The sequence below is a fragment of the Burkholderia diffusa genome, assembly GCF_001718315.1.
Taxonomy (GTDB): domain Bacteria; phylum Pseudomonadota; class Gammaproteobacteria; order Burkholderiales; family Burkholderiaceae; genus Burkholderia; species Burkholderia diffusa_B.
The window spans coordinates 2,279,369-2,337,039 of sequence record NZ_CP013362.1; the positions used below are offsets into that span (position 1 = coordinate 2,279,369).

Here is a 57,671-nt window from a genome sequence, read left to right on the forward strand (position 1 = left end):
GCGGCAATGCGCGCGTACGACGCGGCGCAGCGGTAAGCCGCGAGCGAATTTCCGCATCGAGTCGATGCCGGTGCGGCATTGCGCGCGAGACACGCGCAGTCGCGATCGATGCGCCGACGTCCCGACTCCGCTGTATCGACCGCGCATCACGCCGGCTGCATGCGTGGCAGCGACCCCACGCATCCGGCCCATACAACCTTCGCCACCGGCATCGCGTTCGAACCGCATCGCATTCCCCTCACGCATGCGAACGCGACCGAATGATTGCTTGAGCACGCCGCGACCCGATCGTCTAATCGGATCGAACGCGGCGTCGCGCCGCACGCATTCATCCGGAGACCAGCATGACCCCGATCGAACAAGACACCCGGCGCCGCTGGCTGCCGGTGCTCGCGGGAGGCCTGATCATGGGCGCCGCGCTCGGAATCCGCCACGTGCAGGGGCTGTTCCTCGCCCCCGTCACGCTCGACCACGGCTGGTCGCGCGAAGCGTTCGGGCTCGCGCTCGCGCTGCAGAACCTGGTCTGGGGCATCGCGCAGCCGTTTACCGGGATGATCGCCGACCGCTTCGGGTCCGTGCGCGTGATCGTCGCCGGCATGCTGCTGTATGCGGCCGGGCTCGTCACGATGGCGTTCGCCGCGTCGGCCGGCGTGTTCGCGATCGGCGCGGGGCTCGTGATCGGCATCGCGCTGTCGGGCTCGGCCTTCGCGTCGATCTACGGCGCGCTGAGCCGGCTGTTTCCGCCCGACCGGCGCGGCTGGGCGCTCGGTGTCGCCGGCGCGATCGGCGGGCTCGGCCAGTTCTGCATGGTGCCGGTCGCGCAGGTGCTGATCGGCGGGATCGGCTGGCAGCATGCATTCGTCGCGCTCGCGCTCGTCGCCGCGCTGCTCGCGCCGCTCGCGATGCTGGTGCGCGACCGGCCCGCGCACGCCGCGAGCCGCGCCGACGGCCCCGATCAGTCGATCGGCGCGGCGGTGCGCGAAGCGTTTGCACATCGCGGCTTCTGGCTGCTGAACGCGGGATTCTTCGCGTGCGGGTTCCAGCTCGCGTTCATCGCGACCCACCTGCCCGCCTACCTGCTCGACCACGGCCTGCCGGCGCGCCACGCCAGCGTCGCGCTCGCGCTGATCGCGTTGACCAACGTGGCCGGCACCTATGCATGCGGCCATCTCGGCGGCCTGCTGCGGCGCAAGTACGTGCTGTCCGTGCTGTACCTCGTCCGTGCGCTGGCGATGGCCGCGTTCGTCGCGGCGCAGTTGTCGCCCGCGAGCGTCTACGTGTTCGCGGCCGTGATGGGCCTCACGTGGCTCGGCACCGTGCCGCTGACCAACGGCGTGATCTCGCAGGTGTTCGGCGTGCGCTACATCGCGACGCTGTTCGGCTTCGTCTTCTTCGGGCACCAGCTCGGCAGCTTCTTCGGGGTATGGCTCGGCGCGCTCGTGTACGACGCGACGCATTCGTATCTGCCGCTGTGGATCGGCTCGATCGCGCTCGGCGTGCTGGCCGCGCTGCTGCACCTGCCGATCGACGACGCGCGCATCGCGCGCCCTGCTCCGGGCAAGGCCGCGTGGGCATGATGCGCGTGGCGCTGGCCGTCGGCGTGCTCGCGTTCGTCGCGTGGTGCGGCGCGGCCTACTTCGATTCGGGCATCGCGCTTGCGCTGCTCGAGCACGCGGCATTCTGCGACTGACATGGCAAGCCGCACCGCGCGCACGGATGGTCGGCCGCGCCTGGTGACGCCTGGTGACGCCTGGTGACGCCTGGTGACGTCTATCGACGCTTCGGCAGCGTGGCCAGCGCATCGAGCGCACGCCGCCGCGCGGTGTCGTGATCGACGATCGGCGCCGGATAGTCGACGCCGAGCCGCACGCCGGCCGCCTCGAGTTCCAACGGCGACGCCTCCCACGGCGCATGGATCGTCATCGCGTCGAGGCCCGCGAGCTCCGGCACCCAGCGGCGCACGTATGCACCCTGCGGATCGAACTTCCGGCCCTGCGTCACCGGATTGAAGATGCGGAAATACGGCGCGGCGTCGGCGCCGCAGCCGGCCACCCATTGCCAGTTCGCCGGGTTGTTCGCAACGTCCGCGTCGACGAGTGTGTCGTAAAACCAGCGCTCGCCGGCCCGCCAGTCGATCAGCAGATGCTTGACGAGAAACGACGCGACGACCATCCGCACACGGTTGTGCATCCAGCCGGTCGCCCACAGCTCGCGCATCCCCGCATCGACGAGCGGATAGCCGGTCAGCCCGCGCTGCCACGCGCGCAGCGCGGCGGGATCGTCGCGCCACGGCATCGCGTCGAACTGCGCGCGGAAGTTGTCGGTTGCGAGCGCCGGAAAGTGATACAGCAGCACGTGGCTGAATTCGCGCCAGCCGAGCTCGCTCAGGAATTTCTCCGCGCCGGCCGCGCAGGCCGCGCCGCCCGCCTGTGCGGCACCCTGCACCGCATGCCACACCTGCCGCGGCGACACGTTGCCGAAGCGCAGGAACGGCGACAGCCGGCTCGTCGCCGACCAGTCGGGCCGGTCGCGCATATCGGCATAGCCAGCCAGCGACTCGGCCGAGAACGCGTCGAGCCGCGCATGCGCGCCGGCCTCGTCGGGCGCCGGCCACGCGTCGCGCAGGCCGCCCGCCCAGTCCGTTGCGCCCGGACGCAACGCGAGCGCGTCCAGCGCCAGCGCACGCTCGCGCACGCCGGCCGGCCACGGGTGAAACGCGATTCCTTCAGGCTCCGGCAGCGGCGCCGCCACCGTGCGCTCGCGCCGCACCGCGCGCCAGTACGCGGTGAATACCTGGAACGGCGTGCCGGCGCCCGTCAGCACGTCCCACGGTTCATTCAGCAGGCTGCCGTTGCTGCTCTCGACCTCGAGGCCGCGCGCCTTCAGCGACGCCTTCAGCGCCGCATCGGCCTCGCGCTGCGGCAACGCATAGCGGCGGTTCCAGTACACGGCCGCCGCGCCGGTGTCATGCACGACGCGTTCGATCTCGCGCGGCGCATCGCCGCGCAGCAGCAGCAGACGGCCGCCGTGACGCGCGAGCGCCGCGTCGAGTCCGGCGAGCGCCCCGTGCAGCCACCAGCGCGCCGCCCCGCCGAGCGCGCGCCCCGCGCCTTCGCCCGTGTCGTCGACGTACACGCACACGAGCGGCCGGCCCGACGCGACCGCGCGCGTCAGCGCGGGCTGGTCGGTCACGCGCAGATCGTCGCGGAACCACACGATGGCAGGAGCAACGGACGACTTCGCTGGCACGGGCACCTCGGTCAGGAAACGGAAAAGTGACCGGTATTGTCGCGGCACGGTCGCGCGATGTCGATGTCCGACAGGCAAGCCGCGGCGCGCATGTGCGCTGCATACCGACGACGATGCCGGATCGCGAGGCCGGTGAAACGCCTTAGTCCATTCCGACGATTCTTCGCCGCATGCACCGGCCTACGCTCGATGTCGGGTTCGCCGCGATGCGCGGCACGCGTCGGCCGCCAGTCGACCGCGCGCATCGCGCGACGCATCCGCCAGGTCCGCCGCCGCAAGCATGGACCGTTCCGGCCGTTGCGGCGCGCACGCCCGCCCGGACGTGCCCACGGCCCCGTCCTCACCGTCAACCTCACCCGATACCCGCCATGACCAAGCCAGCCAATCTCGTCACCTCGATCACCGTCGCGATCGACGCCCCCGCTTCCGTCGTCTGGGAAGTGCTGACCGACTTCCCGCGCTACGGCGAATGGAACACGTTCTGCGTCGGCCTCGAAACGACCGGCCGGATCGGCGACTTCGTGCACATGCAGGTGCGCATTCCGGGCACGGAGACGGTGATTCCCGTCGACGAAATCCTCGTCGCGTGCGAGCCCGGGCGTCTGCTGTCGTGGGAGCAGCGCCCGACCGACGACAATAAGGATGCCGCGCGCCGCGACCAGTACGTCGAAGCCGACGGAGCCGAACGATGCCGTTACTTCACGACCGACCAGTTTCTCGGCATCAACGCGGAAACGATCATGCGCGAGCATGGCGGCTGGGTGAAGCAGGGGTTCGACCAGTGCGCGCGCGACGTGAAGCAGCGCGCGGAAGCGCTGTATGCATCCCGCCGACGCAAAAGCGCGTGACGAAGAACGGGCGATGCGCGATCCGCAGACCGATGTGCGCGCCATGGCATCGTTGCACGGCGCGCGCGTCGCGGGCCCCCAGCGCTCAGTCGAGACGGAAGGCCGCCTCGAAACGCTCGGCGAACGCGTCGAACTCGGTTTCCGGCAGATGGTTGATGCCGCCCGCGCGCTTGCGCCCGCCGCCGGTCGGGAAACCGCGGCAGAATTCGTCGGCGCCGAGCGGCCGGCCGTCGGGCACGCGCACGCTGACGACGAGCCCGCCCTGCGCACGCGGCGACAGCACCGCGAGCGCCGCATGCGGCGCATTGCGCATCCGCTCGTTCGCGAGCATTCCCGTCGCGCGCCGCGCCCACGGATGATCCGGCATCCTGATCAGTGTCGCACCCGGCACGTCGCGCAGCGGCGCGAGTGCGCATGCCAGTGCCATGTCGTCGCGATAGCCGTCGCGCAATGCGGCGAACACCGGCGTGTCGCGCACGAAATCGAGCGGATCCTCACACGGCAGCATCGCGTCGGCCAGCACCGCCGGATCGAAATGGAGATCGTCGACGCACTCGCCGTATGCGTTGTAGTTCAGGTAGAGCCCGAGTTCGGCGAGCGTGTCGCGTTCGGCCTGGCCGAGTCCGTATTCTCGCGCGAGCGCGTCGCCGAGCGCCGGCAGCTCGTCGCCGAATGCCGCGACGATCGCCCAGCGCACGTGGCGGCCGCCGAGATGACGGTTCACGAGCGCGCTCGTGCAGATGTCGGCGGCCGTGTCGATGTACGCGTCGAAACGCGGGTCGCCCGGCAGTTCGCCCGCGAAGTGATGATCGAAGTAGCGGACCGCCGCGCCGTCGCGCAGCAGCCGCGCGCAGGCGTCGCGATTCTGGTCGTGCGACACGTCGAGCACGGTCACGCGGTCGCCGGCGCGCGCGTCGACGCGCTCCAGCAGCCTGATGTCGCGCTTCACGCCGGTCACGAGCGTGCCGCATTCGCCCTCCGCGAGCCGCAGTTGCTGCAGCGCGCACAGACCGTCCGCGTCGCCGTTGAACGCGAAGAAATGTCGTCCCCGGAGGGGTCCCCGTTCCTGCATCATCCGTTGCTCCCTCCTCAGGGCATGAAGTCGCCGCCGTTCGCGTCCAGCGTCGCGCCGGTCACCGCGTTCGCATAATCCGACGCGAGGAACAGCGCGGCGCGCGCGCAGTCGTCGTCGGTCGGCAGCTTGGCGAGCGCGATGTTCGACGCGATCGGCGCGATGATCTCCGCCTCCGTCATTCCGTACTCGGCTGCCGCCTGCCGAAAATACGTCTGCGTCGGCACACCCCACATCCAGCCCATGTGGATGCTGTTCGCGCGGATCCCGTGCACGCCGAGCTCGCGCGCCAGGTATTTTGCCGCAATCGAGAGCGCGCCCTTCGATACAGCGTAGCCCGATTCCCCTGCAAACGGCTTGCGGGTTGCCTGCGTGTTGATCATCACGATCGCGCCGCGCTTGTGCCGCTTCATGTGCGGGACGATTTCCTGCGTAAGCGTCATCGTGCCGAACACGTTGGTGTCGAACACCGCGCGCCAGCCGTCGAGATCGGCTTCTTCGACGGCCTCCGGAAACGTGCCGTGCACGAACGCGCTGTTCACGAGCGCATCGATCCGGCCAAAGCGCTCGATCGCCTCCGTCGCGAGCTGCCGGCACTGTGCGCGCTCGGTGATGTCGGTCCGCACCTTCAGCACGTCGCACGCGACGCCGAGTGCAAGGATCCGCGCCTCCGCGTCGTCGAGCTTTTCCATCGTGCGCGCCGCGACGACCACGCCGCGCGCCCCCTCGCGTGCCGCCTCGACGGCGAGCTTCACGCCGAGCCCCGGCCCGATCCCGGAAATCACGACGATCTTGTCCTTCAGCAACATGGTTGTCTCCTGGTTGTCGTTGGTCTCGCGGGCGCCGTCAGCCGGCCGCCCGCAGGTGCCGCGCGCGATACGCGGCGAAGTCGTGCGCCAGTTGCGCATCGGTGAAGCCGAAGCGGGCGATCGAATAGTCGTGCGCGGCGCGCTTGTCGCGGCCGTGGCACGCCATCCAGTCCACCATCGCCGCGCGCTGCCGTGCATCGAGCGGCATGCCGGCGAAGCGGTACACGGCTTGCGCGACGCCGAGCGGATTCGACACGGTGTCCTCGAAACGCACGTCGAGAAACCGCTCGGCCGGCAGCGCGTCGCGCGCCGTCATCGCCGCGCGGATCGCACGCGCCATCCCCGCGTTCCACTGCGCGCCAACCGTGCGCGGATCCGGGTCGTCCGCGTACATCCGCCACAGCGTATGCGCCATGCTCGCCATCGACGGAATCGTCTGCGCCGGGTCGCGATGCGTGAGCACCACCTGCGCACGCGGAAACACGCGGCACAGCACGTCGAGCGCATGCAGGTGCTGCGGTGTCTTCAGCAGCCAGCGCTCGGCCGGCGCGACGCCGCGCCGCGCCTTCTGCCACTGCAGGAACTGCAGCATCCGCTTCAGGTACGTATAGACGGGCGTCAGGTCCTGCTTCTCGAGCCACGCCGTATAGCCCGGCACGTTCGCGTACGAATCCATCGCGCACACGAACGAGTGCTCCATCAGCATGAACTCCTCGTCGGCGAGCATCGCGTCGAGCGGATGGATCGTCAGGATCTGCGGAATGCAGTCGATCATCGTCGCAACCTCGGCCTGCGCGCGGGCGATGCGCACGGTCGGCGCGTCGAGCGTCTCGCCGGCGAGCGGTGCCGGATAGCGCGTTTCCCACCACGCGGCCGAATGAAAGCGCGGGTCGACCGCGAGCAGCCGCTGCAGCAGCGTCGTGCCGGTGCGCGGCAGCCCGACGATCACGAGCGGATCGTCGATCTCGATGTCGGCGATTTCCGGATGACGCGCGTAGTAGTTCTCGATGACGAGCCGGTTCACGAGCTGGCCGACGAGCTTCTCGCGCATCATCTCCGCGCCGCGCGCGGACAGCTTCGCTTCACCGATCAACGACGCGCACATCACGCCGAGCGCCTCGCGATACGGGCCGTCGCCGAACGCGGCAAGGCCGCCCGCGCGCGACACGGCCTCGGCGATCAGCCCGTCGGCATCGAGCAGCGTGCGGATCCGGTCGAACGGCGCGTTCATGCGGCCTCCTTCAGCGTCGCGAGCTTGACGACGCGCGTCCGCGGATGCACGGGTTGCGCGGCGCCGACCCAGCGCCAGCAGATCGTGCCGGTGCGATGCCCGGCCGTATCGAGCCAGTTTGCGTCGCCCGGCCGTGCCGCGGCGACCACCACGGTCACGCCGCCGTCGACATTCAGGCGCGCGCGGTGCTTGTTCACGCAGATGTCGAAGTGCCGGTAGTCGAGCGACTCCATCCAGTAGTTGTTGAGCTGCACGTTCCAGAAGTCGCAGTCGGGCACCGTGTCGACGTCGATCACCAGCGCCTCGTCGTCGGCCAGCGACCAGCACGAGTGGTAGTAGTAGATGTTCGGATCGCCGCCGACCGACTGGCACAGCGCCTGGTCCGCGGGCGGCAGCGCGTTCACGTGCGCCCGGTAGCTCGCGGCCCAGTCGGCGAACAGCTTCGACGTCTGCTCGACGAACTGCGCGGCGCGCATGAGGCCGCCCTGCAGCACGAGCGGGTCGAGCGGCGCCGGGCGGTCGTGCGCGCCGATGCGTTCGATCCTCAATTGCGCCGGCGTCTCCGCGCGCCGGTCGAGGAAGGTCTGGCGCACCAGCAGCGCGTTCGTGCCCGGCTCCATGCGTACCCAGTTGCCCGCGCGCGGCGCCGCGCTCACCATGAGTTCGAAGCTGCCGTCCGGTGCGACGTCGAGCTGCTTCGCATCGAGAAACCCCGTCTGCAGCATCTTGCCGTCCGTCTCGTAGCCACCCTTCTGCGTGCCGAAGCTCAGGTACGCGACCGTGCCGCGCCGCCCCGTCACGCGATATTCGCAACGGCCATCGAGGCGCGCGTACTGGTACAGGTTGTCGGGATTGTCGGCGCCGATCTTCGCGGTCTCGTGGGACGGCGAGAAGAAGCCGGGCCACGCGCCGTCCGCGAACTCGACGTGCATTTCGAGCGCGATGCGCATCAGCCGGCTCAGGTAACGAAACCCTTCCGCGCGCGTGAGCGGATCGTCCGGCGCCTCGGCGCGCAGGATCTGCTGTCCGCTGCGTTTCAGGGTGTCGCAGAAATCGGCCCAGGTCTGGCCCGAAAGCAATTGCATGGCACGTGTGTCGTCGGTCATGTGTCGTCTCCGCCGGTGGCTGAGCGCTCACCTTAAGCGAGCGCTCCACGCGCCACTTCGTCCGGGTGGACTAAGGAAAGATCCGCCGCACCGACGTGCCGCGGGTTAGTCCACCCGGACGAAGAACGGCACCGCCCTCGCTCGATACCGTTGGCGCCATGCATGAAACGCCGCACATGTCGCGCGGCGCCGGCATGCAACAAGGAGACGAACGATGTTGACCCACTTGGAGCGACTGGAGGCCGAAAGCATCCACATCATGCGCGAGGTGGTCGCGGAATGCGAAAACCCGGTGATGCTCTATTCGATCGGCAAGGACAGCTCGGTCATGCTGCATCTCGCGATGAAGGCGTTCTACCCGGCCAAGCCGCCCTTTCCGCTGCTGCACGTCGATACGACGTGGAAGTTCCGCGAGATGATCGCGTTTCGCGACGAGACGGCCAGGCGCCTCGGCCTCGACCTGCGCGTGCACGTGAACCCCGACGGCGTCGCGAACGACATCAATCCGTTCACGCACGGCTCGGCCGTGCACACCGACGTGTGGAAGACGCAAGGGCTCAAGCAGGCGCTCGACCACTACGGCTTCGACGCCGCATTCGGCGGCGCGCGCCGCGACGAGGAGAAATCGCGCGCGAAGGAGCGCATCGTGTCGTTGCGCTCGGAGCAGCACCGCTGGGACCCGAAGCGCCAGCGGCCCGAACTCTGGTCGCTGTACAACGCGCGCAAGCGCAAGGGCGAAAGTCTGCGCGTGTTTCCGATTTCCAACTGGACCGAGCTCGACATCTGGCAATACATCCGGCTGCACGACATCCCGATCGTGCCGCTCTACTACGCGAAGGAGCGGCCCGTGGTCGAGCGCGACGGCGCGCTGATCATGGTCGACGACGAACGCCTGCCGCTGCGCGACGGCGAAGTGCCGCGCATGCGCAAGGTGCGCTTTCGCACGCTCGGCTGCTATCCGCTCACAGGCGCGATCGACAGCGACGCGAGCTCGCTCGACGAGATCCTGCAGGAGATGCGCGACACGCGCACGTCCGAGCGCCAGGGACGCCTGATCGACAGCGATTCGGCCGGTTCGATGGAAAGGAAGAAACAGGAGGGATATTTCTGATGGCACACATTCTCGCCGCGCCCGAGGCGCTCGCGCACCCGAATCCCGCGAGTCCCGCGAGTCCTGTCACGCACGCCGACGATGCGCGGACGAAGGACCTGCTGCGCTTCATCACGTGCGGCAGCGTCGACGACGGCAAGAGCACGCTGATCGGCCGCCTGCTCTACGAATCGAACATGCTGTTCGACGATCAGCTGACCCAGCTCGAAGCCGATTCGAAGAAAGTCGGCACGCAAGGCGGTGCGCTCGATTTCGCGCTGCTCGTCGACGGCCTGTCGGCAGAGCGCGAACAGGGGATCACGATCGACGTCGCATACCGCTTCTTCGCAACCGCGCGACGCAAGTTCATCGTCGCCGATACGCCCGGCCACGAGCAATACACGCGCAACATGATCACCGGCGCGTCGACCGCCGATCTCGCGGTGATCCTGATCGACGCGCGCAAGGGCGTGCTCACGCAGACGCGCCGCCACAGCCATCTCGTCGCGCTGATCGGCATCAGGCGCGTCGTGCTCGCGATCAACAAGATGGATCTGGTCGACTACGATCGCGCGGTGTTCGAGCGCATCGACGCCGACTATCGCGCGTTCGCGGCCGAGCTCGGTCTGGAAGAGATCGTCAGCATTCCGATGTCCGCGCTGCGCGGCGACAACGTGATCGCGTCGAGCGCGCGGATGCCGTGGTACGCGGGCCCGCCGCTGATGCAGCATCTCGACACGCTGCCGCTCGTCGAGCGCGTGACGCGCGACGAACCGTTGCGGCTGCCCGTGCAATGGGTCAACCGCCCGCATCTGAACTTCCGTGGCTATGCCGGCAGCATCGCGTCCGGCGAAGTGCGCGTCGGCGAACGCGTGCGCGTGCTGCCGTCCGGCAAGGAAAGCCGCGTCGCATCGGTGATCACGCCAGCCGGTGAAGCCGACGTCGCACGTGCCGGCGAAGCGGTGACGCTCACGCTCGCCGACGAAATCGACATCAGCCGCGGCGACATGATCGCGCGCGCCGACGCGCCGCCGGAGGTGGCCGACCAGTTCGAAGCGACGCTCGTGTGGATGCACGACGAACCGCTGCTGCCTGGCCGGCCGTATCTCGTGAAGCTCGGCACGCAGACGGTCGGCGCGACCTGCGCGACGCCCAAGTACAAGATCGACGTGAACACGCGCGAACGTCTCGCCGCGCGCACGCTCGCGCTGAACGAGATCGGCGTGTGCAACCTGAGCTTCGACCGGCCCGTCGCGTTCGATCCGTACGACCGGAACCGTCACACCGGCGGCTTCATCGTGATCGACCGCTTCACCAACGACACGGTCGGCGCCGGGATGCTGCACTTCGCGCTGCGCCGCGCGCACAACGTTCACTGGCAGGCCGTCGACGTCGATCGCGACGCGCGCGCGGCGCGCAACGCACAGACGCCGCGCATCGTGTGGCTGACCGGGCTGTCCGGCGCGGGCAAGTCGACCATCGCGAACCTCGTCGAGCAGCGGCTGCATGCGCTCGGCAAGCACACGTACCTGCTCGACGGCGACAACGTACGGCACGGGCTCAACCGCGATCTCGGCTTCACCGAGGCCGATCGCGTGGAAAACATCCGGCGCGTGGCGGAAGTCGCTCGGCTGATGCTCGATGCCGGGCTCATCACGCTCGTGTCGTTCATCTCGCCGTTTCGCGCCGAACGCGACATGGCGCGTGCGCTGGTCGGCCCCGACGAGTTCGTCGAAGTGTTCGTCGACACGCCGCTCGCGGTCGCCGAGCAACGCGATCCGAAGGGGTTGTACAAGAAGGCGCGCAGCGGCGAGCTGAAACACTTCACGGGCATCGACTCGCCGTACGAGCCGCCCACGCAGCCGGAACTGCGCATCGACACGGTGGCCGAGTCACCGGAAGCGGCGGCCGAGCGCGTCGTCGCGTACCTGCTGCGCGAGCGCGCCGCCTGACCCACACCGGCCGCGCCGCAGGGGCACGGCCCGCGTCGTCTACTCCGTTCGGATGACGCGGGCCGCCGGCCGGCCGGTATGCTGGGCCGGAAGCATTCACCCCGCCCGAGGAGAACACGAGCATGCGGATCGCGCTGGCGCCCGACGACACGGCCGCGCACGACGGTTTCGACGACGCGGCATGGACGGCCCGCGAACTCAGCGCGTGGCTCGGGCTCGTCTATCAGGGCCCGTCCGAAGCGACGCCGTGGGGGAGCTTTCTCGAAGCGATCCGCGTGCGGCTCGACGCGCGCTTCACGACGCTCGTGCTGCGCAACCCTGGCGGCTCGCGGCGCGGGCTCATCATCAACGCATCGGCCCATGGCCCGCTACTGCCCGGCGAGCCGTCGTACAGCGAGCAGTTCTATGCGCTGTGCCCGTTTCTCGACCAGCCGCCCGGCCAGGTGTTCACGGCCGACCGGCTGTTCGGCGCCGCCCGCTGGTGCGCGCATGCCTTCTACCTGCAGTACCTGCAGCCGCTCGACCTGCGCTTCATCCTCGGCGCAAACCTGCGCGGCGAGCGCGGCGTCGAGTGCGCATTCTTCGTGAGCCGCGCGCACCATGCTCGCGATTTCGACGCGGCCGAACGCGCGCAGGTCGCGACGCTGCTGCCCCACCTGCAGCGCGCGATCGAGCTGCATGCGGCGCTCGACGTGCTCGACGCCGAACGCGCGCTGTACGCGGGCACCGTCGACCGGCTCGACGTCGGCACCGCGATCCTCGACGAGGACGGGCGCGTGATCAAGCACAACCGCATCGCCGAACGGCTGATCGCACGGCAGGACGGCCTGTGCCTGCGCCAGGAGCGGCTCCATGCGTCGTGCCCGCTCGACGAGCGCCGGCTGCAGAAGGCTTTGCAGGCCGCGCTCGAGCATTTCCGCGCGGGCGCGCTCGGGCGTATCGAGGCCACCACGCTGTCGCGGCCCGGCGGCGCGCTGCCGTTGAACGTGCTGCTGCGCCCGCTCGCGCCCTATCGCGGCGCGGAGGACCGCCAGCATCGCCCGGCCGTCGCGGTGTTCGTCCGCGATCCGGCGTCGTCGCCGCAGACCTCGCGCGACATGCTGCATCGACTGTTTCGCCTCACGCCGATGGAAACCGAGATCGCACTGCTGCTCGTCGACGGCCTGACGCTCGACGAAGCGGCCGCCGCCACCGGCATCACGAAGAACACCGCGCGCGCGCACCTGCGCGGAATCTTCGCGAAGACGGGCGCGACGCGGCAGGCCGTGCTCGTGAAGATGCTGCTGAACAGCGTGGTGTCGATGGCATAGCCGCCGGCGGGAGCCCTGACTGCGCGGAGCAGCCCGCCGGGCGCATCGTTGCCGTTCGTCTGACGTCAATCCATGTCATACGTCATCAGATGTTATTGCACCTGCCGACATCCTCATGATATCCCCCAATATTTGAATATGTTCCGGGTAAACCCGCGACGCCACGGCGGAATCTCAGGCGTACCATGTCATACGACAACGTACTACCTAAATCGCCACCTTCGACACCGACGCGGGCCACCGCCCCGTCCGCCGCCCGACCGGAGACTCCCTTGGCCACACCTGCCCTGCCCGGCCGCGACCCGCTCGCGTCCGCCATCTCGAAAGTGAAATGGCACGTGCTGCCGCTCGTGCTCATCATGTTCATCGCGAACTACATCGACCGCGTGAACGTCGGCTTCGTCGATCGCCACCTCGAAGCGTCTATCGGTATTGGCGCGGCCGCGTACGGGCTCGGTGCCGGCCTGTTCTTCGTCGGCTACGCGCTGTTCGAAGTACCGTCGAACCTGCTGATGCAGCGCTACGGCGCGCGCATCTGGCTCGCGCGGATCATGGCGACGTGGGGCATCGTCGCCGCCGCGATGGCGTTCGTGTGGAACGACACGTCGTTCTACGTGCTGCGCTTCCTGCTCGGCGCGGCCGAGGCCGGCTTCTTCCCCGGCGTCGTGCTGTACCTGTCGCAATGGCTGCCGCCGCAGGAGCGCGGCAAGGCGATGGCGATCTTCCTCGGCGGCTCCGCGTTCGCGTCCGTGCTGTCCGGGCCCGTGACCGGCGCGCTGCTGTCGATCCACGGCTTCGGCCTGCAGGGCTGGCAGTGGATGTTCCTGATCGAAGGGATGTTCTCGGTCGCGCTGTGCGGCGCGAGCTGGCTGCTGCTGAAGTCGCACATCCGCGACGCGACGTGGCTCACCAACGACGAACGCGCGGCGCTCCAGAATGCGCTCGATGAAGAGCGCGCGACCCGCGACGTACGCTCGAAGGTGCACGTATCGGCCGCCACGCTGCTGCGCGATCCGCAGATCGTGCTGTTCTGCTTCCTGTATTTCGCGATCCAGCTCACGATCTACGCGGCCACCTTCTGGCTGCCGACCATCATCCGCAAGATGGGCGGCCTCACCGATTTCCAGGTCGGCCTCTACAACACGATTCCGTGGATGATCGCGATCGGCGCGATGTACGGCTTCGCGGTGCTGTCCGCGAAGTGGAAGCATCCGCAGCGCTGGCTGTCGTTCGCGCTCGTGCTCGCCGCGTGCGGGCTGTTCGCGTCGACGTCGCGCGATCCGGTCTGGTCGTTTGCGTCGATCTGCTTCGCCGCGCTCGGCTTCAAGGCCGCGTCGTCGCTGTTCTGGCCGATCCCGCAGGGCTACCTCGACACCCGCGTGGCCGCGGCCGTGATCGCGCTGATCAACTCGATCGGCAACCTCGGCGGCTTCGTCGCGCCGACGGCCTTCGGTTATCTGAAGCAACATACGGGTTCGATCACGGGCGGCCTGTATGCGCTCGCGATCGCGTCCCTCGTCGCCGCGGTCGCCGCGCTGTTCGCCCGCACGCACCGGCGCAGCGATCCGCCGCGCGGGCTGCCGGCCGACGAGTCCTTCACGAACACCTCGATGCTCCGCCATGCCGAACACTGACCGCCTGACCGTCGTCGTCTCGAATGCCGTCGACGGCGACCTTGCCACGTTCTCGCTCGCGTCCGACGGCGCGCTCGCGCCGCTCGCCCGCTACCCGGCCGGCGACGTCGCGATGCCGGTCGCCGTGCAGGCCGATCGCGCACGGCTGTACGTCGCGACGCGCGGCGAAGCACCGACGATCGTCGCGTTCCGTGTCGCGACGGGCACCGGCGCGCTTGCCCGCATCGGCGCGACCGCGATCGACGCCAGCCTCGCCTACCTGTCGCTCGATCGCAGCAGCCGCTGGCTGCTCGGCGCATCGTACGGCGGCAACTCGCTGAGCCTCTACGACGCCGCGCGCGTGCGCGACGGCGACGGTGCGCCGCTGCAGGTCGCGCACGGCATCGCGAACGCACATGCCGTCGTCGTGTCGCCGGACAATCGGTTCGCGTACGTGAGCTCGCTCGGCTCGGACCGGATCTTCACGTTCGCGCTGGTCGACGATGCAGGCGGCCTGCGCGCGATCGAGCACGGCGAAACGCGCGTGCCGGGCGGCTTCGGCCCGCGTCACTTGCGCTTCGCGCGCGACGGCCACACGCTCGTCGCGGTCAGCGAGTTCCAGGCCACGCTCGCCACCTTCTCGCGCGCGGTCGACAGCGGCCGCCTCGGCGACGCGCAGGTCAGCGCGCGCCATCCGGCCGTCGCCGACCTCGCGCAAGGCCATGCGCGCCCGCCCGCGCCGACCACGCCCGCCGTGTGGGCCGCCGATCTCCACCTGACGCCCGACGAGCGCTTCGCGTACGTCAGCGAACGCACGTCGAGCCAATTGCTCTGCTATCGCCGCCACGCGGACGGCACCTTCGAACCCGCGCACGCGACGGCCACCGAAACGCAGCCGCGCGGCTTCGCAATCGATCCGTCGGGACGCTGGCTCGTCGCATGCGGCGAGCAGTCGGAATACGTGTCGGTGTACGCTATCGCGCCAGGCGACGGCGCGCTGTCGTTGCATGCGCGCGTGCCGGGCGGTCGCGGGGCGAACTGGGTCGCGATCGTCTGACGGTCGATCGACCGCCGGAGCGCACGATCGATTGATCGATGCAGCGCGCACGACCGACATCGGCCCGCGCCGCCCCACGCGCCGTCAGCGCCGCTCGCTCGGTGCGACGCCGGTCCAGCGCTTGAACGCACGCGTGAAATTGGCGCGGTCGGTATAGCCGACTCGCGCCGCGATCTCGTCGACGGGCAGACGCGTGCCCTCCAGCAACCGGAGCGCATCGCGCAGCCGGATCTCGTCGAGCAGCGCCGAATAGGTCGCGCCGAATTCCGCGAGCTTGCGTTTGAGCGTGCGCGCCGACACGTGCAGCTCGCGCGCGACTTCGTCCACCGACGGATAACCGGCGTCCCCGCAGATCAGCAGGTTGCGCACGCGCTCGACGATGCTTTCCGCATAGCCGAGCCGCGCAAGCTCGGCCTCGCATTGCTGGACGATCATCTGCGCGGTCTGCGCGTTCGCGGTGCCGATCGGTTCGTCGAGCAGCGCGGCGTCGCAGCGGATGCGGTTCGCGCTCGCGTTGAAATGACAGCGCGGCAGCCGCGCGCGATAGCGCTCGAACCACGGCGGTTCGGGCCATTCGAAATGCAGCTCCGCGCGCGACTGCAACGTGCGCCCCGGCGCGGGATCGAGCAGCGAGTTGAACAGGATCGCCGTCTCGACCAGGAAATTTTCCACCGCGAACTGGCGCAGGCGGCCGAGCGCAAACGCCTCCAGCACGTCGATGTCGACGATCCCGTCGAGCTGCGCGAGCCGCACCGAAAAGAACGGCACGCGCGTCGGCAGGTAGCGGATGCCGAGCGCGATCGCCTCGCCGAGCGTCGCGCAACTCATCAGCCCGAAGCCGATCAGTCCGGATTTCGTGAGACTGCTGCGCAGGCCGATCTCGATCGCGATCGACGGATCGTTCGTCGCATCGAGCAGGTTGAACACGATCGTTGCCTGCTGCAGCGGCGTGATGCGCGCGTCGGGCTGGGCGAGCCGGTCGCGCTCGACGCCCGAGCCGGCGAGAATCCGGCCGCCGTCGATGCCGCGCTCCTCGGCGAGCATCAGCATGAACAGCGCATACGCGGACGACACCGTGGCCTTGTTCAACTGGCGCGCGGCATCCGGAACGGACAGGGCCATGCGGCGGACTCCGGAGCGGTTTCGGCGGATTGTAGCGTCGCTGGCCCGCAATGACACCGCGGCATGACTCTAGCGGCCGCGCACGGCGGCGAAGGCCCGCCCGTCAGTCATCGTGGCCCGAAATGACACCATGTTTGGCACCAGCGGCTCTCGCGCGCATGGCGGGGCACGCCTATGCTTTCCACATCGGCATTGCGCCCCACCCTTTCCGCACGGATTCCGCTTGATGAGCCAACCCTCACGAACCGTCTTTCGACATGACGCCGACAAGGTTGCGTACGTCCGCCGCGAGGTCAGCGCCGCGAGCGACGCGATCCGCGCGCGCTTTCCGCTGCTCGACAACCAGAACCTCGTCGGCGCGACCGTGATGGCCGTGTCGGTAAGCGCGATGCTCGCGATCGCCTGGCTGTATGCGCGCGGCGCGATCGCGTGGTACGTCGCCCTGCCGCTCGCCGCGTTCGTCACGTCGCTGATCCACGAACTCGAGCACGACCTGATCCACCTGATGTACTTCAAGAAGACGCCGTGGGCCTATCACCTGATGATGGCGCTGTGCTGGCTCACGCGGCCGGGCACGATCAATCCGTGGACGCGTCGGCGCATGCACCTGCATCACCACAAGGTATCGGGCGGCGAATCGGATCTTGAGGAATTCGGGATCACCAACGGCGAACGCTGGGGCGTGAAGCGCCTGTTGATGATCGCGGACGGAATGCTCGCCGTCGTGCTGCGGCCGCATGCGATGCGCCGCAAGGTCAGGCAGTACGTGGCTGCGCAGCCGGTGCAGAATGCGGCCGAACGCGCGCAACTGCGCATTGAGCAGGTGTCGTCCTACATGCCGATCGGTCACGCGTACTACGCGCTGTGGCACGCGTTCATCGTCTATCACGCCGGCCTGTTTGCGCTGCATGCGTCCGGCCATGCGGTGAGCGTGCCGGCCGTCGTCGAGCGCGTAATGCACGTCGTCGATTTCCTCGCGGTCGTGTGGCTCGGGCCGAATTTCGTGCGCAGCTTCTGCATCAACTTCGTCAGCTCGAACATGCATTACTTCGGCGACATCGATTCGCGCAACGTGATCCAGCAGACGCAGGTGCTCAATCCGTGGTGGATGCTGCCGTTCCAGCTGTTCTGCTTCAACTTCGGCAGCACGCACGCGATCCATCACTTCGTGGTGCGCGATCCGTTCTACATTCGGCAGCTGACCGCACGCACCGCGCACAAGGCGCTGCGTGAAGTCGGCGTGCGGTTCAACGACGTCGGCACGTTCAAGCGTGCGAATCGCTGGGGCGCGTATCGTCCGGCTCGCGGTGCGCGAAGCACGCAGCGGGCCGACGCGTAACGGCAGCGCGCAGCGTCGTCGGCCACGTCGGCCACGCCGGGCTGTCGGTCCGTCAGTCGCCGATCGGCGGCATCGGCCCTTGCCCGCGGATCCACGCCCAGTTCGCGAGCTCGGCCATTTCCTTGTCGCCGCGGCTGTCGCCATAGGCGAACAGTTTCGCCGGTAGCCGATTACCCCACCAGCCGCGCAGGCGCACGACCTTCTGCGGACCCCAGCAGTTCTCGCCGTTCAGCCGTCCGGTGAACGTGCCGCGCTCGAACGCGAGGCGCGTTGCGAGGACCGTATCGATGCCGACCGTGCGCGCCCACTTCTCCAGATACAGCGACGGCGACGCGCTGACCAGCACGACTTCATGCCCGCGCGCCTGATGTTCACGCACCCGTTCCAGCATGTCCGGACGCACGAGGTCCGGCAGGTAGCCGTCGACGAAGCTGCGCGCCAATCCGTCGAGCGCGTCCTCGCGGATCGGTCCGAGCGCGAACCACGCGAACTTCGCCTTGGCATCGCCGCGCGACAACAGGCCCGCCTTCATCGCGACAAGCCACGGCAGCGCGCGCAGGCCGGCCCATGCGAAACGCGGCGTGCCGACCGCGTAGCGGACGAAATGACGGAAGCTGTCGGTGGTCGTGATGGTGCCGTCGAAATCGAATGCGGCGACGATGCGGTCGGTCATGGAGAGACGGGAAAGCGCTGAGATGCCCGGGAAGATAGCAGACTCGCGCGGTCGTGCGTCCAGGCACGGGCGTGAATGGTGGCATGGCTCCTCCGCGCGAGCGCATTCGGGACGACGCCGAGCCGCCGCGCGCGCCTCGAAAGGCGGCTTCCCGGACGATTTTGGCGGCTCGCCGAAGGGAGTGGCGATCATCCGCCAGAGTTTGCTATACTCTCGGTCTTCCGGAGAGATGGATGAGTGGTTTAAGTCGCACGCCTGGAAAGCGTGTATAGGTTAATCGCCTATCGGGGGTTCGAATCCCCCTCTCTCCGCCAGGACACATGAAGCCCCTTGATTCCGCTGAGAAATCAAGGGGTTTTTCTTTTCCCGCCGCGATGTCCGCATCCCGCGCCTCTGCGTCACGGATGCCGAATGTAATCCACCAACGCCCGCGTATATTCATCCGGCTGCCGATCGAGCAGACTCACGACGATCGCCACAGCGAACCCCGCCGGCACGCCGAACACGCCTGAACTGATCGGCTCGATCCCGAACCACGTCCGCCCGGCGAACCCCGTCAGCTGCGTGAAGTACGGATACGTCGACACGATGTAATACACGCACACCGCGAGCCCCGTCAGCATCCCGGCAATCGCACCGCGCGTCGTCGTGCGTTTCCAGAACACCCCGAGCACGAGCACCGGAAAGAAACTGGATGCCGCGAGCGAAAACGCCGCCCCGACCAGAAACAGAATCTTCCCCGTATTGAGCGACGCCACATACGACGCGAACAGCGCGACGCCGAGCAGCAACACCTTGGAGATCGTCACGCGCCGCTGGCTCGACGCTTCCGGCGCGACCATGCAGTAATAGACGTCGTGCGACAACGCATTCGCGATCGTCAGCAGCAGCCCGTCCGCCGTGGACAGCGCCGCGGCCAGCGCACCGGCCGCGATCAGCCCCGACACGACATACGGCAGCCCCGCGATCTCGGGCGCGGCCAGCACGACCATGTCCGGCTGCATCTGGATCTCCGACCAGTGCACGATACCGTCGCGAATCACCTCGACGACGCTGATCAGGTCCGGTTCGAAGTGATGCCATTGCGTGACCCACGCGGGCAATTCGGCGATCGGCCGCCCGACGAGGTTGGTGAGAATCTCGTACTTGATCAACACCGCGAGCACCGGCACGCTCAGGTAGAACAGCGCGATGAAGAACAGCGTCCAGCCGACCGAACGCCGCGCGGATGCAACCGACGTCGTCGTGTTGTAGCGCGTGAGGATGTGCGGCAGGCTCGCGGTGCCGAGCGACAGACACAGCAGCAGCGCGAGGAAATTCCGCTCGCGCGGCTTGCGCTCGTCGTCGTTCGCCGCGGGAAACGGCTCGTGCATCGGCACGGGCGGCTCGGCGCGCGCCAGCAGGTCGTCGCGCGCCTGGGTCCAGGTCACGCGCGCCGCCGTCGGGTCGCGCGGAAAGTCGGCCAACTCGCGCTCGCGCTGATTGATCTCGCGCAGCGGTCCGTTGTGGCGCCGCAAGTCCGCAAGCTGATCGACGAGTTGCCGGCGCGCATCCGCATACGATGCGGGCAAGCGATCGAGCTGCGCCTGCACGACCGCGGCCTGCCGGCGATACGCATCGCGCACCTGCTGCTCCTCCGCCGCATCGCGCAGTTGCGCCTCGCGCGCCGCCACGCGTTCCATCAGCTTGCCGTAGTTGAACTGCGGCACCGGCCCGAGCCCGTTCTTCATCGCGATCAGCGACACGGGGATCAGGATCGCGCTGATCAGGATGATGTACTGCGCGACCTGCGTCCACGTGACCGCGCGCATCCCGCCGAGAAACGAGCACACGAGAATGCCCGCGAGCCCGCAGAAGATCCCGATCGCGAAGTCGACGCCGATGAAGCGCGTCGCGATCAGCCCTATCCCCTGGATCTGCGCGACCAGGTAGACGAACGAACACAGGATCGCCGCGCCGGCCGCGAGCGCGCGCACGGCGGTGCTGGAAAAGCGCGTGCCGAGAAAATCGGGAATCGTGTAGCGCGCGAGCTTGCGCACGTACGGCGCGAGCAGGAACGCGACGAGGCAGAACCCGCCGGTCCACCCCATCACGTACGCGAGCGCATCGTAGCCGGTTGCATAGAGTGAACCGGCCAGCCCGATGAACGACGCAGCCGACAGCCAGTCGGCCGCCGTCGCCATCCCGTTGAATGCGGACGGCACGCGCCGCCCGGCCACGTAGTATTCGACCAGATCGGACGTGCGCGACAGCAGCCCGATCACCGCATACACGGCAATCGGCACGAACAGGAACACATAGCCGATCCACACGCCGGAGCCGGTCGCGCGCTCGATCCGCCACAGCAGCAGCACGAACCCGAGAAAGCCGAGCGTGTAAAGCGCGTACGCGCGAATCAGTCGATGCGTCAGCATGGATCAGCGGGCACGGTGCGCATCGGCGGCCTGCGCCGCATGGTCGTCGTACGCGCGCCGCAGCACACGGTCCGCGCGCTGCATCAGGCCGATGTACACGACGATCAGCACGAGATACACGAGAATCGCACCCTGCGCGCCGATATAGAACGGGAGGCTGAAACCGGCGAAGCGGATGTCCGCGAGCGCGGGTGCGAAGAACGGCACGACGAACGACACCGTGAATCCGATCGCCATCAGCACCACGATCAGCACGACGTTGAAACGCCAATAGCGCGCATGGGCACGCGCAAGCGGCTCGGGAACGGGTGGCGGCGCGGCAGACGCCGGACGGGACGGAACGGTCATGCCGTTATTTAGCAAAAAGCCCCTGCGCGGGCAATCGGGATTGCCGCGCAGGGGCTCGTGCGCGCAACGTGCGCAACAGGCGCGATCAGCGCACTTCGGCCAGTTGCTCGAGGATCGCGGGGTTCTCGAGCGTGGACGTGTCCTGCGTGATCGCCTGGCCCTTCGCGAGCGAGCGCAGCAGGCGCCGCATGATCTTGCCCGAGCGCGTCTTCGGCAGGTTGTCGCCGAAGCGAATGTCCTTCGGCTTCGCGATCGGACCGATCTGCTTGCCCACCCAGTCGCGCAGCGTCTTCGCCAGCGCCGCCGCTTCCTCGCCCTCCGGACGCGAACGCTTGAGCACCACGAACGCGACCACCGCCTCGCCCGTCGTGTCGTCCGGGCGGCCAACCACCGCCGCTTCCGCAACCAGCTCGTGCGACACCAGCGCCGACTCGATCTCCATCGTCCCGAGCCGGTGGCCCGACACGTTCAGCACGTCGTCGATGCGGCCCATGATCGTGAAGTAGCCGGTGTCCTTGTCGCGCACCGTGCCGTCGCCGGCCAGGTACAGCCGGCCGCCGAGTTCTTCGGGGTAATAGCTCTTCCTGAAGCGCTCCGGGTCGCCCCAGATCGTGCGGATCATCGCCGGCCACGGACGCTTGACGACGAGAATGCCGCCTTGCCCGTTCGGCACGTCCTGGCCCGTTTCGTCGACCACCGCGGCCATGATGCCCGGCAGCGGCAGCGTGCACGAACCCGGCACCGTCGGCGTCGCGCCCGGCAGCGGCGTGATCATGTGGCCGCCGGTTTCGGTCTGCCACCACGTGTCGACGATCGGGCAGCGCTCCTGGCCGACGTGCTTGTGGTACCACATCCACGCTTCCGGATTGATCGGTTCGCCGACCGTGCCGATGATGCGCAGGCTCGACAGGTCGTAGCTCTTCGGGTGGACGTGGTCGTCGGCCTCGGCGGCCTTGATCAGCGAGCGGATCGCGGTCGGCGCGGTGTAGAACACCGTGACCTTGTGAGCGTCGATCATCTTCCAGAAGCGGCCGGCATCCGGATACGTCGGCACGCCTTCGAACACGACCTGCGTGCCGCCGCACGCGAGCGGGCCGTAGGTGATGTACGTGTGGCCGGTGACCCAGCCGATGTCGGCGGTACACCAGAACACGTCGGCGGGCTTCCAGTCGAAGGTCCACTTCATCGTCTGCGCGGCCCACAGCAGGTAACCGCCGGTGCTGTGCTGCACGCCCTTGGGCTTGCCGGTCGAGCCCGACGTATAGAGGATGAACAGCGGATGCTCGGCGCCGACCCATTCCGGTGCGCACGTGTCGGACTCGCCGTCGGCGATCTCGTGCATCCACAGGTCGCGCCCGGCGTGCCAGTCGATCTTGCCGCCGGTGCGGCGATAGACGATCACGCTCTTCACGGCCTCGCAGCCGCCCATCGCGAGCGCCTCGTCGGCGATGCTCTTGAGCGGCAGCGTCTTGCCGCCGCGCGCCTGCTCGTCGGCGGTGATGAGCGCGACCGCGCCGACGTCGACGAGCCGCTCGTTGAGCGACTTCGCGGAGAAGCCGCCGAACACGACCGAGTGCGTGGCGCCGATGCGTGCGCAGGCCTGCATCGCGACGATGCCCTCGATCGACATCGGAATGTAGATGACGACGCGATCGCCCTTGCCGATGCCGCGTTTCTTCAGCGCATTCGCGAAGCGCGAGACGCGCGCGAGGAGATCGGCGTAGGTGACGCGGGTGACGGTGCCGTCGTCGGCCTCGAAGATGATCGCGACGCGTTCGCCGTTGCCGGCTTCGACGTGACGGTCGAGGCAGTTGTACGACGCGTTGAGCTCGCCGTCGTCGAACCACTTGTAGAACGGCGCATTGCTCTCGTCGAGCACCTTGGTGAACGGCTTGTGCCAGGTCAGGCCCTCGCGCGCGAGACGCGCCCAGAAGCCTTCGTAATCCTGCTCGGCCTCGGCGGCCAGCGCGCGGTAGGCCGGCATGCCGGAAATGGTCGCCGCCTTCTCGAGCGCCTCGGGCGGCGCAAACTGACGGGTTTCGTGAAGAACCGATTCAATCGCAGACATCGACTACCCCTTGGTGAACATGAATCCTCTGCATGGCGGCGCGATCGTGCGCGCCGCGTCTTGGCCGGCGCTTGCGCGCCGCTGTCTCCCACTCACCCGCGCGCGGCCCGGAGGCTGCGCGCGATGCTGCGCCGCACCACGTCACATGACGGTGGACGTACGGCCCGGCGATATCCACGATAAGCGCTTGAACTTACCCGTCACTTACGCGGCATCGCCGTTTCGCACGCCGGGCGCCGCCTTGCGGTCTGCTTTACGCTGTTACAACCGCGACCCTACAATCCTAACTGAACTCGCCTCCCGGATTCCAGCTTGAATCGCTACGCCCTCTTCCTCATCCTGTCGATGCTGTTTGTCGGCAGCAACGTCGGTATCGGCAAATCCATCGTCGTCTTCGTCCCGGTCGCCATCCTCGCCACGTTGCGCTTCGTGATCGCGATCGCCGTGCTGTGGCCGCTGTTCAGCCCGATGAAGATGCGCGCGGTCCGGCGCGCTGAATGGCTGAACCTGTTCCTGCAGGCATTCTTCGGCACCTTCATGTTTACGCTGCTGATGCTCAACGGCGTGCAGCGCACGAGCGCGGTCGCGGCCGGCGTGATCACGAGCACGATCCCGGCCATCGTCGCGCTGTTCGCGTGGCTGATCCTGCGTGAAAAACCGAACGGCCGTGCGCTCGCGTCGATCGCGCTCGCGATCGCCGGCGTCGTGACGATCAACCTCGCCAACGGCACCGCAGGCGGTGCGGCCGCGCACGGCGCCGGCGGCACCTCGGCCGGCTCGCTGACCGGCAACCTCCTGATCCTCGGCGCCGTGTGCTGCGAATCAATCTACGTGATCCTGTCGCGCCGGCTCACGCAGACGCTCGCGCCAATCGACATCTGCGCGTACACGCATCTGTTCGGCCTGTGCCTGATGCTGCCGCTCGGCGCGACGGCGTTGTGGCATTTCGATTACGCGAGCGTGCCGGCCGGTACGTGGGCGCTCGTCGTCTGGTACGGGCTGTCGGCGAGCATCTTCTCGTTCTGGCTATGGATGAAAGGTATCCGGCATGTGCCGGGCAGCCTCGCCGGCGTGTTCAGCGCGGTGCTGCCGATCGCGGCCGCCGCGTACGGCATCGCGTTCCTCGGCGAGCGCCCGACGCTCGCGCACGGCATCGCGCTCGCCTGCGTCGTCACCGGCATCGCGCTCGCGAGCCTGCGCGTGAAGCGCGTGCCGGCCGCCGCGTCCTGATCCGTCCCCGGCAGACCCGGCGCGTCGCTGCAGTCGCGCCGGCCGACGCGTTACAATAGCGCGCCTTTTCAAGATTACCCCCGATACCTGCGCCCCGCGCCGACTCGCCACCATGTCCGCCCCGCATTCGCCCGGCTCCACCCGTCGTCCCCTGCGCCCGCTGCCCGCACTGATCTTCATGAGCCGCTGGCTCCAGGTTCCGCTGTATCTGGGCCTGATCGTCGCGCAGGCCGTCTATGTGTTCCTGTTCCTGAAGGAAGTCTGGCACCTGCTGTCGCATGCAACGAGCCTCGACGAGATCAGCGTGATGCTCGCGGTGCTCGGCCTGATCGACGTCGTGATGATCTCGAACCTGCTGATCATGGTGATCGTCGGCGGCTACGAGACGTTCGTGTCGCGCCTCGGCATCGAGGGCCATCCCGACGAGCCCGAGTGGCTCGACCACGTGAACGCGGGCGTGCTGAAGGTCAAGCTGTCGATGGCGCTGATCAGCATTTCGTCGATCCACCTGCTGAAGACCTTCATCAACCCCGACCAGCACACGACGCACGCGATCATGTGGCAGGTGATCATCCACGTGTCGTTCCTCGTGTCGGCGCTCGTGATGGCGTGGGTCGACCGCCTGACGACCCACACGCACCCGGCCCATTTCCACGAGACGCATGCGCCCGCCCCGGCCGTGTCCCGCAAATCGGTCGAAGCCGCCAACGCATAAACGTATTCCCCACAGTCCTCACAGAGTCTCAGCCATGACCGTCATCAAACAGGAAGACCTGATCCAGAGCATCGCGGATTCGCTGCAGTACATCAGCTACTACCACCCGCTCGACTACATCCAGGCCCTCGGCCGCGCGTACGAGCTGGAAGAGAGCCCGGCCGCGAAGGACGCGATCGCGCAGATCCTCACGAACAGCCGCATGTGCGCCGAAGGCAAGCGCCCGATCTGCCAGGACACCGGCATCGTCACGATCTTCGTGAAGGTCGGCATGGACGTGCGCTGGGACGGCGCGACGATGGGTCTCACCGACATGATCAACGAAGGCGTGCGCCGCGGTTACACGCACCCGGACAACGTGCTGCGCGCATCGATCGTCAATCCGCCGGAAGGCGCCCGCAAGAACACGAAGGACAACACGCCGGCCGTGATCCACTACGAGATCGTGCCGGGCGACAAGGTCGACGTGCAGGTCGCGGCGAAGGGCGGCGGCTCGGAGAACAAGTCGAAGTTCGTGATGCTGAACCCGTCCGATTCGATCGTCGAGTGGGTGCTGAAGACGGTCCCGACGATGGGCGCCGGCTGGTGCCCGCCGGGCATGCTCGGGATCGGCATCGGCGGCACTGCCGAGAAGGCGATGCTGATGGCGAAGGAATCGCTGATGGAGCCGATCGACATCCAGGAAATCATCGCGCGCGGCCCGAAGGACTGGGTCGAGGAACTGCGCGTCGAACTGCATGAGAAGGTCAACGCGCTCGGCATAGGCGCGCAGGGCCTCGGCGGCCTCGCGACCGTGCTCGACGTGAAGATCATGGCAGCGCCGACGCACGCGGCATCGAAGCCGGTCGCGCTGATCCCGAACTGCGCGGCCACGCGCCACGCGCACTTCGTGCTCGACGGCTCGGGCCCCGCGAAGCTGGAGGCGCCGTCGCTCGACGCGTGGCCGAAGGTCCAGTGGGAGCCGAACACGGAGACCAGCAAGCGCGTCGACCTGAACACGCTGACGCCGGAAGAAGTCGCGAGCTGGACGCCGGGTCAGACGCTGCTGCTGTCGGGCAAGATGCTCACGGGCCGCGACGCCGCGCACAAACGCATCGCCGACATGCTCGCGAAGGGCGAGAAGCTGCCGGTGGACTTCACGAACCGCGTGATCTATTACGTCGGCCCGGTCGATCCGGTGCGTGACGAAGTGGTTGGCCCGGCAGGTCCGACGACGGCCACGCGGATGGACAAGTTCACCGAGATGATGCTCGCCCAGACGGGTCTGATCTCGATGGTCGGCAAGGCCGAACGCGGCCCGGTCGCAATCGACGCGATCAAGAAGCACAAGGCGGCGTACCTGATGGCGGTCGGCGGCGCGGCTTACCTCGTGTCGAAGGCGATCCGCGGCGCGAAGGTGCTCGCATTCGAAGACCTCGGCATGGAAGCGATCTACGAATTCGACGTGCAGGACATGCCGGTGACGGTGGCCGTCGATTCGTCGGGCACGTCGGTGCATCAGACCGGCCCGAAGGAGTGGCAGGCGAAGATCGGCAAGATCCCGGTCGCAACCGCTTAAGCGCGCTCGCACGAAGGCCGGACGGATGTCCGGCCTTTTTACTTCTCATTCTCGTTATTGCGCGCGGCCCGTTATCCGGCGCTGATTCTCATTACCCGCGAAAGGCAGGCCCGGCAAGGCTTCGAGGCTTGGCTTTTCTCGTTCGAGCGATTATCGTTCGGTTTCTGAAGCCCCACTGAACAAGGAACAGCCATGCAAGGCGACAAGAAAGTCATCGAATACCTGAACGCCCAACTGAAGAACGAACTCACGGCGATCAACCAGTACTTCCTGCATGCGCGCATGTACAAGCACTGGGGCCTCGACAAGCTCGGCAAGCACGAATACGACGAATCGATCGGCGAAATGAAGCACGCCGACTGGCTGATCGAGCGCGTGTTCATGCTCGACGGCCTGCCGAACCTGCAGGACCTGCACAAGCTGCTGGTCGGCGAGGAGACCGAAGAGATCCTGAAGTGCGACCTGAAGCTCGAGCAGATCTCGCAGTCCACGTGCAAGGAAGCGATCGCCTACTGCGAATCGGTGCGTGACTACGTGTCGCGCGAGATCTTCGAAAAGATCCTCGACGACACCGAAGAGCACATCGACTGGCTGGAAACGCAGATCGACCTGATTGGCAAGGTCGGCCTGCAGAACTACCAGCAGACGATGATGGGGTCGCCCGAGTAATCGCCACGCCAGCCACGATCGCTACCTCGCCTTCCGCATGACGACGACGAACCAGCCAGCCGCTTCCGCGATCTGCCCCGACGCCCCCGTCGGCATCTTCGATTCGGGGCTCGGCGGCCTGTCGGTGCTGCGCGCCGCGCGCGCGCACCTGCCCGGCGAGTCGTTCGTCTACGTCGCCGACTCGCACCATGCACCGTATGGTCCGCGCGACGAGGCATTCATTACGGAACGCACGCTGGCCATCGGCGAGTGGCTCGCCCGCGAAGGCGCGAAAGCGCTCGTGATCGCGTGCAACACCGCAACGGCGCGGGCGATCGCGGCTACCCGCGAGCGCCTGTCAATACCGCTCGTGGGTGTCGAGCCGGGCATCAAGCCGGCAGCCGCACTGTCCGCGACCGGTGTCGCGGGCGTGCTCGCCACGCAATCGACGCTGAACAGCCCGCGCTTCCAGGCGCTGCTCGACCGCTACGGCGCCGGCCGTCGCTTCATCTGCCAGCCTGGCCACGGGCTCGTCGAGGCAATCGAACGCGGCGACACGAACTCGCCGGCGTTACGCGCGTTGCTCGAGCGTTACCTGCAGCCGATGCTCGACGACGGCGCCGATACGCTGGTGCTCGGCTGCACGCACTACCCATTCTTCACTGAAACGATTCGTGATCTTGTCGGCGACCGGCTGACGATCGTCGATACGAGCGATGCGATCGCCCGGCAGCTCGCGCGGGTGCTCGACGAACGCGGCCTGCGCGCGCCGGCCGGCACGCGTGCCGCGCCGCCCCGCTTCTGCTCGACGAGCGACGGCCTGCAACTGCGCGCACTCGCCTCGTCGCTGCTCGGCCTCGACGCGCCGGTCGAATCCGTCACCATTTCTTCGCCGAACGCGCGCGCCTGCGCGACCATCTGACGCGGGCCGGCACACCGCCGCTTCGCCCGTCTCCCGCGCCGCCACTCTTCAAGGGTCCGATGGCCTTAAAAAAAGCCGTACCCAGGCTTGTCAACGTCCGCAAATTTAATGATAATAATTCGCATTAACGTTAGCTATCGCAACTCATCATGATCGTCTGCGTGTGCAAGTCTGTTTCCGATCGCAAGATTCGCGCGTCCCTGGCCGAAGGCATGAGTTCTTTCGATGAACTCCAGTTCGAGCTCGGCGTGGCCACCTGCTGCGGCAAGTGCGAGGAGTCCGTGCGCGACCTGATGGCCGAACAAGGCGTCTGCGCGAGCCGGTGCGGCGTCGAGCATCACGCTCATCCGATCCCGGTGACGTTCTACGACCGCAAGGCCGCCTGAGCGGCGCCGAGCGTACCCGCGCGGCTGCGGCCGCATTTGAAGTCCGTCCGTCAGCAAGCCACCTTCCGCGCGAGCCAGCGGCTTACCTGCCAAGGAGCCTGTCATGGAATTGCTGATCGGATTCGTGACCACCGTGTGCATCTCGCTGCTGATCTTCCGCAAGTAACAATATCGATTCACCCGCCGCGCCCCGGGTGCGACGTCGTTCTTTCAAGCTAACATGCAGGCTTCGCAATCCGCTCCTGCCGGCATCTTGCCGGCTGCCTCACGTATGAATCCCCGGGTCATCACCGTCGCGGTCGGTGTGCTTGCCGCACATGCGCTCATGCTGACGGCCGCGTGGCTCCATCGCAACGCGCCGCCGCCAAAGACGGTCGAAGTCCGGTCGATCACCGCGCAGCTCATCGCGCCTGCGCCGGCCGCTCAGCCGGTCGCGGTCGAATCGGTTGCGCAACCCGCGCCACCGAAGCCCACGCCGCACGTCAAGCCGAAGGTCGAACCGAAACCGGTACAGAAAGCAGTCAAGCCGACGCCTCAGCCGGTCGCACAATCACCGTCTCCGACGCCCGCCCCGGCAGCCGATCCGACACCCGCGCCCACCGCACCCGCCGCCGCCCCCGCTGCGCCGGCCGCCACGCCCGGTCCGGCCCGTGAGACGATGCAGGTCAGCGCGCCGAAGAACGTATCGGCGCTCAAGTGCAGTTTCGTGAAGCCCACCTATCCGTCGATGTCGCGTCGCCGCGGCGAAACGGGCACGGCCTATGTTCACTTCGTCATCGGCTTGACGGGGAAGATCGAAAGCGTCGAGTTGCAAAAGAGCAGCGGCTATCCGCGCCTCGACGAGGCAGCGCTGGATGCGACACGCGCCAGCACCTGCCCCGCGTACCTCGAGAACGGGCAACCGATTCGCGCCGCCCATACGCTGCCCTTCAACTTCACGCTCGACGATTAACCCGCCTCATTCGGAAGATTCAAAGGAAACAAAAATGCAAAGCTACGGTATCGCGCACGTCTGGGCGCAAGGTGATTTCGTCACGCGCGCCATTGCGATCACGCTGCTCGTGATGTCGGTCCTGTCGTGGATCGTGATCATCGTCAAGGGCTGGAACGTGGTTCGCCTGAACCGTCTCACGAAGAATGCCGAGCAGGCATTCTGGCATTCGGACGATTTCGACGACGGCATCAAGAAGCTCGGGCTCACCGCATCGACGCCGAGCGACAACCCGTTCCTCGCGCTCGCGCTGTCGGGCAAGGAAGCCGCCGATCACCATCATCAGACGCAACCGCACCTGCACGACCGCATGGACGTGTCGGACTGGGTCACGCGCTGCCTGAAGGACACGATGGACGAGGGCATCTCGCGCATGCAGGCCGGTCTTGCGATTCTCGCGTCGATCGGCAGCACGGCACCGTTCGTCGGCCTGTTCGGCACGGTCTGGGGCATCTACCACGCGCTGCTCGCGATCGGCGCAACCGGCCAGACGTCGATCGACCAGGTCGCGGGCCCGGTCGGCGAATCGCTGATCATGACGGCCTTCGGCCTGTTCGTCGCGATTCCCGCGGTGCTCGGCTACAACGCGCTGACCCGTGCGAACAAGGGTGTCGTCAGCAAGCTGCGCCGCTTCGCGCACGGCCTGCACGCATACTTCGTGACGGGTGCGCGCCTCGCGTCGTCGTCGACCCGCGACGGCCTGCGCCTTGCTTCGCGCGCCAGCTGAGACGGGGCGAACCATGGCAATGAACACCGGCTTCAGCGATGACGACGACGATGGCGTGATGAGCGAGATCAACATGACGCCGCTCGTCGACGTCATGCTCGTACTCCTGATCATTTTCCTCGTGACGATTCCGGCGATGCAGCATGCGGTGAAGATCGACCTGCCGCACGCAAGCAGCCAACCCGTCGACGAAAAGCCGCAAACGGTCGACGTCGCGATCCAGGGCAACGGCACGATCCTGTGGAACGACCAGACGGTCACGCGCGAGCAACTGCAGGCGCACATCGCGGAAGCGGCACAGCATCAGCCGCAACCGGAGTTGCACCTGCGCGCCGACCGCAAGGTCGCGTATGAGCGTGTGGCCGAAGTGATGTCCGATGCGCAAGCCGGCGGCCTGACGAAGCTAGGCTTCGTGACGGAGCCGACTGCGAAGGCGAAGTAACGTGACGCGCACGCATTGGTCTCGCCGGTAGCACCTCGCCGCCGGTAGCACACAAAGTAAAAGGCCTTCATCGCCAGATGAAGGCCTTTTTTCATGCGCACGCGGGCGCCTTCGGGCGGCGGGCTCTTCGGCGGTATCGGTTGCGCCTCGAGCAACGCAAATGCGGCTACCGTGGTCTGCACGGACTGCGCGTTCTGCCCTATCTGGCTCGCAACATATGCGGCCACCTGATTCCGCTCAGAACTTCCTTCGCGAAATGGGATTTCAATATAGGCCTGCCCGCGTGCGCATTCAAGGTCCGCGCGATTGAAACTTGCGATTGCCGGCGGCGCTTCAATGACAAAACAAATTTGCCACGACGCGCATCTTGCATTCAGGTGGCCGAAGCATCGGTCGTCGCTGCTTCCTGTTTCGCGCGCTCGGGGCACCCCGGCTGCTTGTATTCTCCGTGGTCGAGCTTCTCGACCAGATAGTCGACGAACGCGCGCACCGCGGGCGGCATGCCCTGGCGCGACACGAACACCGCATAGAGTTGCGGCACCGGAAGCGTCCAGCCCGGCATCACGGGCGACAGTTGCCCCGCACGCAATGCATTGCCGTACATCATTTCGGGCAGCGCCGCGATGCCGAGGCCGTCGAGCACGGCCTCCCGGATCGTCATCAGATCGGCCGTCACAAGCCGCGGATCGTGCTCGTGCAAGTGACGCGTGCCGTCCGGCGCGATCAGGTTGAACACGTGCCGTCCATCGACGCTCGGCGTATCGAGCGTCTCGAAGTGCGCCAGATCGTCCGGCACGAGCGGCGGCGCATTCTGGTTCAGCAGGCTGGGGGCGCCGACCAGCATCTGCTCGGTCCGCCACAGCGGCCGCACGACGATGTTTGCATTCTGCGGCGGCTCCGAACGCACGCGCAACGCAACGTCGATCGAATCCTCGAAGAGGTCGATCACGCGATTCGTCACACGGATGTGCACCTTCACCTCGGGATACCGGTGCAGGAATTCGGGGAGGATGCGCGACAGCATCGTCTGCGACAAGGTGACAGGGACGCTCACGCGCACCGAGCCGCGCGGCGACGCGCGCAACTGCTGCACGGCATTCATCGCCGCCTGTGCTTCGGCGAGCATCGCCTGGCAATGCTGGTAGAACAGTTCCCCCGCCTCGGTCAGCGCGAGCTTGCGCGTCGAGCGCTGCAGCAGGCGCACGCCGAGCGCCGCCTCGAGTTCGGTCAGGCGCCGCGACAGGCGCGATTTCGAGATCCCCAGCACGCGTTCCGCAGCCGAAAATCCGCCGTGTTCGACGACCTGCGAAAAGTACATCAGGTCGTTCAGGTTGTGTGCATCGATGTTCATGTCATCGTTCCAATTTCAGAACAATCCATTGCGAACCGCCGCAAATCGGACCGTAAAACGCCCAATATAATAGCGCCATGTTTCAAAAATGACGCTATTCCGATGACATCGAGGGCTTCTGCATGACGACCGCTCGCTCGCTTGACCGCACGTACCCGGCACTTCGCACGACCGAAGGCGGCGGCTTCGTGGTTCACCGCCCGTTCCCGACCCGGCTGCTGATGGATTTCGATCCGTTCCTGCTGCTCGATGAAATGGGTCCCGTCGACTATGCCCCTGGCGAAGCCAAGGGTGCGCCCGCCCACCCGCATCGCGGCTTCGAAACCGTCACCTACGTGCTCGACGGCCATTTCCGCCATCGCGACTCGGCGGGCCATGCCGGCACGCTCGGGCCCGGCGACGTGCAATGGATGACGGCGGGCGCCGGCGTCGTCCACAGCGAAATGCCGGATCCCGAGTTCGCGCAGGCCGGTGGACGCTCGCACGGCTTTCAGCTGTGGGTCAACCTGCCGCGGCGCGACAAGCTGATCGCGCCACGCTACCAGGAGATCCCGGCCGACCGCATCCCGATCGCGACGTCGCCCGACGGCCGCGCGCAGGTCCGCGTGATCGCCGGCGAAGCATTCGGCGTGTGCGCGGCGATCGAGACGCGCACGCCAATCCTCTATCAACATTTCACGCTGCGACCAGGCGCAACGGTCACGCAGCCGGTGCCGGCAGGTTATCGCGTGTTCGCCTACCCGCTCGGCGGAGCGGGCCGCTACGGACCCGACAGGCAGCAAATCGATGCGCGGCACATGATCGTCTACGGCGACGACGGCGACGCGGTGACGTTCGAGGCCGGCGATACGCCGCTCGACCTGCTGCTGATCGGCGGCGTGCCGCTCAACGAGCCGATCGTCCGCTACGGCCCGTTCGTGATGAATACCGAGGAAGAGATCCGGCAGGCCGTCGTCGACTACCAGACCGGCCGCATGGGCTGCATCGAAGCATGACGTCCGATCGGGGTCGCAGATGCCGCGAAACCGCCCGTTTTGCGTCACAATGACTTCTTGAACCATGTGGCTGCCCGCCACCAGAAGGAATCCGCCCCCTTGAACTTCGAACACCTGATCCAGATCAATTCCGACGATCCGGCCGTGCCGTCCCTCACCCGCGACCAGCTCTGGGAAGGCCTCGTGCTGCGCGCCGAACAGCCGCAGCTGTTCGTGATCGGCCTCGACAGCTGTGTCGTCCATGAACGGACGGACACCACGCTCGAACGCGAGCTGCACTACGGGCATGCAACCGTGCGCGACCGCGTGACGTTCATCCCGAACCAGCAAGTGCGCTATGACATCCATGCGGCCGGCGGCGAAATCGGCGGCTCGCTGACGATGACGATCGAGGAACGCGACGATCACGAGTTGTTCCTGCGCTTCGAATACCGTACGACGCTGACCGTCACGGACGACAGCGAGGAAGCGCGCCAGACGCACGGCATCGTCAAGGAAGCGTATCGCACGTCGGACATCGACACGGTGCGCCTGATCCGCGAATACGCACAGGGCCGCAAGGACCCCGACCCGCTCCACTGACGCCGGCGGCGGCCCACGGGCCGCCCTTTGCTTCAAGCTATCGGATTTCTCACATCGATCGATAAAGAGTTTTTGTAAATAGGAATGGTTATCATTTAGAATTCATTCCATCGTATCGACAGTCACCGATCAACCGAATGACCGACACCACGCGCCCGACCACGCTGACCTTGCGTCGCACGACCGGCACCGCAAGTGCCAATCGTCAGAAGACGGCAGCGGTCACGACGCCGGCGAAACCTGCCGGCAGCGGCGATGCCGGCACCCGGACCCTAAGCAGCGATGCGCTGCTGCAAGGCCACAGCCACATCAGCATCGCGCATAACGGAGAGACGTATCAGTTGCGTGCCACGCGGCTCGGCAAACTGATCCTGACGAAGTAACGACAGAGTATTGTGGGGACCACCTCCCGGAGAGGTGTTGGGCAGTAGCCAGCTTAACGGCTTGCACGCGAGATCTAGACCCCTTCGTGCAAACACACTCAAGCAGCCGTTGCAGCAAGCCAAGCCACTTTTTTGGTTCTCGCACAAGGAAGAAAAAAGCGACACGTCGAAGGACGTGTCGCTTTTTTGTTGCGGTGTCTGGATGCGAAGAGAAAGACACTGCGGCCGTCGGCGCTTCAGCTTCAGCGCGCTCCAGAGCCCGACAGCAGGATACGCTCGCACGCTGGCTCCGGAGCGTGGCCACAAGGCCGTCAAGACCGCATCAGAAGCCCCAGAACATCAACCACCACGCGCTGTCGACCACTGCCAGGGCTGCCGCGAACCACGCGAATGCCGCCAGTCGGCGCGGCCATGCCGCATACCGCCCCGTCACCTTCCACGCGAGCCAGACGCTCCACACGTTCGCGCCGACCAGAATCGCGATGCGAACGTCGCTCGCCCAGCCAAGCGGCACGTGCTCGGCCCGCAGCAGCGACAGCGTCGTCGCCGACAACCCGAGGAACACGCCGGCTCCCGCGATCGGGATCAGCGCCTGCGCGAGATGATGAAGACGCACGCGGTCGAAACGGCCGAGCGTCAGCGTTGCGCCGGCCAGCAGCACGAGCAGCGCGGTGCCATACACAAGCCCCGTGCCGACGATGTAGCTGACGATCAGCCCGCCGTCGAGCCACGAGAACACGTCGTTGCGATCCGGATAGTGCGTGAGCAGGAACCACGGTGCATTCGTCTCGAGCGGCCACGTGATGTCGCGATCGATCAGCCAGCCCGCGAGCCATTGCTTGATCTGCACGAACCACGGGCTGACGGTCCAGTGAAATGCACCGATCGCGACGCCGAGCAGGCCGTAGAGGATCAGCGCCGTGTCCCACGGATTCGCCTGTTGCGCGCCGAGGCTCACGACCTCGTCGGACGGCGAGCGCCACGACAGCGCGATTGCATCGCGGTGCCCGCTGCAACGGCCGCACATATGGCATGCGGCAGCGCCCTTCATGTTGCGCAACGGCACGAGCGGCGCGCAATTGATCGGAATCACGCGATGCCCGTGCTCGCCGTTCTTGTACGAGCGACGCCAGGCGTCCTCGTCGACCTTGTAGCGCATCGGCGCGAGCCGCGCGAGCAGCCCGAATACACCGTTGACCGGGCACAGGTACTTGCACCACACGCGTTTCTCGCGCCCGTAAAGGACGCCGATCACGATTGCGCCGACGGTCGAGCCGCCGAGCACGAACAGCACCGCGAGCGGGTACTGGTACACGCTCACCATCTGCCCGTAGATCGTCGTGAGCCCGAACGCGACGAACGGCCAACCGCCCCACCGCATCCAGCGCGGAATCGCGCCGCCGCGGCCGAACCTGCTCGCAAATTCGGTCAGCGCGCCCTCCGGACACAGCACGCCGCACCAGACGCGGCCGAGCATCACCATCGACAGCAGCACGAACGGCCACCAGATGCCCCAGAACACGAACTGCGCGATCAGCGTGAGATTGCTCCACAGATGCGCGGAATCGTCGGGCAACGGCAATACCGCCGGCACGATGATCAGGAACGCATAGACCGCGACGACGACCCACTGGATGCCGCGGATCACCGCGCCGTGGCGCTGCATCCACTGGCCGGCCTGCGCGAGCCAGCCCGGCTTGGCTGCGGCGACCACGCTCATGCCGCGCGACCTGCCGGAACGGCGGGACGACGGCTCGCGCGCTTCATCAGCAGCCAGACCACCGCCCAGTACACCGCATAGGCGATCAGATTGGTCAGCGCCGGGTGCGCCCGGTAGCCCGTCAGCGTCGCGACGAGCGAGCCGAACGTGCCGGAGTCGTCGAGAATCGACGACGTATCCCACACCTGCGAAATGCCGAGCGGCAGGATTTCCTTGTCGATCAGCTTGTCGACACCGGCCTGGAACAGGCCTGCGCCGAGGAACAGCAGCATCACTTCGGTGACGCGGAAGAAATGCCGCCAGGAGAAGTACTTGCCGCCGAGTTGCAGCAGATAGAACGTGAGGAACGCGAGGCCCAGGCCGATCACGACCGCGAGCATCTGGCTGCCGTCCACATGCCCCGACTGCCCGAAGCCGAGGCCGTACAGGAAGATCACCGTCTCGCTGCCTTCGCGAGCGATCGCGAGCGCGACCAGCACGGCGACGCCCCACCAGTTCGAATCGCGCGTGCTCTGCTGCAGCGACTGCTCCATGTCACGCTTGAGCGTGCGGCCGTGCCGGCGCATCCACAGCACCATCTGCACGATCAGCACGCACGCGATCAGCACCATCGCGGTCTGGAAATAGTCCTGCGCGTCGCCGGACAGCACTTCGGTAAAGCCGACGAGCGCCGCGCCGAGACCGATCGCCATCAGCAGGCCGACTGCCACGCCCGTCCACAGAAAGGGCAGGCCGCGGCGCGCGTCGTCGTCGCCGTTCTTCAGCCATGCATAGAGGATGCCGACGACGAGCAGCGCTTCGACGCTCTCCCGCCAGACGATGAACAAGATCTGACCCATTGAATCCTCCTGACGCGCGGGGCAAGACATGCGTACGCCCGCACGCAGATAAAACGCATTACTTCGCGACGATCACGCCCTGCGCCTGCTGGTGGAAATCGTCGAAAAACTTGTATTCGCCCGGCGACAGCGGGGCGACGACCACGAACGAATCGGCGCCCGGCGCAAGCACCTTCTCCTTGCGCAACTGCACGCTCTCGAATTCGGCGGCGCCCTTGCCGGTATTCCTGATCTCGATCTTGAAGCGCTGGCCGGCCGGCACTTCGATACGGGCAGGGCTCAGCTTGCCGTCCGTCATTTCGAGCTTGAACGTCGGCAGATCGGCGGCATGCGCCGCGCCGGCGAGCCACAGCGCGGCGGCTGCGGCGACGATTTTCTGGGGAAATTTCATTCTGGGTTCTCTACGCCGACGGCGCGCCGGGGCGCGCCGTCCGTGATGCCACCGATCAGTACCCGCCCTTCTTGCCGATGCCGGCGAACGGGAAGTCATATTCGAGGGTGATGGGTTTGAACCACGGGCCCACGCCCGTTTCCTTGTCGACGTGACGGCCGAACGCCATGTGACCCGACTGCATCGGCGGCTTGACGGTCATCGTCAGGTGATACTTGCCCGGGCCGGCCAGTTTCACGTTGTCACCATAGTGCGGGCCGTCGCTGGCGACCATGCCCATCAGGTCGCCTTCAGCCTTCCACTTCGTGTCGCCCTGCTTCGTCAGCTTGTACGTGACCTGCAGGTACGGCATCCAATCGCCTTCCGCGAAACCCGTCGGGTTGTTCTTGACCGCGTGGATGTCCGCCTCGAGGTGAATATCGGAATCCGACGCCTTGCGCATCATCCCTTCCGGATCCATCGTGATCGGCTGCAGGTACACCGCGCCGATTTCCATGCCGCCCTGGATCTGCTGCTTGCCGATCGGATATTCGGCCGCCGAGGCCGACATCGCGGCAAGCGCCGCCGTTACCGCAACCGACGTGCGGATGAACGAAGAACCCAACATGGACACTCCTTGTTATTTGTCTGGTGACTTGCACGCCGCCCGCCAGGACCGCGCGCCGGAAACACTAACGCAACGCATAACGTTAATGCGAACTATTCTCAATACTTGCGGAGTTTAGCACCGAACCGGCTTCGGAACAAACGAGACACCGTGTAAACCCCTGATCCGACAAGGCTTACAACGGTGTTAACGGAAGGTTTCAGTGATGTATGGAAAGATTTACCGGCCGCCGTTGACGTGGTCGCCCACGTTCGCGCCGAATACGCGTTCACGCAGCAGCGCAAGCTGGTCGCGCGTGGCCGCCGCCTTTTCGAACTCGAGGTTCTTCGCGTAGTCGGCCATCTGCTTCTCGAGACGCTTGATCTCTTTCGCGATCTGCTTTTCCGACATGTCCTCGAACTTCGCGCGTTGCTGCGCCTCTTTCAGCTCGGCGCGCGCATCGTCGGCGTTGTACACGCCGTCAATGATGTCCTTGATGCGCTTCACGACGCCGCGCGGCGTGATCCCCATCTTCTCGTTGTGCGCGATCTGCTTCGCGCGGCGCCGCTCGGTCTCGCCGATCGCACGCTTCATCGACTCGGTCATCGTGTCGGCGTAGAGAATCGCCTTGCCGTTCACGTTGCGCGCCGCGCGGCCGATCGTCTGGATCAGCGAGCGCTCGGCTCGCAGGAAGCCTTCTTTATCCGCGTCGAGAATCGCGACGAGCGACACCTCCGGAATGTCGAGGCCTTCGCGCAGCAGGTTGATCCCGACCAGCACGTCGAACGTGCCGAGCCGCAGGTCGCGGATGATCTCGACCCGCTCCACCGTGTCGATGTCGCTGTGCAGGTAGCGCACCTTGACGCCGTGGTCGGCCAGGAACTCGGTGAGCTGCTCGGCCATCCGCTTCGTCAGCACGGTGATGAGCACGCGCTCGCCGGCGTTCACGCGCGCGTTGATCTCGGTCAGCACGTCGTCGACCTGCGAGCTTGCCGGGCGCACTTCAATTTCCGGATCGACGAGCCCGGTCGGCCGCACCACCTGCTCGGCGACCTGCCCCGTCACGCGCTGCTCGTAGTCGGCCGGCGTCGCCGACACGAACACCACCTGGCGCATCTTGCGTTCGAACTCCGGGAACTTGAGCGGCCGGTTGTCCAGCGCCGACGGCAGCCGGAAGCCATAGTTGACGAGGTTTTCCTTGCGCGCGCGGTCGCCGTTGTACATGCCGTTCAGCTGGCCAATCAGCACATGCGATTCATCGAGCAGCATCAGTGCGTCGGGCGGCAGATAGTCGACGAGCGTCGGCGGCGGCTCGCCGGGCGCGGCGCCCGAGAAGTGCCGCGAGTAGTTCTCGATGCCCTTGCAGAAGCCGAGCTCCTGCAGCATCTCGAGATCGAAGCGCGTGCGCTGCTCGAGGCGCTGCGCCTCGACGAGCTTGCCATCGCGATGGAAGAATTCGAGGCGCTCGCGCAATTCGTCCTTGATCGTCTCGACCGCGCGCATCACGGTGTCGCGCGGCGTCACGTAGTGCGACGACGGATACACGGTGAAGCGCGGGATCTTCTGCCGCACGCGCCCGGTCAGCGGGTCGAACAGCTGCAGCGTCTCGACCTCGTCGTCGAACAGCTCGACGCGCACGGCCAGCTCCGCATGCTCGGCCGGGAAGATGTCGATCGTGTCGCCGCGCACGCGGAACGTGCCACGCTGGAAGTCCTGTTCGTTGCGCGAGTACTGCATCGCGATCAGCCGCGCGATCACGTCGCGCTGGCCGAGTTTGTCACCGGTGCGCAACGTCAGGATCATCTGGTGGTATTCGGACGGGTTGCCGATACCGTAGATCGCCGACACCGTCGCGACGATCACCACGTCGCGGCGCTCCATCAGGCTCTTCGTCGCCGACAGCCGCATCTGCTCGATGTGCTCGTTGATCGACGAATCCTTCTCGATGAACAGGTCGCGCTGCGGCACGTACGCTTCCGGCTGGTAATAGTCGTAGTACGACACGAAGTACTCGACCGCATTGCGCGGGAAGAATTCGCGGAATTCCGCGTAGAGCTGCGCCGCGAGCGTCTTGTTCGGCGCGAACACGATTGCCGGGCGGCCGAGCCGCGCGATCGTGTTCGCCATCGTGAAAGTCTTGCCCGAACCGGTCACGCCGAGCAGCGTCTGGAAGGCAAGGCCGTCGTTGACGCCTTCGACGAGCGTTTCGATCGCGCTCGGCTGGTCGCCGGCAGGCGGATACGGCTGGTACAGCTGGAACGGCGACCCTTCGAAGGTCACGAATTTCGATTCGTCGAGTGCGTCGCCGACTTCGGCGTGATGTGCGGACATGGAGTGCGGCCGGAGCGAGGGCAAAAAAACCATTCTAGCGCTTCGCGGCGTTGCGAACCGCTGACGGCTCCTGACGCGCGGCAGCCGCCCGAAATCGCAATTCGCGTCGCGATCGCTGCCTCCGGCAGCGTGAATTCGCTACAATGTCAGGCTGCTGCGCTTTCCGGCGCCGTGCCCGTTGGCGCGCGGTCCGCTGCGCCCGTCCGCCGGCTGAAAGCCTGACCCTCTTTTCACTACTGCCGAATCATCATGTCGCTCTTCTCCGCTGTCCAGCTTGCTCCCCGCGACCCGATCCTGGGCCTGAACGAAGCCTTCAACGCCGATACGCGCCCGACCAAGGTGAACCTCGGCGTCGGCGTGTACACGAACGAAGAAGGCAAGATTCCGCTGCTGCGCGCCGTTCGCGACGCGGAAAAGGCGCGCGTCGACGCCGGCCTGCCGCGCGGCTACCTGCCGATCGACGGGATCGCCGCGTACGACGCAGCGGTGCAGAAGCTGCTGCTCGGCAACGATTCCCCGTTGATCGCCGCGGGCCGCGTGGTCACGGCGCAGGCACTGGGCGGCACGGGCGCACTGAAGATCGGCGCCGATTTCCTGCGCACCGTGAACCCGAACGCGAAGGTTGCGATCAGCGATCCGAGCTGGGAAAACCACCGCGCACTGTTCGAAGCGGCCGGCTTCGAAGTCGTCGCCTATCCGTACTACGACGCCGCCACCAACGGCGTCAACTTCGAAGGCATGCTGTCGGCGCTGAATGGCTATGCGGCGGGCACGATCGTCGTGCTGCACGCGTGCTGCCACAACCCGACCGGCGTGGACCTGACCGAAGCGCAATGGCAGCAGGTCGTCGACGTCGTCAAGGCGCGCAACCTCGTGCCGTTCCTCGACATCGCATACCAGGGCTTCGGCGAGAACATCGAGGCCGATGCCGCCGCGGTGCGTCTGTTTGCCGCTGCCGACCTGAATGCATTCGTGTCGTCGTCATTCTCGAAGTCGTTCTCGCTGTACGGCGAGCGCGTCGGCGCGCTGTCGATCATCACGTCGAGCAAGGATGAAGCGACGCGCGTGCTGTCGCAACTGAAGCGCGTGATCCGCACGAACTACTCGAACCCGCCGACCCATGGCGGCGCCGTCGTCGCGGCCGTGCTCGCGTCGCCGGAACTGCACGCTTCGTGGGTGCAGGAACTCGGCGAAATGCGCGACCGCATCCGCGCGATGCGCAACGGCCTCGTCGAGCGCCTGAAGGCGAGCGGCGTCGATCGCGACTTCAGCTTCATCAATGCGCAGCGCGGGATGTTCTCGTATTCGGGCCTGACCTCGGCACAAGTCGATCGCCTGCGTGAAGAATTCGGCATCTACGCGGTCGGCACCGGCCGAATCTGCGTTGCAGCGCTGAACACGCGCAACCTCGATGCGGTTGCCAATGCGATCGCAGCGGTCCTGAAGTAAGCGGCGTCGGCGGGCAACAGCCCGCCTTGGCGACACAGAAAACGCGCTCCACGGAGCGCGTTTTTTCATGCCGCTCCACTGTCGGCGCTTGCTCCGGACGGCACAAGCGGCGCGCGGCGCGGCCGCCCGTGCCGGAGGCCGTTACTGCATGAACCAGCCATGGCTGACGACCACCGACTGGCCCGTGAGCGCGGCGCTCGGGAATGCCGACAGGAACAGCACCGTCTGCGCGACGTCCTGCACCGTCGTGAACACGCCGTCGACCGTGTTGCCGAGCATCACCTTCTTCACCACTTCCTCTTCGCTGATCCCGAGCTCCTTCGCCTGCTCCGGAATCTGCTTGTCGACCAGCGGCGTGCGCACGAAGCCCGGACACACGACGTGCGAGCGCACGTTGTGCTTTGCGCCCTCCTTCGCCAGCACGCGCGCGAGGCCGAGCAGCCCGTGCTTGGCCGTCACGTACGCCGACTTCAGCGGCGACGCTTCGTGCGAGTGCACCGAACCCATGTAGATCACGACGCCGCCGCGATCGTCCTTGTACATGTGCTTGAGCGCGGCCTTCGTCGTCAAGAACGCGCCGTCGACGTGGATCGCCTGCATCTTCTTCCAGTCGGAGAACGAATAGTTCTCGATCGGGTTGACGATCTGGATGCCCGCGTTCGACACGAGGATGTCGACCGAGCCGAACGTTTCGGCCACCTTGTCGATGCCGCTGTTGACCGCTTCCTCGCTGGTCACGTCCATCGCGACGCCGATCGCCTTGCCGCCTGCCTTGTTGATCTCGTCGGCAACCGCATTTGCGCCGTCCTGGTTCAGGTCGGCGATCGCCACGGCGGCGCCCGCCTTCGCGAGCTCCAGTGCGATTTCCTTGCCGATGCCGCTCGCGGCGCCCGTGACGACTGCGGTCTTGCCGCTCAGATCTGCTGCCATGTCCGTCTCCTTCCGTTATCGGATCGAAAAAACGCGCCCCGCTGCATCCGCTTTCGTCGCACGGTCGTGCAGACGGGCCAGCCGCTATTGTGCACGATCGGCTCCGCCGTTCGCGCGCAAAACGTCTAAGCTTAAGGTCGGTTCCGAGTCACGGGAGATCCCCATGCACTATCGCCGGCTAGGCCGCTCCGGCCTGCAGATCAGCGAGCTTTCGCTCGGCTCGTGGGTCACCTACGGCAACCAGGTCGATCAGCGGGTTGCCCGCGAATGCCTTGCGGCGGCCCGCGATGCGGGCGTCAATTTCTTCGACAACGCCGAGGTCTACGCGGGTGGTAAATCCGAGGAAATCATGGGCCAGGCGCTCAAGTCGCTCGGCTGGCCGCGCGTGAGCTACCTCGTATCCACGAAGTTCTTCTGGGGACTCGCGGAAGCGCCGAACCAGTACCACACGCTGAACCGGAAATATCTGCTGAACGCGATCGACGGCTCGCTGCGCCGGCTGCAACTCGACTATGTCGACCTCGTGTACTGCCATCGCCCCGATCCGAACACGCCGATCGAGGAGACCGTCTGGGCGATGAGTGACATGATCGTGCGCGGCAAGGCGCTGTACTGGGGCACGTCCGAATGGAGCGCCGACGAGATTCGCGCCGCGTACGAAATCGCCGAGCGGCACCATCTGCACAAGCCGGTCGTCGAGCAGCCGCAGTACAACCTGTTCCACCGTACCCGGGTCGAGCAGGAATACGCGCGGCTCTATGACGACTACGGCCTCGGCCTGACGACCTGGAGCCCGCTGGCATCGGGGCTGCTCACCGGAAAGTACCGGAACGGCGTACCACCGGGTAGCCGCGCGCAGCTGCCAGGCTACGACTGGCTCCGCGCCCGGCTGACGGATCCGGCCAGCAACGACGTGGTCGAAGGGCTCGGCGCGATCGCGGCCGAACTCGACTGCAGCACTGCCCAGCTCGCAATCGCATGGGTACTCGCGAATCCGCGCGTGAGTTCTGTCATTACGGGCGCGTCGCGGATCGAGCAGATCGACGACAACATGCGCGCGCTCGACGTTACCGCGAAGCTGACACCAGAGGTCAAGCAACGTATCGAGGAGACCGTCGGCGACGCATGCGAGTAAGGCGAGTCACGCTCACTCGCGTACAATACGCGGCCGCGTTGGTGCGCGGCCCTGCGGCCACGCGCAATCGCCCGTTTCCATCGATTCATCCTTCGTTTCAGGCAGCCAGCCATGCTCAGTTATCGTCACGGTTTTCATGCAGGCAACCACGCGGACGTGCTCAAGCACGCCGTCGTCGTCCAGCTGCTGCGCTACCTGAACAAGAAAGACAAGTCGTACTGGTACATCGACACGCACGCCGGCGCCGGCGTGTATTCGTTGCGCGACGGTTATGCCGCCAAGACGGGCGAATTCGACACCGGCATCGGGCCGCTGTGGAACGAAAAGAACCTGCCCGAGGTGCTCGGTGAATACATCGACGAAGTGCGCGCGCTGAACGACGACGGTGAGCTGCGCTACTATCCGGGCTCCCCGTATCTCGCATGGCGATCGATGCGCGAGCAGGACCGGATGCGCCTGTTCGAGATGCACACGACGGAGATCGACGTGCTGCGTCACAACTTCCGCGATGCGGGGCGCCGCGCGATGATTTTCGCCGGTGACGGCTTCGAGGGGATCAAGGCGCTGCTGCCGCCGCCGCCGCGACGCGCGCTCGTGCTGATCGATCCGTCCTATGAGGACAAGAAGGACTACGCGCGCACGGTGACTTGCGTGGCGGAATGCCTGAAGCGCTTCGCAACCGGCTGTTATGCGATCTGGTATCCGCAGGTGGCGCGGGTGGAATCGCAGCGTTTTCCGGAACAGCTCAAGCGCCTGCAGCCGAACAACTGGCTGCATCTGACGCTGACGGTATCGAATCCGCCGGCAGACGGTCTGGGCCTTTACGGCAGTGGAATGTTCATTCTGAATCCGCCGTACACACTCGCGCAAAGCATGAACGAAGCGCTGCCCTATCTCGTCGAACACTTGGGACAGGACAGCGGCGCCCGGTGCCAGGTCGAGTACCGCGGGAACTGAGCGGACGTCTTGCCGTTACGGCTGCGGTCTTGGCGTGGGTCTCGGCTGATTGGCCGGCGACACGCCCCAGCCTGGCACATTGATATACGGCGCGACAAACAGCGGGATCGATGAATTCGATCCCTGGCCGGCCGGCGCTCGCATGCCTGCAGGCTCGACGATCGGCTCGGACGATAACGGGGCCGTTTGCAACACCAGACCGCCCTTGCCCTCCTGAATCCCGCGTTGCGTATCGAGAATCAACGGCCTGGACGACGTCGCCGCAGCAGCCGCCACGCCGTGAGCGAGCACGACAGCCCCCAGAACGAGACGCGCGCGAGAAACGTGACGCACATCGAGACGCAAGCGCATGGTCGTATTCTTCCGGTTGAAAAACAGGCCCATACCATAGCGCCACGCGGACGATTTCGCCAGATCAAGCGCACAAAAAACAAAGCCCCGTCAACACGGGGCTTGCTTTTCGTTCGGTGCCACACGGCACCTGACGGTAACTCCGATTACAGCGAGTAGCCGTTGGTTTCGAGCGAACGGATGCGGCTCTCGAGCTGGACGATGTCCGACGACGTGGCGAGGTATGCCTCGCGACGCTCACGTTCTGCGGATTCGAACCAGTTGCTCAGCTTTTCAACGATGTAGGCGATCATGATGTTCTCCAAGGAAGGGGACCCCTGGCGAATCGAGATTCAGGGATTTCCCGTATAGGGTTATCCCGAATTATAGCGACGCCGCACCAAGATGCTAGTGAAATGCTTGCATGATGACCATTCCATTTTGGAATGGTTTGTGAAGCATCCGCCTTAACCCACTGATTTTTAAGAATATTGAATCGATGCCTACTTTCGGCCTCGAGTGTATGCACTAATCTGGTTCGCCCAGCGGTTCGGCCAGGCGCTCCAAGATTGGGCATTCAGGTCGTTCGTCACCGTGGCAGTGCGCGGCGAGATCGGCGAGCGTATTGCGCATGTCGCTCAATTCGGCGATGCGTTTGTCGAGTTCCGCGACGTGTTCGAGGGCGATCGACTTCACTTCGACGCTGGCGCGGGAACGGTCCTGCCAGAGCATCAGCAGCTTGCGGATATCCTCGACGAGAAAACCAAGCCGCCGTGCCTGGCGGATGAAGCGCAGGATATGGACTTCGTCCGAACCGTAGATCCGGTATCCGGCGTCGCTACGCTTGCTCGGCGCAAGAAGACCGACCTGTTCGTAGTACCGGATCATTTTTGCGCTGACGCCGGATTCGCGTGACGCGTCGCCGATATTCATTCCCTGTGACCTGCCCCCGGTTTTAGTCCGAACTGCAGTTAGAGTCCGAAGTTAAAAACTGCTGCTTCGCGTCGTGCGCCCGGGCGAACTGCGCAGGCGTCAGATAGCCGAGCGAACTATGAGGCCGCTCGGTGTTGTACTCGATACGCCATTCCTCAATCAGCCGCTTGGCGTGGCGCATTGAGACGAACCAGTGCTCGTTCAGGCATTCGTCGCGGAAGCGACCGTTGAAGCTCTCGATATAGGCATTCTCCACCGGCTTGCCAGGCCTGATGAACGACAGCGTGACACCGGCTTCGTAGGCCCATGCATCCAGCACCTTACCAGCGAACTCCGGCCCGTTGTCGACCGTGATGGATGCGGGTAAGCCTCGCATCTCCTTGAGCCGCTCGAGCACTTGCTGAACGCGTAGGCCCGGCAATGAAGTATCGACCTCGATGGCCAAGCACTCGCGCGTGTAGTCGTCGACCACGTTCAGGCATCGAAACCGCCGACCATAGGCCAGCCCGTCAGAAACGAAGTCCATCGACCAGCTCTGATTCGGGCCTGTTGGTAACGGTAGCGGCGTGCGCTCGACAGCCGCAATACGCTTGCGTCGCCGCTTGCGCACACTCAGTCCCGCCTTGGTGTACAGGCGCCAGATACGCTTGTGATTGACGAAGTAGCCATCCCGCTGCAACAGCACGTGAATCCGGCGATAGCCGTAGCGGCGCTTCTGCGCGGCGATGGCCATCATCCGGCCAGTCAGCACTTCGTCGTCAACTCGGCGGCGTGATTCGTAATAGAACAGAGAGCGCGAAATCCCTACCAGCCCGCAGGCCCGGGTAACACCCATGGCACGTTCGGTCATCAATATCCGGACCGCTTCGCGCTTGGCCTGCGGGCTTGCTACTTTCGAGCCAGCAAGTCCTTCAGCGCGGCGTTGTCGAGCATCGATTCGGCCAACAGACGCTTGAGCTTACTATTCTCCTGCTCCAGTTCCTTCAGGCGCTGCGCTTCGGAGACCGTCATCCCGCCGAACTTCGCTTTCCAGTTGTAGTAGGTCGCTTCCGAGATGCCGTACTTGCGACACAGCTCCGCCGGCTTCAGGCCAGCCTCGGCTTCCTTCAAGATACCGATGATCTGTTCTTCGGTGAATCGCTTTTTCATTGCCGTTCCTCTCTGGAACGGACTCTACACCGTCACCGTACTAAACGCGGGGAGCAGGTCAAGATGAATTTATTGAGATAGGTTGCGGCGAGATCTGCCGGCTCGGGACAGCGTGCAGTTTGCAAGACGGGGACGGTTTTCTGTCATTTCGCCTATTTCCGCCGCCCAAATGCAAAAACCCCCGCCTGTTTGGGCGGGGGTTTCTGGCTTAGGGAGCCTGACGATTACCTACTTTCACACGGGAATCCGCACTATCATCGGCGTAGAGTCGTTTCACGGTCCTGTTCGGGATGGGAAGGGGTGGGACCGACTCGCTATGGTCATCAGGCAAAGAGGGTTGTCCTGCTGGCGTGGCCAACAGAACCAATCTTGGAAGAAGCAGTAATTTAGGTTGTGTGTATCACACACGAGAATCCAACTTGTCGCTCTGGATCGGGCGGCCGGTGCTGTCGCACGGCGCCGATCTACAAGGCAGACTTGTTATAGGATCAAGCCTTACGGGCAATTAGTATCGGTTAGCTGAACGCATTACTGCGCTTACACACCCGACCTATCAACGTCCTGGTCTCGAACGACCCTTCAAGGGGATCTAGTCCCCAGGGATATCTCATCTTAAGGCGAGTTTCCCGCTTAGATGCTTTCAGCGGTTATCTCTTCCGAACATAGCTACCCGGCGATGCCACTGGCGTGACAACCGGTACACCAGAGGTTCGTCCACTCCGGTCCTCTCGTACTAGGAGCAGCCCCCTTCAAATATCCAACGCCCACGGCAGATAGGGACCAAACTGTCTCACGACGTTTTAAACCCAGCTCACGTACCTCTTTAAATGGCGAACAGCCATACCCTTGGGACCGGCTACAGCCCCAGGATGAGATGAGCCGACATCGAGGTGCCAAACACCGCCGTCGATATGAACTCTTGGGCGGTATCAGCCTGTTATCCCCAGAGTACCTTTTATCCGTTGAGCGATGGCCCTTCCATACAGAACCACCGGATCACTATGACCTGCTTTCGCACCTGCTCGACTTGTCGGTCTCGCAGTTAAGCACGCTTATGCCATTGCACTATCAGCACGATTTCCGACCGTACCTAGCGTACCTTCGTACTCCTCCGTTACGCTTTGGGAGGAGACCGCCCCAGTCAAACTGCCTACCATGCACTGTCCCCGACCCGGATCACGGGCCAAGGTTAGAACCTCAAACAAACCAGGGTGGTATTTCAAGGACGGCTCCACCGAAACTAGCGTTCCGGTTTCATAGCCTCCCACCTATCCTACACAGATCGGTTCAAAGTCCAATGCAAAGCTACAGTAAAGGTTCATGGGGTCTTTCCGTCTAGCCGCGGGTAGATTGCATCATCACAAACACTTCAACTTCGCTGAGTCTCGGGAGGAGACAGTGTGGCCATCGTTACGCCATTCGTGCAGGTCGGAACTTACCCGACAAGGAATTTCGCTACCTTAGGACCGTTATAGTTACGGCCGCCGTTTACCGGGACTTCAATCAAGAGCTTGCACCCCATCATTTAATCTTCCGGCACCGGGCAGGCGTCACACCCTATACGTCCACTTTCGTGTTTGCAGAGTGCTGTGTTTTTATTAAACAGTCGCAGCCACCAGTTTATTGCAACCCCTTCACCCTCCTGGCGCAGGCCAGTCAAGCTACAAGGGCGTACCTTATCCCGAAGTTACGGTACCAATTTGCCGAGTTCCTTCTCCCGAGTTCTCTCAAGCGCCTTAGAATACTCATCTCGCCCACCTGTGTCGGTTTGCGGTACGGTCATCGTTAGACTGAAGCTTAGAGGCTTTTCTTGGAACCACTTCCAATTGCTTCGCTCCCGAGGGAGCTCGCGCCACACCCTTGAATTACGCGCCCGGATTTGCCTAAGCGCCTTCTCCAATGCAGCGACCGGGACTTCCAACACCCGGACAACCTTCCGCGATCCGTCCCCCCATCGCATCTAACAATGGTGCAGGAATATTGACCTGCTTCCCATCAGCTACGCATTTCTGCCTCGCCTTAGGGGCCGACTCACCCTACGCCGATGAACGTTGCGTAGGAAACCTTGGGCTTACGGCGAGGGGGCCTTTCACCCCCTTTATCGCTACTCATGTCAGCATTCGCACTTCCGATACCTCCAGCACCCTTTACAAGGCACCTTCGCAGGCTTACGGAACGCTCTCCTACCATGCGTGCTAAGCACGCATCCGCAGCTTCGGTATATAGCTTAGCCCCGTTACATCTTCCGCGCAGGACGACTCGATCAGTGAGCTATTACGCTTTCTTTAAAGGGTGGCTGCTTCTAAGCCAACCTCCTGACTGTTTTAGCCTTCCCACTTCGTTTCCCACTTAGCTATATTTGGGGACCTTAGCTGGCGGTCTGGGTTGTTTCCCTCTTGACACCGGACGTTAGCACCCGATGTCTGTCTCCCGTGATTGCACTCTTCGGTATTCGGAGTTTGCTATGGCGGGGTAATCTGCAATAGACCCCCCAACCATGACAGTGCTCTACCCCCGAAGGTGAGACACGAGGCACTACCTAAATAGTTTTCGGAGAGAACCAGCTATTTCCAGGTTTGTTTAGCCTTTCACCCCTATCCACAGCTCATCCCCTAACTTTTCAACGTTAGTGGGTTCGGACCTCCAGTACGTGTTACCGCACCTTCATCCTGGCCATGGATAGATCACCTGGTTTCGGGTCTACGCCCAGCAACTGAACGCCCTATTCGGACTCGCTTTCGCTACGCCTGCCCTATACGGTTAAGCTTGCTACTGAACGTAAGTCGCTGACCCATTATACAAAAGGTACGCCGTCACCCCTTACGAGGCTCCGACTGTTTGTATGCATGCGGTTTCAGGATCTATTTCACTCCCCTCCCGGGGTTCTTTTCGCCTTTCCCTCACGGTACTGGTTCACTATCGGTCGATCACGAGTATTTAGCCTTGGAGGATGGTCCCCCCATCTTCAGACAGGATTTCACGTGTCCCGCCCTACTTGTCGCACACCTAGTTCTTTCATACTGTTTTCGCCTACAGGGCTATCACCTGCTATGGCCGCACTTTCCAGAGCGTTCGGCTAACAATACAAATAAAGAGTGCAAGGCTCATCCCATTTCGCTCGCCACTACTTTGGGAATCTCGGTTGATTTCTTTTCCTGCGGTTACTTAGATGTTTCAGTTCACCGCGTTCGCTTCACATGGCCTATGTATTCAGCCATGGATACTCCAAAAGGAGTGGGTTTCCCCATTCGGACATCTACGGATCAAAGCTTGTTTGCCAGCTCCCCGTAGCTTTTCGCAGGCTACCGCGTCCTTCATCGCCTGTGATCGCCAAGGCATCCACCACATGCACTTGTTCGCTTGACCCTATAACGAGTCTGTCTCATCGACAGTCGTTACAGGTTGAGTTCTCGCGTTGTGCCGTATTCCAATTGAGCCGAACATGAAGTTCGAATCATCTTGAGATACATCGATACAATCACAACCCGGATAGTTTCCACGTCCATCTCAAAGACGCTTCCGCTATCCAAATTACTTACTTCTTCCAGATTGTTAAAGAACGACAGCCGATATGGTGTTACTCATATCACTCTGACTGGCTCAATCGCCAATGCAAAATTCTCGGTTCAGTGTCTGAACCAAGCCCTTAGCGTTGGTGATTGGTGGAGGCAGACGGGATCGAACCGACGACCCCCTGCTTGCAAAGCAGGTGCTCTCCCAGCTGAGCTATGCCCCCATGAGTACAGATGCCTCAGGTGTTCTACCGCCAGACAATGGTGGGTCTGGTTGGATTCGAACCAACGACCCCCGCCTTATCAAGACGGTGCTCTAACCGACTGAGCTACAGACCCCTGAGTCTGTCTTTAAATTACAGCCGATAAGCGTGAGCGCTCAACTTTGCGAGAAGCTCTGGAAAGGAGGTGATCCAGCCGCACCTTCCGATACGGCTACCTTGTTACGACTTCACCCCAGTCATGAATCCTACCGTGGTGACCGTCCTCCTTGCGGTTAGACTAGCCACTTCTGGTAAAACCCACTCCCATGGTGTGACGGGCGGTGTGTACAAGACCCGGGAACGTATTCACCGCGGCATGCTGATCCGCGATTACTAGCGATTCCAGCTTCATGCACTCGAGTTGCAGAGTGCAATCCGGACTACGATCGGTTTTCTGGGATTAGCTCCCCCTCGCGGGTTGGCAACCCTCTGTTCCGACCATTGTATGACGTGTGAAGCCCTACCCATAAGGGCCATGAGGACTTGACGTCATCCCCACCTTCCTCCGGTTTGTCACCGGCAGTCTCCTTAGAGTGCTCTTGCGTAGCAACTAAGGACAAGGGTTGCGCTCGTTGCGGGACTTAACCCAACATCTCACGACACGAGCTGACGACAGCCATGCAGCACCTGTGCGCCGGTTCTCTTTCGAGCACTCCCGCCTCTCAGCAGGATTCCGACCATGTCAAGGGTAGGTAAGGTTTTTCGCGTTGCATCGAATTAATCCACATCATCCACCGCTTGTGCGGGTCCCCGTCAATTCCTTTGAGTTTTAATCTTGCGACCGTACTCCCCAGGCGGTCAACTTCACGCGTTAGCTACGTTACTAAGGAAATGAATCCCCAACAACTAGTTGACATCGTTTAGGGCGTGGACTACCAGGGTATCTAATCCTGTTTGCTCCCCACGCTTTCGTGCATGAGCGTCAGTATTGGCCCAGGGGGCTGCCTTCGCCATCGGTATTCCTCCACATCTCTACGCATTTCACTGCTACACGTGGAATTCTACCCCCCTCTGCCATACTCTAGCCTGCCAGTCACCAATGCAGTTCCCAGGTTGAGCCCGGGGATTTCACATCGGTCTTAGCAAACCGCCTGCGCACGCTTTACGCCCAGTAATTCCGATTAACGCTTGCACCCTACGTATTACCGCGGCTGCTGGCACGTAGTTAGCCGGTGCTTATTCTTCCGGTACCGTCATCCCCCGGCCATATTAGGACCAAGGATTTCTTTCCGGACAAAAGTGCTTTACAACCCGAAGGCCTTCTTCACACACGCGGCATTGCTGGATCAGGCTTTCGCCCATTGTCCAAAATTCCCCACTGCTGCCTCCCGTAGGAGTCTGGGCCGTGTCTCAGTCCCAGTGTGGCTGGTCGTCCTCTCAGACCAGCTACTGATCGTCGCCTTGGTAGGCCTTTACCCCACCAACTAGCTAATCAGCCATCGGCCAACCCTATAGCGCGAGGCCCGAAGGTCCCCCGCTTTCATCCGTGGATCGTATGCGGTATTAATCCGGCTTTCGCCGGGCTATCCCCCACTACAGGACATGTTCCGATGTATTACTCACCCGTTCGCCACTCGCCACCAGGTGCAAGCACCCGTGCTGCCGTTCGACTTGCATGTGTAAGGCATGCCGCCAGCGTTCAATCTGAGCCAGGATCAAACTCTTCAGTTTAAACCTGTTACTGTTTTCGGTTCGGTTAAGAACCGGTCGCTCACTCAAAGCTGACAGGTATATGAATCACTTCATAAACCTGACTTACTTTAGTGTGAGACTCTTGATACTTTCGCTATCTGATCCGAGGATCAGCTCGCGGCCATCAAGCGCCCACACTTATCGGCTGTTAATTTTTAAAGAGCATTTCTGCGAGAAACCTGAAGTTTCTCAGCAGCGCTGCGTTTTCAGCAGCAGAGAAGCGAGATTATGAACCGTCTTTTTCGGTTCGTCAACAACTTTTTAACTGCTTCGTTGCGACGACCGGGGTTCAACTTCGTGTGCGCCGGGGCGCTCTACAGCCAACCCATCGCACCGCTTCCCTTCTTCCCTCGCGCCGCGTTGCCGTTAGCGCGAAAGAGGCGTGATTCTATGCAGCTCGCGGCCATCGCGCAAGGGGTTTGATGGATTTTTCTTCATCCCCGCCGATACAGCCTTCCAGCCATGCCGGAGCACGGGACCGCTTATGGCGCAAGAACGGACTAGAATATGAGGTTCTTCGCCTCTTTCTATACGTATTTAATATGCGCCAGCGAATCGCCAAACGTCTCCCCCCCGACGCCGACAAACTGGTCGGCCTGTCGCTTGCGCTCTTCGCCTCTGGCAGCCGCATCGAGGATCGCTTCTGGGAAGCAAAGCTCGACGCGCTACTCGCCAAGATTGTCCGCAACGGCAACCAGACCACGCTCGACGCGGCACTCGACCATCTGCAGCAGAACCACCCCGATGCCTACGGTGCGCTCGCCGACATGGCAGAGACTCATAGTGAATCGATGGTGATCGAGCACGACGGCCAACCGTACGACGCGCTGCTGGTCGCCGTTCCCGTTCTCGCCTGGACGCGCTACATGATTCCGTCAGGCCCGCTGAAAGGCGACGTCGCCGATGCATTGCGCACGCACCTGCAGGCGCATGTGCTCGCCAGCGGTACGCTGGTCGGGCTGGCCCCGTTCCTGTACAGCATCGACCAGTTGCCGCGCCACCACGTCGAAACCTACCGGCTCGCCCAGCAACTCGCACACGCGGCACTCGGCCAGCACGCCGCCAAGCTCGGCTTCGGCGACCTGCCCGAAACTTCACCGATCCTGGCCGACCCGCGCTTCCTGCTCGCCGTCGTCGCCGCACCTGCCGGCGCACCGCTCTTCCGCTGGCAGGAAGAGGAGCACGGCAACCGGATCGAGCGCGGTCAGTGTCTCGAGCAGTGGGCCGCCCAAGGCGGTCCGAATCTGTCGGTCGCCCTCCCGGGTTGCGAGTTCGAATGCCTGCTTCCGGACGCGTACTATTCGGCCTGCCGTGATGCGGACGAACGCATCCGTCCGCACACAGTCCGAACGGCTATTCGTTATCTTTTCGACACACTTGGTGCAGCACCGCAAGAACTGCGCGCCGTGGTCGCGGGCTTCGGCGAGCGCCGGATCGACGAGTATCGCGTCGGGTTCACGCGACGCGCCAGCAATGACGTGATCTATGGCGTCGTGTGGCCGCTCTACGGGCGCGAAAACGGCGACGTATCGATCGACAGCGCGACGCTCGAAGGCGAAGCACCGATCGAAGGGCCGCTCGAGGAGATCGTGAGTCTGCTGAAGGAATGCGGCGTAACCGATGTCCGCCGGCACGCGGGCCGCTTCGAGCCGGAATACTGTGACGACTGCGGTGTGCCGCTCTATGCGGATCCGCTCGGCGAGATCGTCCACGCGGAAATGCCGGAGGATGCGTCGCCCGCGCAACCGCACTTCCACTGAAGGTTACACCGCAGGTCCGCAGTGCCTGCTCGACGAAGCCGCTCCCGGTTCCAGCCGGGGCGGCTTTTTTCTCGTCCGCATTGCCCTCACTCGAAATTTCAGACTTCTCCTAAGCCTTTCGGCCAAGCAGACTTCGTGTAAGGTTTTTGTCATTATCCGATCCAACATATGCCAACGGCAGCTTAATGACTTACCTTACGGAGGTTGAATATGCGGTTCCTGGTGTTGAACTCAGACGCCGAACGGCGTGATGGATTGAAGGCGCTGCTGCGGCAGATCGACCGTCACGCCAGCATCAACGATGCGCCCGATGGTTTCCAGGCGCGCCGGCTGCTGCGCACCCAGCGCTTCGACCTCGTTGCCATCGACTGGCTGGACGTCGGCCACCTCTGCGAACTCCAAGCGCTCTGCAGCGCCTGCTCACCGACGCCCGCCGCAGTATTGATCGGCGAATCCACGCCGGAAGCCATCCAGCGCTTCTACAACTATGGCGTCGCGGGTGTGATCCCGCACTCCACGCGACCGCACCTGATCGTGCGGGCACTCGAAATGGTTCTACTCGGCGGCCATTACATCCCGCCCATCGCACTCAGTCTGCTTCCGTCCGCTGCCGCGCTTCGCCACGACGCCCATTTCCAGACGCTCGCCGGATCGCTGCCGCGCCGCACACCAAGCGGCCTCCTGTCGCCGAGACAGGCGCAGATCATGCGCTTCGTCCATATGGGCAGCACCAACAAGATGATCGCTCGCACGCTCGGTATCAGCGAAGGCACCGTAAAGATCCACCTCGCCAGCATCTTCCAGCAGCTGGGCGCGGCAAACCGCGCCGCCGCAGTCGCGATCTACAACGGGTGGCTGTCGCCGCATCTGGAGGTGTTGCTGGCGAACCGCGATCGTGCAAGCAGGCCCGTCATCGGCGAACGCGGCCCGGTTCCGCTGCGCACGCAACGGAACGACCGCCCATACCCGCTGCCCGCCGCGAACACCGGCACGCGGGATCTGCCGCTAGCGGCCGAACCGCCCGCGCGGTTTCGGCGCGAACGCTGATCGGACAGTATCGATATTGCGACGGTCGACATGCGCGTATTCCCACCTTTGATGCCCAACGAGTAATATGGACGCATGGGATTTCTTTTCACACCGCTTCCGTTCTGGGTTGGCATCGGTGGCTGGATCGCCGCCGTGGCGCTGCTCGCGCTCGCGCTCTGGAATCGTCCCTTCGTCCGCCTTCAGGACGCCACACTCCAGCACGTGTGGCTCGCGCTCGTCACCGCGATCACGGTGCTCTGGGCCTCGAATGCATGGCTCGACGACGGCATCGTCATGCACCTGCTCGGCGCGACGCTCCTGGTCACGCTATTCGACTGGACGCTTGCGCTGATCGCGATGGGTGCCGTCACGGCCATCGCCGCGATCGTCTTCGATGCGCCGTGGCAAGGCATCGGCGTCACCTATCTCATCTACGGCGCGCTACCGGTCGCCGTGTCTGCGTTGCTGCAACGCGCCGCGATCGCGTGGCTCCCGCACAATCTCGCGTCGTTCATCACCGGCCAGGGATTCCTGTCACCGGCCATCGCGATCATCGCAGTCGCCGCGGCCGCGGCCGGTGTCCAGCTCGCTCTCGCGGACGGCGTACCCGTCGTCATTCCCGCAGGCTATCTGCTGAACACCGCGCTGCTCGCGCTCGGCGAAGCGTGGTTCACGGGCATGGCCACCGCGCTCATCGCGGTCTATCGCCCGGCGTGGGTCACGACGTTCGACGTTCGGCGTTATCGCCTCGGCGGCCCCCGCGCCTGAACACGCCGGTCCCGGCGCGCTCGGCGCGCGTGACGAGCCGCTTGCGCAGCGCGGGAGAGTGCGACATCTACTGCCTCACAACTTTTTTACGCTAAGATTGAACTCCTGTTCTTCATCGGACATCTATACGTGCCCGATGTCTCATTCGCTCCTCACCAATAACCAGATGGACAGCTCACCTGCCTCGCTCCGGATCTTCCGGGCGTTCGGCAAGCTGGCAGCCTGTGTCGCGGGCCTGTCGCTTGCGCTTCCGGCACCGGTATTCGCCGACCTCCTCGACCAGCGCTCCGAACTGATCAACAAATTCGTCAACGAGATGCATGCTGATCCGATCGTCGCCGATTGTGCGGCGCACGGCAGCTTCATCGCCAGCACATCGACGGCCTTCGATCGCGTCGACTTCGCGCCGAACGCGTTCGAAAGCGGCAACGCGACGATCACGCCGTGGAACGATTCGTTCGATCAGGGCAAGCAGCGCGTGAAGGTCGACAACATCGTCACCGTGGACGGCCTCGGCGTCCACAGCGACGGCAGCGCCCCGACACCGCTGAAGTTTCGATGCGGCTATGTCGGGCAGCAAATGCTTGCGTTCAGCTGGAACGATCCGGTGCCGCCACTGAAGCCGCGTGTCGAGCGCCCGTCGTCGTCGTCGAAGAAGTTCAAGGGCAAGTCGCACCGCGGCAAAGTCAAGGCCAAGGCGTCCGGCCGCACCGGCAAGAAAGCCGTCGCAACGCAGAAATCAAGCGGCCAGAAGAAAGCCGTGAAGAAGAAAACCGCGAAGAAGTCCTGATCCGACGGAGCGCAACGACAAAAGCAAAAAGCCGGTGCATCGTGCGATGCGCCGGCTTTTTCATATCGGCGACGGTACGCTTACGCGAACTTCTCGACGTGCACCAGGATCGCCGCCAGCATCGCCGCGCCGAGCGCGGCGCTCCGCTCGCCGTTCCAGCCGACCCGCTCGTCCGGAAGGTTCGCGTTGTCCTTGAATGGCATCTCGAGCGTCAACGACAAGCAGCCGAACTGATGGCCGATGTACTTCGACGCAAGCTTGAGCGCGTCTTCCTTGTACTTGCTCGCCGCATAACCATGCTCGGTCTGGAAATCCGGGCTCGCCACCTTGAACGCATCGATGAATGCGGCCTGCTCCTTGCCCTGCTGCTCCGTGAAGCTCGGCAGCATTTCCGAACCCGCGACGAACACGTACGGCAGATCCTCGTCACCGTGAATGTCGAAGAACAAGTCGCAGCCGATCGCATGGATCGCGTCGCGCACGGCAAGCACTTCCGGGCTGCGCTCGGCATCGGGCGCCATCCACTCGCGGTTCAGGTTCGCGCCCGCCGCGTTGGTGCGCAGGTTGCCGTGCACGCTGCCGTCCGGATTCATGTTCGGGACGATGTAGAACGTCGCGCAATCGTACAGCTTGCGCGCCACCGGATCGCCTGCCCAGTCGCCCCATCCGGCCAGTCGCTTGACAAGCCCCTCGACGAACCACTCGGCCATCGTCTCGCCCGGGTGCTGGCGCGCGATGATCCATACCTTCTTCTTCGGTGCGCCGTCGACCTCCGGCGTACCGAGCGTCAGCAGCGACATCGGACGGCCTTCGACGGTACGGCCGAGCTCTGCGACGCTCGCCTGCGGCAATTGCTGGACCGCGCCGAGGAACGCC

General features: G+C 64.7%; 50 protein-coding genes, 3 tRNA genes and 3 rRNA genes (2 of these 56 running past the window's edge). 29 read left to right on the forward strand and 27 right to left on the reverse strand.

The window, feature by feature from the left end:
* Both WI26_RS10490 and WI26_RS10495 read left to right on the forward strand, forming a co-directional pair.
* Positions 1-36 carry the 3' end of a LysR substrate-binding domain-containing protein gene (locus tag WI26_RS10490; protein ID WP_069225893.1) on the forward strand. It extends 906 nt beyond the left edge of the window, so only the last 36 of its 942 coding nucleotides appear in the window; its start codon lies off the left edge, out of view; it ends in the stop codon at positions 34-36.
* 308 nt (positions 37-344) lie between these two features.
* Positions 345-1,577, forward strand: coding sequence for an MFS transporter (locus WI26_RS10495; RefSeq protein ID WP_069225894.1), 1,233 nt, complete (start codon positions 345-347; stop codon positions 1,575-1,577).
* Between the two features lie 193 nt (positions 1,578-1,770).
* Here WI26_RS10495 and WI26_RS10500 read toward each other — a convergent pair whose 3' ends face one another.
* Positions 1,771-3,249 (reverse strand): cryptochrome/photolyase family protein, encoded by a 1,479-nt coding sequence (locus WI26_RS10500; RefSeq protein WP_069226401.1) that lies wholly within the window; start codon positions 3,247-3,249, stop codon positions 1,771-1,773.
* 368 nt (positions 3,250-3,617) lie between these two features.
* On the opposite strand from WI26_RS10500, the gene WI26_RS10510 reads away from it, so the two are divergent.
* The gene (locus WI26_RS10510) at positions 3,618-4,097 is read left to right on the forward strand and encodes an SRPBCC domain-containing protein (protein ID WP_069225895.1); all 480 of its coding nucleotides are present in this window, start codon (positions 3,618-3,620) and stop codon (positions 4,095-4,097) included.
* 85 nt (positions 4,098-4,182) lie between these two features.
* On the opposite strand, the gene WI26_RS10515 is transcribed toward WI26_RS10510, so the two are convergent.
* The 4 genes from WI26_RS10515 to WI26_RS10530 are packed head-to-tail and all read right to left on the reverse strand — an operon-like array spanning position 4,183 to position 8,315.
* Positions 4,183-5,172: an acetyltransferase gene (locus WI26_RS10515; protein WP_230949004.1), complete on the reverse strand. Its 990-nt coding sequence runs from the start codon at positions 5,170-5,172 to the stop codon at positions 4,183-4,185.
* Between the two features lie 14 nt (positions 5,173-5,186).
* On the reverse strand, positions 5,187-5,978 hold the full coding sequence (locus WI26_RS10520) for an SDR family oxidoreductase (RefSeq protein WP_059913998.1): 792 nt from the start codon (positions 5,976-5,978) through the stop codon (positions 5,187-5,189).
* Positions 5,979-6,015: 37 nt separating this feature from the next.
* Positions 6,016-7,209: a sulfotransferase family protein gene (locus tag WI26_RS10525; protein ID WP_069225896.1), complete on the reverse strand. Its 1,194-nt coding sequence runs from the start codon at positions 7,207-7,209 to the stop codon at positions 6,016-6,018.
* Positions 7,206-8,315: a DUF1214 domain-containing protein gene (locus WI26_RS10530; RefSeq protein WP_069225897.1), complete on the reverse strand. Its 1,110-nt coding sequence runs from the start codon at positions 8,313-8,315 to the stop codon at positions 7,206-7,208. The genes WI26_RS10525 and WI26_RS10530 overlap by 4 nt, the downstream gene beginning before the upstream one ends.
* 214 nt (positions 8,316-8,529) lie before the next feature.
* On the opposite strand from WI26_RS10530, the gene cysD reads away from it, so the two are divergent.
* From cysD to WI26_RS10555, 5 genes are all read left to right on the forward strand, one after another.
* On the forward strand, positions 8,530-9,426 hold the full coding sequence (gene cysD / locus WI26_RS10535; protein ID WP_059541034.1) for a sulfate adenylyltransferase subunit CysD: 897 nt from the start codon (positions 8,530-8,532) through the stop codon (positions 9,424-9,426).
* Complete coding sequence (gene cysN / locus WI26_RS10540) at positions 9,426-11,357, forward strand: sulfate adenylyltransferase subunit CysN (RefSeq protein WP_069225898.1); 1,932 nt, start codon at positions 9,426-9,428, stop codon at positions 11,355-11,357. Before cysD ends, cysN begins: the two co-directional genes overlap by 1 nt.
* 122 nt (positions 11,358-11,479) lie before the next feature.
* Positions 11,480-12,667: a helix-turn-helix transcriptional regulator gene (locus WI26_RS10545; protein WP_069225899.1), complete on the forward strand. Its 1,188-nt coding sequence runs from the start codon at positions 11,480-11,482 to the stop codon at positions 12,665-12,667.
* A 272-nt stretch (positions 12,668-12,939) separates the two neighbouring features.
* Positions 12,940-14,301, forward strand: a complete 1,362-nt coding sequence (locus WI26_RS10550) for an MFS transporter (RefSeq protein ID WP_069225900.1) — start codon at positions 12,940-12,942, stop codon at positions 14,299-14,301.
* Complete coding sequence (locus tag WI26_RS10555; protein ID WP_069225901.1) at positions 14,288-15,337, forward strand: lactonase family protein; 1,050 nt, start codon at positions 14,288-14,290, stop codon at positions 15,335-15,337. Before WI26_RS10550 ends, WI26_RS10555 begins: the two co-directional genes overlap by 14 nt.
* An 84-nt stretch (positions 15,338-15,421) precedes the next feature.
* On the opposite strand, the gene WI26_RS10560 is transcribed toward WI26_RS10555, so the two are convergent.
* Positions 15,422-16,459: an AraC family transcriptional regulator gene (locus WI26_RS10560; protein WP_059467807.1), complete on the reverse strand. Its 1,038-nt coding sequence runs from the start codon at positions 16,457-16,459 to the stop codon at positions 15,422-15,424.
* 226 nt (positions 16,460-16,685) lie between these two features.
* Here WI26_RS10560 and WI26_RS10565 point away from each other — a divergent pair, with 226 nt between their 5' ends.
* A complete protein-coding gene (locus tag WI26_RS10565; RefSeq protein WP_069225902.1) occupies positions 16,686-17,798 on the forward strand; it encodes a fatty acid desaturase in 1,113 nt (370 codons plus the stop codon).
* Positions 17,799-17,850: 52 nt separating this feature from the next.
* Here WI26_RS10565 and WI26_RS10570 read toward each other — a convergent pair whose 3' ends face one another.
* Positions 17,851-18,471 (reverse strand): HAD family hydrolase, encoded by a 621-nt coding sequence (locus WI26_RS10570; protein WP_069225903.1) that lies wholly within the window; start codon positions 18,469-18,471, stop codon positions 17,851-17,853.
* A gap of 223 nt (positions 18,472-18,694) precedes the next feature.
* Between WI26_RS10570 and WI26_RS10575 the strand changes: the two genes are divergently transcribed.
* Positions 18,695-18,785 (forward strand) — tRNA-Ser (locus tag WI26_RS10575).
* 84 nt (positions 18,786-18,869) lie between these two features.
* On the opposite strand, the gene WI26_RS10580 is transcribed toward WI26_RS10575, so the two are convergent.
* The 3 genes from WI26_RS10580 to acs all read right to left on the reverse strand — a co-directional run bounded on the left by WI26_RS10580 (position 18,870) and on the right by acs (position 23,301).
* Positions 18,870-20,885, reverse strand: a complete 2,016-nt coding sequence (locus tag WI26_RS10580) for a sodium:solute symporter family protein (protein WP_059467810.1) — start codon at positions 20,883-20,885, stop codon at positions 18,870-18,872.
* Between the two features lie 3 nt (positions 20,886-20,888).
* Entirely contained in the window at positions 20,889-21,233 is a 345-nt protein-coding gene (locus WI26_RS10585) for a DUF4212 domain-containing protein (protein WP_059467811.1), read from the reverse strand.
* Between the two features lie 85 nt (positions 21,234-21,318).
* Positions 21,319-23,301, reverse strand: coding sequence for an acetate--CoA ligase (gene acs, locus WI26_RS10590; RefSeq protein ID WP_069225904.1), 1,983 nt, complete (start codon positions 23,299-23,301; stop codon positions 21,319-21,321).
* A gap of 312 nt (positions 23,302-23,613) precedes the next feature.
* Between acs and WI26_RS10595 the strand changes: the two genes are divergently transcribed.
* The 9 genes from WI26_RS10595 to WI26_RS10635 all read left to right on the forward strand — a co-directional run bounded on the left by WI26_RS10595 (position 23,614) and on the right by WI26_RS10635 (position 30,920).
* The gene (locus WI26_RS10595; RefSeq protein WP_069225905.1) at positions 23,614-24,531 is read left to right on the forward strand and encodes a DMT family transporter; all 918 of its coding nucleotides are present in this window, start codon (positions 23,614-23,616) and stop codon (positions 24,529-24,531) included.
* A 112-nt stretch (positions 24,532-24,643) separates the two neighbouring features.
* Positions 24,644-25,246, forward strand: a complete 603-nt coding sequence (locus WI26_RS10600; protein WP_059467814.1) for a TIGR00645 family protein — start codon at positions 24,644-24,646, stop codon at positions 25,244-25,246.
* A 34-nt stretch (positions 25,247-25,280) separates the two neighbouring features.
* Positions 25,281-26,804, forward strand: coding sequence for a fumarate hydratase (locus WI26_RS10605; RefSeq protein WP_069225906.1), 1,524 nt, complete (start codon positions 25,281-25,283; stop codon positions 26,802-26,804).
* 192 nt (positions 26,805-26,996) lie between these two features.
* A complete protein-coding gene (bfr, locus tag WI26_RS10610) occupies positions 26,997-27,473 on the forward strand; it encodes a bacterioferritin (protein ID WP_006482753.1) in 477 nt (158 codons plus the stop codon).
* 37 nt (positions 27,474-27,510) lie between these two features.
* Positions 27,511-28,374, forward strand: coding sequence for a glutamate racemase (gene murI / locus WI26_RS10615; protein WP_069225907.1), 864 nt, complete (start codon positions 27,511-27,513; stop codon positions 28,372-28,374).
* 149 nt (positions 28,375-28,523) lie between these two features.
* On the forward strand, positions 28,524-28,760 hold the full coding sequence (locus tag WI26_RS10620; RefSeq protein WP_069225908.1) for a (2Fe-2S)-binding protein: 237 nt from the start codon (positions 28,524-28,526) through the stop codon (positions 28,758-28,760).
* Between the two features lie 220 nt (positions 28,761-28,980).
* Entirely contained in the window at positions 28,981-29,712 is a 732-nt protein-coding gene (locus WI26_RS10625) for an energy transducer TonB (protein ID WP_069225909.1), read from the forward strand.
* A 34-nt stretch (positions 29,713-29,746) separates the two neighbouring features.
* The gene (locus WI26_RS10630) at positions 29,747-30,478 is read left to right on the forward strand and encodes a MotA/TolQ/ExbB proton channel family protein (RefSeq protein ID WP_059467818.1); all 732 of its coding nucleotides are present in this window, start codon (positions 29,747-29,749) and stop codon (positions 30,476-30,478) included.
* A 13-nt stretch (positions 30,479-30,491) separates the two neighbouring features.
* On the forward strand, positions 30,492-30,920 hold the full coding sequence (locus tag WI26_RS10635) for an ExbD/TolR family protein (RefSeq protein ID WP_006754473.1): 429 nt from the start codon (positions 30,492-30,494) through the stop codon (positions 30,918-30,920).
* A gap of 373 nt (positions 30,921-31,293) precedes the next feature.
* Here the strand turns inward: WI26_RS10635 and WI26_RS10640 are convergent, their stop codons facing one another.
* Entirely contained in the window at positions 31,294-32,271 is a 978-nt protein-coding gene (locus tag WI26_RS10640; RefSeq protein ID WP_059467819.1) for a LysR family transcriptional regulator, read from the reverse strand.
* A 122-nt stretch (positions 32,272-32,393) separates the two neighbouring features.
* On the opposite strand from WI26_RS10640, the gene WI26_RS10645 reads away from it, so the two are divergent.
* The 3 genes from WI26_RS10645 to hemP all read left to right on the forward strand — a co-directional run bounded on the left by WI26_RS10645 (position 32,394) and on the right by hemP (position 34,231).
* A complete protein-coding gene (locus WI26_RS10645) occupies positions 32,394-33,266 on the forward strand; it encodes a pirin family protein (protein ID WP_069225910.1) in 873 nt (290 codons plus the stop codon).
* 99 nt (positions 33,267-33,365) lie between these two features.
* Positions 33,366-33,848: an SRPBCC family protein gene (locus WI26_RS10650; protein ID WP_059467821.1), complete on the forward strand. Its 483-nt coding sequence runs from the start codon at positions 33,366-33,368 to the stop codon at positions 33,846-33,848.
* A 137-nt stretch (positions 33,849-33,985) separates the two neighbouring features.
* Positions 33,986-34,231, forward strand: coding sequence for a hemin uptake protein HemP (gene hemP / locus WI26_RS10655; RefSeq protein WP_069225911.1), 246 nt, complete (start codon positions 33,986-33,988; stop codon positions 34,229-34,231).
* A gap of 322 nt (positions 34,232-34,553) precedes the next feature.
* Here hemP and WI26_RS10660 read toward each other — a convergent pair whose 3' ends face one another.
* From WI26_RS10660 to uvrB, 5 genes are all read right to left on the reverse strand, one after another.
* Complete coding sequence (locus WI26_RS10660; RefSeq protein WP_069225912.1) at positions 34,554-35,951, reverse strand: 4Fe-4S binding protein; 1,398 nt, start codon at positions 35,949-35,951, stop codon at positions 34,554-34,556.
* Complete coding sequence (locus WI26_RS10665; protein ID WP_069225913.1) at positions 35,948-36,790, reverse strand: FTR1 family iron permease; 843 nt, start codon at positions 36,788-36,790, stop codon at positions 35,948-35,950. Before WI26_RS10665 ends, WI26_RS10660 begins: the two co-directional genes overlap by 4 nt.
* A gap of 58 nt (positions 36,791-36,848) precedes the next feature.
* A complete protein-coding gene (locus WI26_RS10670; protein ID WP_059467825.1) occupies positions 36,849-37,181 on the reverse strand; it encodes a cupredoxin domain-containing protein in 333 nt (110 codons plus the stop codon).
* Positions 37,182-37,236: 55 nt separating this feature from the next.
* Positions 37,237-37,788 (reverse strand): iron transporter, encoded by a 552-nt coding sequence (locus WI26_RS10675; protein WP_059467826.1) that lies wholly within the window; start codon positions 37,786-37,788, stop codon positions 37,237-37,239.
* Between the two features lie 219 nt (positions 37,789-38,007).
* The gene (gene uvrB / locus WI26_RS10680; RefSeq protein ID WP_059509810.1) at positions 38,008-40,098 is read right to left on the reverse strand and encodes an excinuclease ABC subunit UvrB; all 2,091 of its coding nucleotides are present in this window, start codon (positions 40,096-40,098) and stop codon (positions 38,008-38,010) included.
* Positions 40,099-40,347: 249 nt separating this feature from the next.
* On the opposite strand from uvrB, the gene WI26_RS10685 reads away from it, so the two are divergent.
* On the forward strand, positions 40,348-41,547 hold the full coding sequence (locus WI26_RS10685; protein ID WP_069225914.1) for an amino acid aminotransferase: 1,200 nt from the start codon (positions 40,348-40,350) through the stop codon (positions 41,545-41,547).
* Between the two features lie 141 nt (positions 41,548-41,688).
* Here the strand turns inward: WI26_RS10685 and WI26_RS10690 are convergent, their stop codons facing one another.
* A complete protein-coding gene (locus WI26_RS10690; RefSeq protein ID WP_059536022.1) occupies positions 41,689-42,477 on the reverse strand; it encodes a 3-hydroxybutyrate dehydrogenase in 789 nt (262 codons plus the stop codon).
* A gap of 163 nt (positions 42,478-42,640) precedes the next feature.
* Here WI26_RS10690 and WI26_RS10695 point away from each other — a divergent pair, with 163 nt between their 5' ends.
* On the forward strand, positions 42,641-43,612 hold the full coding sequence (locus tag WI26_RS10695) for a potassium channel beta subunit family protein (RefSeq protein WP_059536025.1): 972 nt from the start codon (positions 42,641-42,643) through the stop codon (positions 43,610-43,612).
* A 111-nt stretch (positions 43,613-43,723) separates the two neighbouring features.
* Complete coding sequence (locus WI26_RS10700) at positions 43,724-44,569, forward strand: 23S rRNA (adenine(2030)-N(6))-methyltransferase RlmJ (RefSeq protein ID WP_059536029.1); 846 nt, start codon at positions 43,724-43,726, stop codon at positions 44,567-44,569.
* A gap of 15 nt (positions 44,570-44,584) precedes the next feature.
* On the opposite strand, the gene WI26_RS10705 is transcribed toward WI26_RS10700, so the two are convergent.
* The 9 genes from WI26_RS10705 to WI26_RS10745 form a co-directional block, all read right to left on the reverse strand.
* Complete coding sequence (locus tag WI26_RS10705) at positions 44,585-44,953, reverse strand: hypothetical protein (protein ID WP_069225915.1); 369 nt, start codon at positions 44,951-44,953, stop codon at positions 44,585-44,587.
* A gap of 113 nt (positions 44,954-45,066) precedes the next feature.
* Positions 45,067-45,213, reverse strand: a complete 147-nt coding sequence (locus WI26_RS31095; protein WP_006478295.1) for a DUF3563 family protein — start codon at positions 45,211-45,213, stop codon at positions 45,067-45,069.
* Between the two features lie 214 nt (positions 45,214-45,427).
* Positions 45,428-45,832 carry a Cu(I)-responsive transcriptional regulator gene (gene cueR, locus WI26_RS10710; RefSeq protein WP_059466943.1) on the reverse strand — a complete coding sequence of 135 codons (405 nt, stop codon included), beginning with the start codon at positions 45,830-45,832 and terminating at the stop codon, positions 45,428-45,430.
* A gap of 22 nt (positions 45,833-45,854) precedes the next feature.
* Positions 45,855-46,981 (reverse strand): IS3 family transposase gene (locus WI26_RS10715; RefSeq protein WP_155768721.1). Its coding sequence is split into 2 segments (ribosomal slippage): positions 45,855-46,741 and positions 46,741-46,981, totalling 1,128 coding nucleotides; the frame shifts between segments, so codons are not numbered across the junction.
* 215 nt (positions 46,982-47,196) lie between these two features.
* Positions 47,197-47,309, reverse strand: a 5S ribosomal RNA gene (gene rrf / locus WI26_RS10725).
* A 156-nt stretch (positions 47,310-47,465) separates the two neighbouring features.
* Positions 47,466-50,347 (reverse strand): 23S ribosomal RNA (locus tag WI26_RS10730).
* A gap of 294 nt (positions 50,348-50,641) precedes the next feature.
* A tRNA-Ala gene (locus WI26_RS10735) sits at positions 50,642-50,717 on the reverse strand.
* Positions 50,718-50,755: 38 nt separating this feature from the next.
* A tRNA-Ile gene (locus WI26_RS10740) sits at positions 50,756-50,832 on the reverse strand.
* A gap of 62 nt (positions 50,833-50,894) precedes the next feature.
* Positions 50,895-52,427, reverse strand: a 16S ribosomal RNA gene (locus tag WI26_RS10745).
* The 16S, 23S and 5S rRNA genes sit together here with 2 tRNA genes alongside, the layout of an rRNA operon.
* 563 nt (positions 52,428-52,990) lie before the next feature.
* Here WI26_RS10745 and WI26_RS10750 point away from each other — a divergent pair.
* From WI26_RS10750 to WI26_RS10765, 4 genes are all read left to right on the forward strand, one after another.
* Entirely contained in the window at positions 52,991-54,208 is a 1,218-nt protein-coding gene (locus tag WI26_RS10750; RefSeq protein ID WP_069225916.1) for a DUF2863 family protein, read from the forward strand.
* Between the two features lie 210 nt (positions 54,209-54,418).
* On the forward strand, positions 54,419-55,255 hold the full coding sequence (locus WI26_RS10755; protein WP_069225917.1) for a LuxR C-terminal-related transcriptional regulator: 837 nt from the start codon (positions 54,419-54,421) through the stop codon (positions 55,253-55,255).
* Between the two features lie 75 nt (positions 55,256-55,330).
* Entirely contained in the window at positions 55,331-56,005 is a 675-nt protein-coding gene (locus WI26_RS10760) for an energy-coupling factor ABC transporter permease (RefSeq protein WP_069225918.1), read from the forward strand.
* Positions 56,006-56,141: 136 nt separating this feature from the next.
* Entirely contained in the window at positions 56,142-56,795 is a 654-nt protein-coding gene (locus WI26_RS10765; RefSeq protein WP_069225919.1) for a BspC domain-containing protein, read from the forward strand.
* An 80-nt stretch (positions 56,796-56,875) separates the two neighbouring features.
* Here the strand turns inward: WI26_RS10765 and WI26_RS10770 are convergent, their stop codons facing one another.
* Positions 56,876-57,671 carry the 3' portion of a M14 family metallopeptidase gene (locus WI26_RS10770; protein ID WP_069225920.1) on the reverse strand. 359 nt of this gene lie beyond the right edge of the window, so only the last 796 of its 1,155 coding nucleotides appear in the window; the start codon falls outside the window, past its right edge — the gene reads right to left on this strand; it ends in the stop codon at positions 56,876-56,878.

Excerpts from the sequence above, each read along its gene's own strand:
- WI26_RS10495 (WP_069225894.1), top strand. The coding sequence starts at position 345 with ATGACCCCGATCGAACAAGACACCCGGCGCCGCTGGCTGCCGGTGCTC.
- WI26_RS10510 (WP_069225895.1), top strand. The coding sequence starts at position 3,618 with ATGACCAAGCCAGCCAATCTCGTCACCTCGATCACCGTCGCGATCGAC.
- WI26_RS10515 (WP_230949004.1), bottom strand. The coding sequence starts at position 5,172 with ATGATGCAGGAACGGGGACCCCTCCGGGGACGACATTTCTTCGCGTTC.
- WI26_RS10520 (WP_059913998.1), bottom strand. The coding sequence starts at position 5,978 with ATGTTGCTGAAGGACAAGATCGTCGTGATTTCCGGGATCGGGCCGGGG.
- WI26_RS10525 (WP_069225896.1), bottom strand. The coding sequence starts at position 7,209 with ATGAACGCGCCGTTCGACCGGATCCGCACGCTGCTCGATGCCGACGGG.
- WI26_RS10530 (WP_069225897.1), bottom strand. The coding sequence starts at position 8,315 with ATGACCGACGACACACGTGCCATGCAATTGCTTTCGGGCCAGACCTGG.
- cysD (WP_059541034.1), top strand. The coding sequence starts at position 8,530 with ATGTTGACCCACTTGGAGCGACTGGAGGCCGAAAGCATCCACATCATG.
- cysN (WP_069225898.1), top strand. The coding sequence starts at position 9,426 with ATGGCACACATTCTCGCCGCGCCCGAGGCGCTCGCGCACCCGAATCCC.
- WI26_RS10545 (WP_069225899.1), top strand. The coding sequence starts at position 11,480 with ATGCGGATCGCGCTGGCGCCCGACGACACGGCCGCGCACGACGGTTTC.
- WI26_RS10555 (WP_069225901.1), top strand. The coding sequence starts at position 14,288 with ATGCCGAACACTGACCGCCTGACCGTCGTCGTCTCGAATGCCGTCGAC.
- WI26_RS10560 (WP_059467807.1), bottom strand. The coding sequence starts at position 16,459 with ATGGCCCTGTCCGTTCCGGATGCCGCGCGCCAGTTGAACAAGGCCACG.
- WI26_RS10565 (WP_069225902.1), top strand. The coding sequence starts at position 16,686 with ATGAGCCAACCCTCACGAACCGTCTTTCGACATGACGCCGACAAGGTT.
- WI26_RS10570 (WP_069225903.1), bottom strand. The coding sequence starts at position 18,471 with ATGACCGACCGCATCGTCGCCGCATTCGATTTCGACGGCACCATCACG.
- WI26_RS10580 (WP_059467810.1), bottom strand. The coding sequence starts at position 20,885 with ATGCTGACGCATCGACTGATTCGCGCGTACGCGCTTTACACGCTCGGC.
- WI26_RS10585 (WP_059467811.1), bottom strand. The coding sequence starts at position 21,233 with ATGACCGTTCCGTCCCGTCCGGCGTCTGCCGCGCCGCCACCCGTTCCC.
- acs (WP_069225904.1), bottom strand. The coding sequence starts at position 23,301 with ATGTCTGCGATTGAATCGGTTCTTCACGAAACCCGTCAGTTTGCGCCG.
- WI26_RS10600 (WP_059467814.1), top strand. The coding sequence starts at position 24,644 with ATGTCCGCCCCGCATTCGCCCGGCTCCACCCGTCGTCCCCTGCGCCCG.
- WI26_RS10605 (WP_069225906.1), top strand. The coding sequence starts at position 25,281 with ATGACCGTCATCAAACAGGAAGACCTGATCCAGAGCATCGCGGATTCG.
- bfr (WP_006482753.1), top strand. The coding sequence starts at position 26,997 with ATGCAAGGCGACAAGAAAGTCATCGAATACCTGAACGCCCAACTGAAG.
- murI (WP_069225907.1), top strand. The coding sequence starts at position 27,511 with ATGACGACGACGAACCAGCCAGCCGCTTCCGCGATCTGCCCCGACGCC.
- WI26_RS10620 (WP_069225908.1), top strand. The coding sequence starts at position 28,524 with ATGATCGTCTGCGTGTGCAAGTCTGTTTCCGATCGCAAGATTCGCGCG.
- WI26_RS10625 (WP_069225909.1), top strand. The coding sequence starts at position 28,981 with ATGCAGGCTTCGCAATCCGCTCCTGCCGGCATCTTGCCGGCTGCCTCA.
- WI26_RS10630 (WP_059467818.1), top strand. The coding sequence starts at position 29,747 with ATGCAAAGCTACGGTATCGCGCACGTCTGGGCGCAAGGTGATTTCGTC.
- WI26_RS10635 (WP_006754473.1), top strand. The coding sequence starts at position 30,492 with ATGGCAATGAACACCGGCTTCAGCGATGACGACGACGATGGCGTGATG.
- WI26_RS10640 (WP_059467819.1), bottom strand. The coding sequence starts at position 32,271 with ATGAACATCGATGCACACAACCTGAACGACCTGATGTACTTTTCGCAG.
- WI26_RS10645 (WP_069225910.1), top strand. The coding sequence starts at position 32,394 with ATGACGACCGCTCGCTCGCTTGACCGCACGTACCCGGCACTTCGCACG.
- hemP (WP_069225911.1), top strand. The coding sequence starts at position 33,986 with ATGACCGACACCACGCGCCCGACCACGCTGACCTTGCGTCGCACGACC.
- WI26_RS10660 (WP_069225912.1), bottom strand. The coding sequence starts at position 35,951 with ATGAGCGTGGTCGCCGCAGCCAAGCCGGGCTGGCTCGCGCAGGCCGGC.
- WI26_RS10665 (WP_069225913.1), bottom strand. The coding sequence starts at position 36,790 with ATGGGTCAGATCTTGTTCATCGTCTGGCGGGAGAGCGTCGAAGCGCTG.
- WI26_RS10670 (WP_059467825.1), bottom strand. The coding sequence starts at position 37,181 with ATGAAATTTCCCCAGAAAATCGTCGCCGCAGCCGCCGCGCTGTGGCTC.
- WI26_RS10675 (WP_059467826.1), bottom strand. The coding sequence starts at position 37,788 with ATGTTGGGTTCTTCGTTCATCCGCACGTCGGTTGCGGTAACGGCGGCG.
- uvrB (WP_059509810.1), bottom strand. The coding sequence starts at position 40,098 with ATGTCCGCACATCACGCCGAAGTCGGCGACGCACTCGACGAATCGAAA.
- WI26_RS10685 (WP_069225914.1), top strand. The coding sequence starts at position 40,348 with ATGTCGCTCTTCTCCGCTGTCCAGCTTGCTCCCCGCGACCCGATCCTG.
- WI26_RS10690 (WP_059536022.1), bottom strand. The coding sequence starts at position 42,477 with ATGGCAGCAGATCTGAGCGGCAAGACCGCAGTCGTCACGGGCGCCGCG.
- WI26_RS10695 (WP_059536025.1), top strand. The coding sequence starts at position 42,641 with ATGCACTATCGCCGGCTAGGCCGCTCCGGCCTGCAGATCAGCGAGCTT.
- WI26_RS10700 (WP_059536029.1), top strand. The coding sequence starts at position 43,724 with ATGCTCAGTTATCGTCACGGTTTTCATGCAGGCAACCACGCGGACGTG.
- WI26_RS10705 (WP_069225915.1), bottom strand. The coding sequence starts at position 44,953 with ATGGGCCTGTTTTTCAACCGGAAGAATACGACCATGCGCTTGCGTCTC.
- WI26_RS31095 (WP_006478295.1), bottom strand. The coding sequence starts at position 45,213 with ATGATCGCCTACATCGTTGAAAAGCTGAGCAACTGGTTCGAATCCGCA.
- cueR (WP_059466943.1), bottom strand. The coding sequence starts at position 45,832 with ATGAATATCGGCGACGCGTCACGCGAATCCGGCGTCAGCGCAAAAATG.
- WI26_RS10750 (WP_069225916.1), top strand. The coding sequence starts at position 52,991 with ATGCGCCAGCGAATCGCCAAACGTCTCCCCCCCGACGCCGACAAACTG.
- WI26_RS10755 (WP_069225917.1), top strand. The coding sequence starts at position 54,419 with ATGCGGTTCCTGGTGTTGAACTCAGACGCCGAACGGCGTGATGGATTG.
- WI26_RS10760 (WP_069225918.1), top strand. The coding sequence starts at position 55,331 with ATGGGATTTCTTTTCACACCGCTTCCGTTCTGGGTTGGCATCGGTGGC.
- WI26_RS10765 (WP_069225919.1), top strand. The coding sequence starts at position 56,142 with ATGTCTCATTCGCTCCTCACCAATAACCAGATGGACAGCTCACCTGCC.